Origin of the sequence: Bacillus sp. PPSBB_2 (assembly GCF_045291115.1) — a bacterium.
In the GTDB taxonomy this organism is placed as follows: domain Bacteria; phylum Bacillota; class Bacilli; order Bacillales; family Bacillaceae_G; genus Bacillus_A; species Bacillus_A cereus.
Genome location: NZ_CP147983.1, coordinates 5,312,793 through 5,370,463 on the forward strand (window position 1 = coordinate 5,312,793; position 57,671 = coordinate 5,370,463).

The window sequence follows — 57,671 nt, forward strand, 5'->3', positions numbered from 1 at the left end:
TTAAAGCGGTCTGATTCTGCATGATATACTTTCACAACATCACCGTAATCGAATCCTAAGCCATTAATTGATTTTGCGAATTCTTCCGCATTTTCAACACCTTTTACAGTTACTTTCTTTTTCTCATTTCCATTTTGATCTAGCAATGTAAATTCAAAATACGTCTCTTCTTTAAAGTAATGATGCACTTGCTTTGAATCAGCTGTGGCACTAAACTTTTGCTGATCGTGTTGCATTGTTACAATCGATTTAATATCAGTACTATAATTGAGACCTTTAAATACTAAACTATCTCCATATGTCACTTCCACAGGAACTTCTGTCACTTTTTTATTACCAAAACGATCTTTCGTTTCCACTTTTACTTTTTGTTCACCGATTTTTGTTGTATTTGGCTTTTCTACAAACCCTACTACTTCTCCGTCTTTCACTTGAACAAAGTTTTTTGCTTCTAATTTTTCAGCGTCTGTTCCAATTACTACTTTTTGCGGTACCAGTGTTACTTCTTGCTGAGCTTCCATTTTCTCAAAGCCTTTTTCTGTAACTTTAAACATCACTTCATGAACACCGTATTCCGTATCCACTAGTTCATTCTTTTTATATACTTTAAATCTATCAAACTCTTTTTGGTATATCTTTACCATATCCCCATATTCAAAGGCCATGCCATTAAATTGTTCTGCGAACCCTTTTGCATTTTCAGATCCTTTTACTGATGCTTCTTTCTTTTCTTTTCCATCTTTATCGTATACAGTCATTCCCATATACTTTTCGTCTTTAAATGACGTATGCGCTGCACCTTCTGCACCCGTTGTACTGAATTTCTTTTCTTCATGATTTAACGTTACAACTGATTTAATATTTGTTCCTCCATAACTTGTACCAAAGAACATAATACTATCTCCGTAAATCACTTCCACCGGAACTTCCGTCACCGTTTTATTTCCAAAGCGATCTTTCGTTTCTACTTTTACTTTTTGTTCACCAATTTTTGTTGTATTTGGCTTTTCTACAAAACCTACTACTTCTCCGTCTTTTATTTCAACAAAGTTTTTCGCATCTAACTTTTCTACATCCGTTCCAACTATTACTTGTTGAGGCTTCACTGTTACTTCTTGCAACATATCCATTCTCTCAAAGCCTTTTTCTGTCACTTTGAAGAATAGTTCTTTTGCCCCTTTTTTCTCACCTTGACCAGTAAGTGTATTATTTTGATACCATTTCAAACGAACCGGTTCTGCGTGGAATACTTTCACTACATCTCCATACTCGAACTGCATACCATTCACTTGCTTCGCAAAGTTCTCTGATGTTTCTTGTCCCTCTGCTGTTACATGTTTCTTCTCTTTTCCTGCTCCATCATATAACGTGATTCCCATGTATAGCTCTTTATTAAAATACTCATGAATTTCGCTATCCATATCAGTTGCATGGAATCTCTTCTCTTCGTGCTTTAAAGTTACGATTGAAGCAATATCATCGCCATATCCTGCATATGCAATACTATCTCCATAAACCACTTCTACTGGCACTTCTGTTACTTGCTTATTTCCAAAACGATCTTTCGTTTCTACTTTTACTTTTTGTTCACCGATTTTTGTTGTATTTGGTTTTTCTACAAATCCGATTACTTCTCCATCTTTTACTTGAACAAAGTCTTTTGCATTTAATTTTTCAGTGTCTATTCCAATTACTACCTTTTGCGGTACTGCTGTTACTTGTTGCTGAGCTTCGACTCTCTCGAAACCTTGCTCCGTTATTTTAAAGTAAAACTTTTGTTCCGCTTTCCCTTTCCCCTTGCCTACAAATTCGTTATTTTGATACCAGTTTAATCGATCTGATTCCGCATGATATACTTCGACAACATCACCATATGCGAAATCTAAGCCATTTAATTGATTTGCAAAGTTTTTCGAACTCTCTTGCCCTTCTACTGAAATGCTTTTCTTTACATTTCCACTTCGATCATATATCGTTATTCCCATATATTTTTCGTTTTCAAAACGATAATGAACTTTAGAGTCCGTAAATGTTGCCTGTAGCTTTTTCGTATTATAATTAGCCGTTACGATAGAACGTATCTTATTCCCATCACCTTGGAAGACTATACCATTTTCATAACCGACATTCACCACAACAGGAATTAAATTCTTATTACCTTTTTCATCTATAATTTCTACTTTTACAGTTTTTTCTCCAACTTCAGGCTTATCTTGCATAATCACACCTGTTGTCTTTACACCTTCTCCTAAATTCTGTACAAGTTCCTTTGCTTTTTCCTCATCATATGTAGTACCGATTACCACATTTTGTATTTTTTCATTATTTGGCTCGCCATATGGAACTTCATATAACTCAGTTTGTTTTTCACGAATTGGATTGCTATCTGTAGATAACCATATTTCTTTTTCTAATTTTGGTAAATTTAATTTTTCAATCTTTTCTCTTGTAGCATCATTTGCAATTAATCCCCATTTATCAAAGAAAGGAATTAAATTTTGTCCTGCCACTTTTGACGTCATATAAATAAACATCTGCTTTTTCTCTTCATCAGATTTAGGCAGTTCTGTATCATGTAACAAACGATACATTTGATGTAAATTTGGATAGAATTGATCCCCATAGGCTAAATGCAACTGCCAAAACATAACTAATTTCTCAAATTCATTCATCTTTTCTTGTGCATCCGGTTTACCTAAATAAGCAAATGCAGCTTCATAGCGCCCCTCTTGCTCTAACCTTGTTTTATGCCCGAATGTAGTTTGAACTGCCAAAGAATAAATATTAACGGTTACTTCTCCAAGTCCATCCCATAACCAAGTGTCTTGTTGATGTTGATGTCCAACTTCATGCCAAGGCCCCCATCCATCATTGGTTAACTCTTCTAGATTTAGTACTGACTCTAAATTGCCTTTACTATAAGCTGTTCGATAATAAGTCGCATACATATAATCGTCTGTATACCAGTCTTCAACAAAATGAATGGAATGTTTACCTTGATTCGCAACACCCACACCATCTTTTGATAAACCTGATATCTTATGTTCTATATTAATTATTTCATCGTGCTTCTTTAATAGCGCAGCTGGATCTTCTTGCTTCAAATGTTCCGCCACAGTTTCAGGATGCATAGTTAATAAACTATTTTCTCCCTTCATTTCTATTGCATATGGATCAGGGTTTTCTGCCAACATACGCTTCCAATCTTTTGTCGTATGCTTTCCTAAAATAAATAAAGGGTTTGGTGTACCACCTTTTTTCACTTTAGCGACTACTTCTGCTGTGTTGTGATAATTGTAAAAGTATAATAGTCCCCCATTTGAAGAAGAAATTTTATTCTCACCAGGATTTAAATTGAATTGTTTAGGTTCTTCTTTTTCATAAGAATATGTACCAATATAAGCTTTAATCTGTTGAGTCCCTTCTACTTGAATAACTACTTCTTCACCTGACTTTACATAAATGCCCGTTGGCTCATAAGGAGAAAAACTCATTCGACGCTGATGCAACTCACGCATCCCTTCTACATCACCTTTTGGCAGTAATTGATACACTCGCTCTTCTTGCTGTTTCTCTTTATCTTCAATCGTCATCTCTGCATACACCTTAGGTAATTCAAGTCCATATGGCGTTAATAACGTAGCTAAACAAACACCAGCTACTAATACCCTACTCGTCTTTTTCTTCGACATAATCTGTGTCCCCTGTTCCTTTATTTAGAACCTGTCTAGAATCTTTTCAATAAAATTGCCACACCTGCCAATAAGCAACTTTGTCTACTGTTTTCAAGTGTTCGTTCACAGTTTTTCCACAGTCTGCGGTAATTTTCCAACCAAGCAAAAGTTCGCTCTACGATCCAGCGTTTGGGTAACACAACAAACTTGTGAAGTTCCGAGCGTTTGATAATTTCAACTGAACAATGAATCGTTTCTTTTATCGATTGTGCAAATGATGGGCCCGTATATCCACCATCACAAAGTATATTTGTCACTTTGTCCAATGATTTTTTATGCTTTTCACACATTTGGATAGCACCCTCTCGATCTGTTATATTCGCAGTTGTTACTTCAATCGCATGAATGAGACCGTTGGTATCTACAGCGATATGTCGTTTGATTCCTGATACTTTCTTTCCAGCATCATAGCCCTTTTCACCAGCTATCCATGTGTTTTTCACGCTTTGTGCATCTACGATGCAGAAACTTGTCTGATTCTTACGTCCATCTTGCTCACGATAGGTTTCGACCAATTTTTTTATGCACTTTTTCGAGAAGACTTATGCCATTCTCGTCTACTTTCCGCCAAATCTGGTAGTAGGAATAGACGGTTTTCCAGTTTGGAAAGTCCCTTGGCAGATTACGCCATTGACAACCTGTCGTAAGCAAATATAGTACACCGCAGAATACCTCGTACAAATCAACTGTGCGTGGGCGCGTCGTTTTCCGTGCATTTTCTAAATCTTCACGAATCAGTTCAAACTGTTTACGAGTAATATTACTGGTATAATCATGTATCATTAGGAAACATCCTTTTTTGTATAGATTATATCATAGATTTCAGACAGGTTCTTAGAGAAACTATCCTATATATCCATTTAATAAAAAATCCTATTATTTTTATAAAAACATTTAATGAATAGACTAACACCTCGCGCACCTGTATCTATTACTACCGCATTTCCCTCCATGTATTCGCTTTCTTACATTGTAAAATTTTTATGTAATATGCCCTCCTCACTTCTCTCTATTTGTGATGAGTTCTCTTGCTACATAAAAAAGAGAATAGTAAAAGATATTTTTCAGTATTGTCATCTATACATCTAAAAATAAAAACAGTAATAGCATTTTACATTTTATTCATATATGACCATCTATAGGTAGTTTTTCCAACTGAATTGTACACGCTTTACACTTTGTTTGATAGCCTCTCTAATTAGAATAATGTTACAATTTCGTGAATAAAATCCATTTATTGTAACGTTTAGATTTCTCCATATTTTATTATTTTTAAATACTTTTTCAAACATTAGAATAGTGTTTCACTCGATTAATTATTATCTTAATATACCTTTAAAGAATTCATATGAAAAAGCATTGGCATATACCAATGCTTTTTCATTATCTCTTTTGATTCGGTTTATGCGGTTCATTTGGAGTATATGGCTTATTTGGTTTATTTGGAGCCTCAGCCTTTTTCCAACTTACCGCTAACTCTGGACTTGTTTTTTCTTCACTACGCTCAAGTAATACTACTGCATTTTGAATAGTCGGTGTACCTTTATGCGCAATCCCTTGTAATTTCGTTAAATTTCCTGATACTTTAAAGCTAAATCCACCAGCTGGTGTTTGTTTCGGAATTAAAATGCGGAACTTTTCTCCTACATTAAATTCTGTTTTTGTTTCGCCTTTTTCATTTGCAAATTTCACGCCCGCTGGTGCACCTGTTGCTTGCACTTTATACGTTCCGCTTTTTGCATTTGTTTCTACTGTATATAAGCCTGTTTCAAAGAAATCATTTTTTAAGACTGCTTCTTGTTCTTCTGTAGGAGTTACACCCATCGTAATTTCTTGTAGTTCTTCACTAGCACTTGCTTTTGCAACGATATCTTTCGTTACCTTTTCTACATTTTTATTACGGAAATCTAAATCATTAATATCGATTTGTTTTAACGCATTCCACACTGCAAGCTGCGTTGCGTAATGCGCCTCTCTCCAATCAGATACCCCTAATTCTTGTGGACTCTTTTGTGGATATCCATTCAATAGTACACGATACACATTAATATCCACTTTCCCCATTTCCGGTAAATCTTGACCGCTTGGAGATTTCAAATCTACATTTAAGCAAAAAGCAATTTTGCCATCTGCCGTTTTAATAAGCTCTGTTCGAATTGGCTTCTTCTTGGACTTACTATAACTCCAATCCATTTGATACTTTGTATGGTCCATCACTTCTGCGAATGCTTTTTGAAGTGGGAATAACACAAATAAAACACTTAAAAACATAGCTAAAAGTTTGAACGATTGCTTTATATTCATGTTTACAGCCCCTTAATAACAAACTTAATACTAAGTAGTATTTATTTAGAAACTATTTTTATGCACAAAAAAAGAGTGCTTTTAAGCACTCTTTTTTCTTACCTTAATCTTAGAAATCGAAGTTATCAGGATCTGGACCAACGCGATGATTTTGATTTAACGCATCGATTTTTTCCATATCTTCTTTCGTTAATTCAAAGTTAAATACATCAGCGTTTGCAATAATACGGTGTTCTTTCGTTGATTTCGGAATTGTGATTACTCCATTTTGAAGATCCCAACGTAAAATAACTTGAGCTGTTGTTTTACCGTGTTTCTCAGCAATCTCTTGTAATGTTTCGTTATCTAATAATTGACCTTGCATTAGTGGTGACCATGCTTCCATTTGAATACCTTGTTCTTTACAGAAAGCTTGTAGTTCTTTTTGTGTTAAACGAGGGTGGTATTCTACTTGGTTAATCATTGGTTTAATTTCTGCATCTTTCATTACATCTTGTAAGTGATGGATTTGGAAGTTACTTACACCAATTGCACGTACGCGCTTTTCTTTATAAAGTGTTTCTAGCGCTCTCCATGTATCTTTATATTTTCCTTCTGAAGGCCAGTGAACAAGATATAAATCTAAATAATCTAGTCCTAATTTTTTTAGACTCTCTTCGTATGCAGCGATTGTTGTTTCATACCCTTGATCTGCGTTCCATACTTTTGAAGTAATAAATAATTCTTCTCTTGCAATACCAGTCGCTTCAATACCTGCACGAATTCCTTCACCTACAGCTTTTTCATTTCCGTAAATTGCAGCTGTATCGATGCTGCGGTATCCTGCTTTAATTGCTGATTTAATTGCTTCTACAAGTTCTGGTCCTTCTTCTACTTTAAATACACCTAAACCGAACCAAGGCATTTCTACACCATTACTTAATACTGTTTTACTTTGTAAGTTTTTCATTTTATTTTCTCTCCTTTTATTTTACTTGATCTCTTTTTTCTAATGTCATGCTCCACGCTGTTAAAATAACAGCGGCTACTACCATAAGACCGCCTACCCAAGCAGTATGGATTAATCCTAACGAATTCGTTACAAGGCCACCTATATAAGAACCTAAAGCGATTCCTCCGTTAAATGCGGCAATATTAATTGCTGAAGCAACATCAACCGCACTCGGAACAAAGCGCTCTGCCAATATAACTACATATACTTGTAGCCCCGGAACATTCATAAATGCGAATAGTCCCATGAAAATAATTGTGATTAATCCAGCTACTTTAAATGGCGCTGTAAATGTTAAAACAAATAATATAATTGCTTGAATAAGGAACATGTAAAATAGCGCTCGAATCGGATTATGATTCGATAATTTTCCGCCGACCATATTCCCTATCGCAATGGCGATTCCATACACTAATAAAATGATAGTGACAGTACTCGCTTCAAACCCTGTTACTTCTTGTAATAGCGGTGATAAATACGTAAATGTTACGAATGTACCGCCGTATCCAAGTGCAGTAATAATGAAAACAAGTAATAGTCTTCCATTTTTAATTAGTTTGAATTGATCACGAAACGATACAGGTACACCATTTTTTAAATTAGATGGGACTAGTATGCTGTTTGCGATAAAAGCAATAATTCCAATTACGACAATCGCCATAAATGACGCTCTCCAGCCAAACTCTTGACCGATAAACGTTCCAATTGGCACACCTGTAATAGTTGCAACTGTTAATCCAGTAAACATAATCGCAATTGCGCTAGCACGTTTATTCTCTGGTACGATTGCAGCCGCAATTGTAGATCCTATCGACATAAACACACCATGTGCAAACGCAGATACAATCCTTGCGATAATTAATACAGTGAAGCTTGTTGCTACCGCCGCAATACCATTACCAATAATGAAAATAACCATAATCCACATTAATAATGTCTTTCTCGACATACTAGCCGTTAACGCTGTTAAAACAGGAGCTCCTACTGCCGCCCCTAACGCATATAGGGAAACAGTTAAACCAGCTGTTGTAACAGAAACATTTAAATCTTTTGAAATCGATGGTAATAAACCGACACTAATAAACTCGGTTGTACCAATCCCAAACGCACTAATTGCTAGTGCTAATAAAGCAAACATACTTCTTCGGTTCGTCTGAACTTCCGAAGATGGTACTGTATATGAACTCAATTGAATTCCTCCTTATTACAAGAAATCCAATCATAATAGTGTGATAAAAAGGCCCTTTTATCTTCTAAAAAATATATTTAATCTCTACAAATGCTATTATGAATGGTTTCATTCTTTTTTTGAAGAACGCACTTTAAAGTACTATAGGCACTAAAAAGTAACATAGTCACTTTTTGGTACCGTACTACTCATTTGCCTCTTACATGTGCTATTATGAAACATATTTAACATGATAAAAAGTACGTACTTTAAAGTGCTATAGGTACTAAAAAGTAACATTTGTATAATTTAACTTATTTTACTCACAAAGGGAGGATTTCATATGAAGAAATACAATATTCCTGTAGAGGCGACTTTAGAAGTTATCGGCGGCAAATGGAAAGTTGTTATCCTTTGTCACTTAACGAAAGGTACAAAGAGAACGAGTGAACTAAAACGTTCCATGCCTGGTATTACACAAAAAATGTTAACACAGCAATTACGTGAATTAGAAGACGACGGCGTTATTCAAAGAAAAGTATACAATCAAGTCCCGCCAAAAGTAGAATATTCTCTTACTGATTACGGTTGGTCTTTAGAATCCATTCTTGATTCTCTTTGTTCTTGGGGCGAATGCCATCTTGAAAAAGAAGGTAACACATCGATGCTAATTGCGGAAGGTGAATAATAGGAAAAAGGAAAAAACGAACATGAATTTGTTCGTTTCTTCCTTTTTTTCTATATATATATGTACATTTCTAACTGAAACAAAATATTTTATACGCTTTCATACCTTGTCAGCACTACGTTATACACTCAATATCAAATAATTAGGAATCATTTTTATGTTAACATAGGTGTATATAGTATATAATATAGGATATATATTATATACACTTTCCGGTAACGGAGCTTTTCCATTATGCGGACAAGCCATGTATCGGACAGTTCATAAATAATAAGTAAGACGTTATGGTTTTAGATTTATGTTTGCAGCTTACTTGCTGTCATAAATTTAAAGGCATTTTATTGTGTTTTGTGAAACTTTGTATAAAGTTTCGTAACCGTTTACTATCTTACTTATCAAAAATAAGAGTATTGCTATCGTAAAGGAGAATTGGAGATGCCAGAAACTATGACTCAAACAAAGCCAGAACAAGAAACTGTACAAATTTCTGCTAGCCAAGGACAACTTGATGTACTTGATCAGTTGTTAAAACCTGAGGTACAAGAATCATTAACAACACTAGTAGAACAGCTTCCAAAATTAACTGAGCTTGTTAACATTTTAACTAAGTCTTATGACTTCGCTCAAACTGTTGCTACTGATGAAGTATTAAAAAGCGACACTGTTGGTGCAATTACAGAGCTTGTAGAACCTGTAAAAGATACAGTGAAAAGCATGGCTGCAACTGCAATCGAAGCGAAAGATCGTGCTGACGAAAGCAACGAAGTTATCGGCCTATTCGGTCTTTTAAAATTATTAAAAGATCCACAAGCACAAAAAATGTTCCGCTTTGTGAACGCATATCTTCAAATTAGTGCAGAACGTAACAATAAATAATTTAACTTATAACAACAATTAGTAAAGACGGGGGATATCATACTATGTCAAAACAAATTGTCATCTTAGGCGCTGGTTATGGCGGTCTTCTTGCCGCTTTAAACGTACGTAAATATTACAGCAAATCAGAAGCACAAGTTACAGTGATTAACCAATACCCAACACACCAAATCATCACTGAACTACACCGCCTTGCAGCTGGTAACGTGTCTGAGCAAGCAGTTGCAATGCCACTTACAAAGCTTTTCAAAGGACAAGACATCGACCTTAAAATTGCAACAGTTGAGTCATTCTCAGTTGATAGCAAAGAAATCAAATTAGCTGGCGGCACTACTTTATCTTACGATGCACTTGTAGTTGCTTTAGGAAGTAAAACTGCTTACTTCGGTATTCCAGGACTAGAAGAAAACAGCATGGTATTAAAATCTGCTGCTGATGCAAATAAAATCTACAAACACGTTGAAGACCGTATTCGTGAATACGCGAAAACGAAAAACGAAGCTGATGCTACAATCGTAATCGGTGGTGGCGGATTAACTGGCGTTGAGCTAGTTGGTGAGCTTGCTGACATTATGCCTAAACTTGCAAAAAGCCACGGCGTAAATCCAAAAGAAGTGAAACTTCTTCTTGTTGAAGCAGGTCCAAAAATCCTTCCAGTATTACCAGACCACTTAATCGAACGTGCAACTACTAGCCTAGAAGCGCGCGGCGTTACATTCTTAACTGGTCTTCCTGTAACAAACGTTGCTGGCAACGAAATCGACTTAAAAGACGGTCAAAAACTTGTTGCTAACACATTCGTTTGGACGGGCGGCGTACAAGGTAACCCATTAATCGGTGAATCAGGTCTTGAAGTTAACCGTGGACGTGCAACAGTTGATGCATACCTACAATCTACTTCTCACAAAGACGTATTCGTTGCTGGAGACAGCGCTGTTGTCTTCGCTCCAGACGGACGTCCATACCCACCAACTGCACAAATTGCTTGGCAAATGGGTGAGTTAATTGGATACAACTTATACGCAGCACTAGAAGGCAAAGCATTAGAAGAGTTCGCACCTGTAAACTCTGGAACACTTGCTAGTCTAGGACGTAAAGATGCGGTTGCTACAATCGGAGCAAGCAATACTCCACTTAAAGGCTTACCAGCATCATTAATGAAAGAAGCAAGTAACGTTCGTTACTTATCACACATTAAAGGTCTATTCAGCTTAGCTTACTAATCTGAATATAAGCCCGAATCATGCCCTGCATGGTTCGGGCTATTTTTATCCGTAATTTTCTCTAACTTATTTATTCGTCAGAAGAATAATATAACCCTTTTAATTATCTAAATTTACTGATTATTTTATGTCCAAATTGTGTATACGAAAAGATGGAAGTATTCTTCCTACTCCCATCCTTTCACACAAACTATTCGCCTAACTTCACAAGGCTGTAGTTCTTCTTCCCTTTACGAATAATAATAAATCTTCCATCAAATGAATTTTCTACAGTAACATCCGTACCCACATCTGTTACTTTCTCACCATTCATAGAAATCGCACCATTATTAATGTCTTCACGTGCTTGTCGTCTAGATGGTTCAATTCCTAAATCGACTAGCCACTCTACGATGTTTTTCGTCTCTTTTGAAGACTGGAATGTTGGCATTTCTTTAAAGCCTTGTTCAATTTCATCAGCTGTTAACGATTTAATATCTCCGCTAAATAACGCTGCTGTAATTTTCTCAGCTTGCAGGAACGCCTCTTCTCCATGAACAAATTTCGTCATTTCTTCTGCTAACACTTTTTGCGCTTCACGTTTATGAGGTTCCGCTTCTACCTTCGTTGCTAATTCATCAATACGCTCTTTCGTTAAGAACGTAAAGTATTTCAAGTATTTAATTACGTCACGGTCATCTGTATTTACCCAGAACTGGTAAAATTCAAACGGTGTCGTTTTTTCAGGATCAAGCCAAACCGCACCACCTGCTGATTTACCAAACTTCGTACCGTCCGATTTTAATAATAACGGAATCGTTAATCCGAATACTTTCGCCTCATGACCTTCTAACTTACGAATTAAATCTAAACCACTCGTAATATTTCCCCATTGGTCACTACCACCAATTTGAAGTTGAACATCCTCTTTCGTGTATAAATGATGGAAGTCCATCGCTTGCAAAATTTGGTACGTGAATTCCGTGAAAGAAATACCTGTATCTAAACGGCTTGCTACAATATCCTTCGCTAACATGCTATTGATGCTAAAGTTTTTCCCGTAATCACGTAAAAACTCAATAATATTTATTTCATGTGTCCAATCATAGTTATTTACCATCTTCACTTCGCTATTTCCACCAAAATCAAATAGCTTTTTCATTTGTGCTGTTAACGCATCTACATTATGCTGAACCACTTCTAACGTTTGAAGTTGACGCTCTGATTGTCGTCCACTCGGATCACCAATTGTTCCTGTTGCCCCGCCGATTAAAATAACAGGATGATGACCAGCTAATTGGAATCTCTTCATCATCATAAACGGAATCAAATGTCCAATATGCATACTATCACCAGTCGGATCAACTCCGCAGTATAGCGAAATCTTTTTCTCTTCTACTAGCTTACGTAAACCTTCTTCGTCAGTCTGCTGATTAACGGCGCCGCGCCATTCTAATTCATCAATAATATTCATCTTTTGTCATCCCCTTTATTTTTTAAAAACAAAAAGCCCCTATGTCTACGATAGACATAGGGACGATTATTCACCGTGTTACCACCCAGTTTGCATAAATAGCATAGCTACTCATACCACTCTTAGCAATAATATCGATTGCTAGTCCGCTTAGCATTACCTAAGATACTCCAGAGTGTAATTCGCAAGTTTGTTTGTGCTAGGTTCCAGCAACCCCTAGCTCTCTCGTTAACAGTGACAAACTGCTACTGGGCTCTTTCAACGTATGTTATTTGTTAAATTATTAGCCATTATATTGAATTGAAAACAAATTGTCAACAATACCCAAATATTATTTTGAAATAATTCATATCTTCATACGTATTTTGTTATTCCTTATCTTCTCCAATAATCCTTACTTCTCGCTCCAACTTCACGCCAAATTTCTCTTCAACTGTCTTTTGTACGAAGTGAATTAAATCGATGTAATCTTGTGCTGTTCCGTTATCAACATTCACCATAAACCCAGCGTGTTTTAAAGAAACTTCTACTCCACCAATTCGCTTACCTTGTAGTCCTGAGTCTTGAATTAACTTACCAGCAAAGTTATTTGGTGGGCGCTTAAATACGCTACCACATGAAGGATATTCTAGAGGCTGTTTTGACTCACGTTTAAACGTTAAATCATCCATTTTTGCTTTAATTTCTTCATGTACACCTTCTTCAAGTTCAAATCTCGCTTCAAGAATAATGTAATGGTTGTTCGCAAATACACTCTTACGATATCCAAATTCAAATGCTTCTTTCGTCAAAGTACGTAGCTCTCCATCACCTGTCATTACGACAGCTTCTGTTAATACAAACGAAATTTCACCGCCGTATGCACCAGCATTCATATATAATGCTCCGCCAACTGAACCTGGAATACCACAAGCAAACTCAAGACCCGTTAAGTTATGGTCTAAGGCAATACGTGATACGTCAATAATTGCTGCACCACACTGTGCTACAATCGTCGTTCCTGTTACAGTAACACCTGTAATATGAATTAAACTTACTGTAATCCCGCGAATTCCACCATCTTTAATAATGACATTCGATCCATTTCCTAAAAACGTAACTGGAATATTATATTCGTTCGCATATTTGATAACTTCTTGAATTTCATCATAATTTGTAGGCGCAACAAAAACATCTGCTTTTCCGCCAACTTTAATATGCGTATGATTCTTTAACATTTCATCTTGTTTAACATGTCCTTCAGGCAATACCGTACTTAAATATTTATAAACCTCTTGCATATTCATTTTACGATTCCTCTATTTCTATATTCATTTTATCCCGTTATACGGGCCCATAATATCCCCACGTACATGAAAGAACCTAAAGTGGTGGATACAGTGTACCCAAAATCAATTCGAGACACCTATAAACCTCTTAATTTATAAGAGGTGCCACTCATATTAAAATATATATTGCATAATAAAGCAACCCAAATGGACTACTAAACTTGACATGTCATCAGAAAGACAACAATTTGTAAAATATGTGACTTTTTCAAAACACTATCCCTCAGTATCTTACTATACCACACAAAAAGAAAGTGGTATTTTTTTGTACTTTTTACTTTATTTACATCAATAAAAAAAGAGCACATCCCACAGAATGCGCTCTTTCTATACTCTTTATATTACTTTTCGTTCTCTTCTTTTTCTTTATCAAACCATAACAGCTCATCGTTATCAACTTCACCATTATAATTGATTAAAATTTCTTCTCCTGCTTTTATATCCTTATAAGCATAGAAGTTAAACGTATGGTTCTCGAAGACAATATCATACGTTGCATTCGGTGTATATGAATGATTGAATAACATACCGTATCCTAAAAGGATTGCCGTATGATTGATTCCATACTCAAATGCGTAGTCAGCAAGTAATGTTTTCTCAATGTGTTCATGCTGTTCATTCGGATAAGAGATAACTGGTGCTGCGTGTATCAACTCACCTTTTTTAATATCACGAGTTGCAAATACACCTCTATTAAATTCTCCATCACTAAGTTCAGAAGTCTTAACTTCGATCATATGCGTCACCTATTTAATTCTTTCTTTGAAGTATTTTAATTCCGCTATTAGCTGAATTTTACCTCCTTAAGCTTGGCAGAAAACGCGCAGAAAAGCAATTAAATTCCTATCAAGTATTCGTTTCAATGAAAAAAGAGCACATCATTCGTGCTCTTTCCAAGTAATATTACTTTTCTAAAATATCTTCTAACAACTTCACTTGCTCGCTAACAGTTTGTAACGTCTTCACTGACGTATCATTTCGATGTTTTTCTTCTTCCACACTCGCTAGCACTTCTTCTGTAGCTGTAGAAGTTTGCTGAATTACGTTAGAAGCATGCGTAACATCCTTTACGATATTCGTTGTTTTAACTTGGAAACTTTCTTGATGAACAACAACCTCTCGCATTATTCCATTAATCGCATCAATAAACTTCCCTAAATCAGTTACATTTGTTAAAACGCTTGCTAACATCTCGTTACATTCTTCTTGTACTCTTTCTGACTTCTCTACCTGCACTTCTACCTTACTTGCTTGATTACTAAACTCCTTCAAAATCCCTTGAATTCTTCCCGCAGAACGATTTGATTCTTCAGCAAGCTTTAACACTTCACTCGCTACAATAGCAAAACCTTTTCCATGCTCGCCTGCCCTCGCAGCTTCAATATTTGCATTTAAAGCTAGCAAACTCGTCTGACTTGAAATATTCGTTATTACATCTACAATTTCATTAATTTGTTTCGATTGCATCATTAAATCTCTAAATATAATTCCAGACTGTGAAACAACATCATTTAAACTTCTCATGTTAGTTTCAAAATTTCTTAGAGTATGTACACTACCTTTTGAAATTTCTAAGCTTTCATCCACACGAGCCGATGCAGTTCTTACTTGAGAGATGATTTGTTCAATATTTCCCTCCATATCATTCAATACTTCTACCGAACGATACATCATCTCTGATTGTGATTGCGTACCAACTGCCACCTCTTCAAAGGCAAAATTAATTTCACTCATCGATTCCATCGACGTGTTCATATTTTGTCTTAAATGATTGAAATTACTATCTAGTTTCACAACTGTTTCTTCAATAAGTCTTTGCGTCTCTTCTAACTCCTGAGCTTTTCTCATTACTTCTTGCTTCTCATCACTTAAACGAAGGAGCAGATTAGAACCGATTTTCGTGACGCCCCACATAGCGATTGTTACAATCGCTAACAAACTTGCGAAATTAGCAGCTTCAGACGAGGCTGTATAAGCAAAAAATTGCTCCGGCCAATAGCTACAAAGGATAAATGTGATCACAACAGCTACCCCGCCAAGAATTAAAATGAGACGCTCACTTAAGTAAATAAGTGAAACAGCTAATGTAAAATAGACCATTTGAAATACAGCCGGGCTTTCATTAAAAGCTTGTACCATAATGTAAGACATTGTAAGCAACATAAATGTCATGATATATTTATACGCTGATTCCATACTTTTTATAAAAGTAAACAGCGTTCCAAATGCAACGACAGAAATACCACAAATCCAAAACGCTATGGCTCTCTCTGTAAAAATATATCCATAATACCCAATTGCGATTATCCCAAGAAAGAAACTACAAATCGTTATAAACAGTAATAAATGATTTTTCTGTGATTCTTTCTCAAGGTTAGAAAAACAAGTCCTCTTTAACCAATCCATATGAAGCCCCACCTTCTACTTATACATATCAATTACTTCAGTTTAAATACCGCACTTACTGGGTTATGATCGCTATTTTCAAACTTTAAATCTTTCCCTTGTACATTTACAATCTCTACATTCGGTGAAACGATAAAGCCATCAATAATAGTGACGAAATTTTCACCTTCTACATATTTCTTTACATCATCTCTCACAGTCATAACAGACGGATCTACAGCCCACTTAAAGCCACCGTCTGTAAAGTCCTTCGGTAACTCTACTAACCACTCAGGACGCTCTTTCACGAACTTCGGATCACTTAATTGAGCGTTTGAAACTAATTGATTCCAATCTCCGCCCATTATTACGTAATCACCATTTTCATAATGCTTGTTCATATATTCTTTTAAGTACTCTACTTGCTGTTTTCTAATTTTCCCGCCTTCATCATAAGCAGACAAATGTAAATTTACGAGTCTAACATGTTTCCCATTATTAACAGGAATTTTATATTCCACAATTGCTCGATCTAAATCAAACAAACGCTTTGGCCAAGGCTCCATTCCAGGAAGCTGGAACCTCTTCGCTTCTTGAACAGTGTATTTAGAAAACGTACTTAATCCAGCCTCCGCATATCCCATTGGATTTGTTATTGGCACTGGAACCCATTTCGTATCGTAGTTCTTGCCAAATGACGAAACATAATCAGGTAATCCTTTTTTCAAAAATTCATGTTCATTTACATCAAATGAACGAATTGACTTTATATCAACTTCTTGTAATAGCGCAAAATCACTATTCTCATTTTGTAAAAACGAAAGCATATTCTTTAAATTAGTTTCCGTTTGCTCTTTACTACTTGAACCAGATCCCTTTCCACCATCCATAAAGAAATCTTGATCCTTATCTAACCCAGCATATCCAATATTAAATGTTGTAACTTTAAACTCATTTCCAGTCGCTAATACGCGCTCCTTATTATTCTCTACCTTCAAGCTTATAACATCAGCAGGCTGTTCTTTAGTAAGTGTCATATAAGCTAGAAATCCTCCTACAATGCCCGCTACTACTAAAACACATATAAATACGATTTTTAAAAATTTCTTCAAATAAATGACTCCTTTTCACGCAAATTTATTTTTCTTTATTTTCAGTCAAATAAAACAAAACGACACACATAAGAAACATTTTATCATAATTAAAACCGTATATCACTATATTTAGTTGATAAGTAATCGATCCCATTTTAATTACTTGAAAAACCTTCAGACATCAAAAAAAGAAAAGTTACACCCTCCTCCTCACTGGAAATTAAACGGTATATTTAGTACACTATATGTAATAATCATAGGCGATGGAGTTCGCCATAAACGCTGCTTAGCTAATGACTCCTACCAGTATGGATACTGGTAGGAGTCTATTTTTTTGAGCAAGCTATTTAAAGAGGTGAGAAAATTGATTTATATTATCGTTGGCATTGCTGGTATATTAGGAGCTCTTTCTCGTTATTATTTAGGTCTTAATATCAACACATTTTGGCATCATTCATTTCCATTGGCAACATTACTCATTAACTTAATCGGTTGCTTTTTCTTAGCGTGGCTAACTACTTATATCGCTCGGCTAAACATCTTACCTTCAGAGGTTATCACAGGCATCGGAACTGGATTCATCGGTTCCTTTACGACTTTTTCAACATTTAGTGTAGAAACTGTGCAATTGATCAATCATTCTGAGTGGAGCATAGCCTTCTTATATGTATCATGCAGCATACTTGGTGGCCTCATTATGTCTGGCCTTGGCTATACACTTGGAGATTTCTTAATTAAGAAATCTCTTACAGAAGGTGATTACTCATGATAGAAGCTTTATTAGTCGCAACAGGAGGATTTTTCGGTGCGATTACACGATTTGCAATTAGCAATTGGTTTAAGAAAAGAAATAAAACACAATTTCCAATTGCTACATTCCTTATTAATATAACAGGAGCATTTTTACTTGGATATATAATCGGCAACGGAGTTACTACAGGCTGGCAACTATTATTAGGTACTGGATTTATGGGCGCATTCACTACATTTTCTACGCTTAAATTAGAATCTGTTCAGCTTCTCAATCGTAAAAAGCTATACATCTTCCTTTTATATTTAAGTGCTACTTACATAATTGGTATCCTCTTCGCCTTCCTTGGAATGAAGCTAGGCGGAATATAAAAAAAGCGACTCTATTGAGTCGCTTTCTTTCATAAGAAATATGTCCCGCCATATGGAATGGAAAATAAACCAGCTGGATGTACATCGTAATGTACAATTTGCATCGGAAGTTGTGAATACGGCATATATTGACTTTGCATCATTTGTGCAAAATATGCTTGTTGCTGCATTTGAATAGCTTGATTCACAGCATGAATTGTCCCTTGTGCCCCAGCCAGCGTAATAGCAGCTCCTACTTGTCTACCATTATAAAAATAATGATTCATCATGATTCATCTCACTTATTCTTTTTCTTCCATATGGTATGTTTCTATTTCATAGTGAGTGTTTTGTCCCTATCTATTGCCCTTTTTCAGCTTTGAAGTAATAAATCCAAATAATAATACGCCAATACCACTAAGGAACAATATATAACTTATCGGTACTAGGAAAAAGAAAGGTTCTTCAAGGAATCCATCCGCTCCTACTTTACTGTTTGAAGCATGTATAGTTAAAGAAATAATCGCTAAAATCATGAAAGAAATAGCTACTACGTATTTATTTTTCATCATATACTCTCCTTTAATTCTCACTGATTTCATTACCATCATAATACGCCTGAAATTATTAAAAATCAACAATTATTTATCGTTTTACAATAAAAATCTTTTTCGCATCACAAAAAAGCTACAGATAATATTTTATCTATAGCTCTTCCAATCAGTTATTTTGTGCCAAAGTATGCCTTTTGGAACATACACATTCTTATCGCATTATGATAGTTACCATCAACGAAAAACTCATCGATAAGCTCACCTTCTATCATAAACCCAACTTTTTTATAAACATGTACTGCTTTTTCATTTTCCTTATCCACAACTAAATATATCTTATGCATATTTAATACAGCGAAAGCATAATCCATTGCTAAACGCGTCGCCTCTACTGCATAACCATATCCTTGATAATTCGGATCAATAATAATTTGGAATTCTGTTCTACGATGAATATAATCGATTTCTACTAACTCAACTAATCCAACCATTTCATTGTCTTTCTCAACGATAAATCGGCGTTCGCTTTGATCATGTATATGTTTATCATATAAGTCTTGCAGCTCCACAAATGCCTCATACGGCTCTTCAAACCAATACGACATAATATGCGCATTATTATTCAGTTCGTGTACAAACTTTAAATCTTCTCGTTCTAATGGACGTAACTTCAATTCCTGATTCATTTCTATAACCTCCAAGTAAAAGAAACCTCTTCACTTAATTTCTCAATTTTTTTCGATTTCAAACGCCCTAATTTCATTGTAAACTTTCAAGCAACTTGAAGGTCAAGATGTAAAAAAGTAGTGCAAACTTATGTCTGCACTACTACTCTTTTCTCAAATCTCTCATATTCGATATGTATAAAGCAATAACTAAAACAAGAATTGCTCCTGCGTATAATAACGTCTCCATCGGTTCCTCATGAGACACAATAATCAATCGAATTAAGGCCGTAATTCCGATATAAATAAAATAACGTAACGGGAAATGATAGTTCGATTTAAAATACTTAATAATTAATGCAATGAACTCGAAGTATAAGAAATAGACGATGATACTTTCAACCAATTTATAAGACGTATACTCTTTTGCCGAAAAAATATACTGCACAAACGTAATTGTCTCATTCACTAAGAAAATCGATAACACAATGGATAATATAATTAAAGCTATATTTAATATCCATTGCAAAACACTAGCTATAACATGATCGATATTAAATGACTTCATTTTCTCTTTAGACTCCCCTTCTTATAAGTACTTATTTATTATAGCAAAATTACGATTGGAAAGAAGTTAAATCATATATTCGTCCTTTGTTGTTTCCAGTGTAGGGGAGATTTAGTGTGTGGAGAATTCTGTTTACAACCATACCCGACGAAACATGGAGAAACTCTTTCAAATTACCGTTCGTACATGTCGTACTAATGAGCAATGCATAATCTCGTATAGCATCCTCATATGCCACTTTTGAAAAATCTTTACAACTTGTACAACGCCAGCCCTTCTTCACTTTAACCATTGGAATAACTAAGCATTTCTCACATTGTACTCCATTTAACAACTCCTCTTTTTCTATTTTATATTGCTCAAGTATATTTTGTTGAAGTGGAGAATGCTCCGTTATTATTTGATGAATGAGCCTATCTACATTATCTATAACTTTTCTCTTATATTTACTTTCAAACCACTTTATTTTATGAGGTAAATTTGCACTATGAATAATTGTATGAAGAAGATTGTCATCTGAAGATTTTATAATGGTACGAGGCGAGCTAATAACAACGAGGGACTCGATTGGAAGACTAGAGGAAAATCCATGTAAGCTTAACCATTTCTTTAATTGTATTTCTTGCCTTTTTATTTGTAAAACCGGATCTGGAAATCCCTCTGAATTTCCTTCTGTTATTCGGATAAGTTGATTAAACTTTGCATCAAACATTAATGTACCTGCTATATTTTTTATCTCAAGAAAAAGAAGAAACTTTGTGGAAATGATAATAGTATCAATTTGAAAGTATTGATCATGATTAGATAAGCGAACATCATGTAAAACACTATACTCTTTCTCAGAAATAAAACTAAGTGGATAATCAATTGCTTGCTCCCCTTTATACCCCGCCATGTGTTTTGCCAAGTTTTCTCCAATTAAATTTCGTTTTGGATGATGTACAGGTAACCTTCTAAGCAGTGCTTCTAACTGTCTTATATAAATCGGCATTTTTCTTTCTTTCACAATCACCTCAAACACCCCTTTACAAATATATCAACGATTTTTTCAATATATCTATCACAACTCACAATATATCAACGATTTTCTCAATATATCTATCACAACTCACAATATATCAACGATTTTTCCAATATATCGATTGGTCGACAATATCTGACACTACCTCACTCCAATCACTCACAGCATATCCTAGAAAAACACCTTCAGCAAAAACTTAAAATCGTATTTCCTCATAAAAAAACCATAACCCGCTCCTCCAGCAAAGGTATGGTTTTTAACCCTGCGATGTCACTCTATCTATAACTTTGCTGTGAATTCCACAAAATCCATTTGTACTTATACCAACTTTCACTTTTTTCACACTGAAACTATATACCCCAAAATCGTTTCACAACGTTATTACTTCCGCATAGCTACAATTTATATAATAACGGTACAGTACAAATAACGTGCTGAATCACTAAGTATGGGGGAATAACGATGAACGAAGCGTTACTATTAGTAGACATACAAAATGATTACTTTGAAGGCGGCAATATGGAATTACATCAACCTGAAAAAGCCGCACAAAAAGCGAAAGAAGTTTTGAAAGTATTTCGCGAAAAACAGAAAACAGTTATTCACGTACAACATATCGCGAACAATGAAGGAGCTACTTTCTTCTTACCTGATACAGTAGGTGTTCAAATTCATGATGATGTACAACCGATTGCTAAGGAAAGAGTCATTCAAAAACATCATCCTAACAGTTTTTTAAGAACAAATTTATTAGGAACATTAAAGACAGAAAAAATAGACCTACTAGTCATTTGCGGTATGATGACTCATGTATGTATTGATGCAACAGTGCGCGCTGCCAGTGACTTCGGATTTCAATGTATTGTAATTGAAGATGCTTGTACAACAAAAGATTTAGAATTCCAAGGAAATCTAATCCCCGCAGTACACGCTCATCAATCGTTCATGAGTGCATTAGAGTTTGGTGATATTTATGCAACAGTCATGTCAGCAAACTGTTTTATAACCAAAAGCAAATAAAGAATTACAGTTCCATATGAAAAAAGAAAGGATAAGTATCTTATTCTTTCTTTTTTTGCATCGTCTTAATGACAGTATTTATACGATAATCACCATAATGTAAAACATCTGCAAGAGTCTCTTCTAATTGCTGATGCGAAGATGTGTGAAGAGTCATGACATAGCAACCATCGCCGCTTATACGATACATTTCAGTAATTACGTCCGTTTTTTCAAAAAAGTTTTGAATTTGATTATGATAATGCGGTGCATGCAAAAATAGTGTAACAAAGGTCATAATAGATCCTTCTAGCTTAGCCCTGTTAATATTTATCGTATATTTTTGAATGACACCTGCCTCTTCTAATTTATTAATTCGTTTCCCAACAGCCTGGCCAGTCAAATGTACTATCTCCCCAATTTCCTTCCAGTTCATTCTAGCGTTTTCTTGTAGTAATTGTATAATCTTAAAATCTGTTGAATCAAACATGGACATCCCCTTCCTATACGAAACGAATTCTATAAAATCTTCATTTCTCCTACAGTTTTTCTCAAAAGTTTTGCACTACAATCGATTAGCTCTATTAGCAATTACATTATTATTAGCGGCTTTCCTTCTTCTTTACAATGTATTTTTTGGATTACTCGTAGGCACTACAGTAATCTAGCGATTTTTTATAAATATGAACAAATTTTAGGAATTAGTTTATCTTTTTTTAATGTTTTATTTAGAGGCAGTTTATAGTCGGGTATTAACATAAGAAACGTAGCAACTAAGTTCATATATGACGCACTGCTACTATAATCGCTAACCGTACTACTTGAAATCATAAAATAAGGAGACGATAAAACATGAACAAAAAAGCAAAAGCACTATCATCCGTACTGCTCGGATTCACATTAGCATTAACAGGGTGTGCTGGTACTAAAGCTGAAGAAAATCATGGGAAACAAAAACAAGAACAAGTTGCTAAAGAAACAAAAAAGGAAAATAAATTAACTAAAGGGCAAAAAATGGCTAATATTCTTAGCGAGACAAATTGGCAAGGTACACGAGTGTATGACAAAGATAAGAATGACTTAACAAAAGAGAATGCAAACTTCATTGGTCTTGCAAAGTATGATGCAAAGTCAGGCAGATATGAATTTTTTGATGCTAAAACAGGTGCAAGTCGTGGCGATAAAGGAACCTTCTTTGTCACAAATGATGGGAAGAAGAGAATATTAATTTCAGAATCAATGAAGTATCAAGCTGTCGTTGACATGACAAAACTAAATAAAAATGTATTTACTTATAAACGAATGGGGAAAGACGCTAACGGTAAAGATGTAGAAGTTTTCGTTGAACATGTTCCATATAAAGAAAAAGAACTTTCTTTCACTGATCCGGACAAGCAGCTGAACACGACTACAGGAGATATTGTTAAAAACGTTGATGGAGATAAAATTTTAGGCAGTACCCTTTGGCACGGAACAAAGGTATTAGATGAAGCTGGTAACGATGTAACACAGTTTAATTCGAATTTTATAAGCCTAGCAAAATTTGATGACAAATCTAATAAATATGAGTTCTTCAATAGCGAAACAGGTCAAAGCCGCGGTGATTATGGCTACTTCGATGTTGTACACGAAAATAAAATAAGAGCCCATGTTTCCATTGGAAATAATAAATACGGTGCTGCTCTTGAGCTTACTGAACTAAATAAGAATAAATTTACGTATAAAAGAACTGGTAAAGACCAAGCTGGTAAGGATATAACTATATTCGTTGAACATGAGCCTTATAAAGGTGATATGAAACCACAATTTAGCTTTTAAAAACGTTTGATAAAGATCCTGTACTGAGTTGCAGGATCTTTCTTATTATTCGAAACATAAATCATCTATAAACGAAAAGAAGCATAAGGTAACCAAAACGGCATTTTATGCTTCTTCTTACAAATAGGATAAAAATTGAACCTTAACAACCACTACAGCTCATCAATTACTTTCGTTAGCTTTTGAAGCGCTGATAAAAGATTTGTTAATTCTTCAGGTGATAAACTTGCATAATATTTTTCAGAAACCTGTTGCATATATGCGTCCATTTCTTTTTTATATAACAATCCTTTCTCACCTAATTCAACTGAAAATGCACGTTTATCTTCTGCATGTTGCCTTCTGAAAATATATCCTTCCGTTTCAAGTTTCACTAACTGCTGGCTAATGGCACTTTTCGTCACATTCATTTTTGCAGCTAACTCTTTAGGAGTGGATGATGGGTACCTAATAATTAATGTTAACAACGTATATTGCTGATTATTTAAATTAAAATTCGTATAAGATCTTTCTTTCGTTTCAAGTAATATCCATAGTTCTTCAAGTGTTTGATTGATTTCCTCAGCTATATTTTTATTTATCATACTTCTCTCTCTCACCTTTTCTTCTCCAATTTTTCGGGTTTAAATACTTTTTATATTTTGCCACCACTTCTTTTCCAACAAAGACAGCACCTATCAAAAATAGAATTTCTCCTATTACTATACACCCTGGAATGACAATGGTCTTTACCTGCGTCGACAGTGAAGTAAATGGTATGATTAAAGCACTTCCCCAAAGTAGAACATATATGATTAGAAGTCCTATTCCAATTTTAAAAAGCAATGGCTTTTTTTGTTTATTTTCGTTTGAAATTATTTCTTTTTCCATTTCAAAACCCCCGAATACAATTTGATTTAGTTCACTTAACTAAACTATATATCAAGATTGATTTGATTGCAAGACTTTAAAATGTATTCACTAAAATTGCGTTTACTTGAATTCCAACCACATATTTTGAAAATAATTTTATTTGTATTCCCTATAAAAAAACACTTCTTCCGTGGAAAAAGTGTTTTTTTATACTTAATGACTAATACTAGCTGTTGGGTATAATGTTGTTCCTCCAATTGAAACTTTTATTTCATTTGTTAATGGAACGTTTTGTTCATTAATAATTGTTCTCCACCATTCCCATGCAAGACCTGTACATTCTCTTGCTACAATTTTTATATTTTTTGAATTCGGTGGAAGAGGGATAACTGTAGAGTAATGAGCCGTTTTGTCTTTTCCACTACCATCCCACGTTTTATGTGTTAGTACTTCGTTACCCTTTTGATCAAATGTGAATTCATCCCAAGATACATCAAATTGAGCAACGTAAGCACCGTAATGATCAAGTGTCATTTTAGCACTTGAATATTCTGTAGTTGTCGTCTCAATATAATCTGTATTGTTATGAACAGCAGCAGTTGCATTATCTTTTAAGAAAGTACTTGTATATGAAATTGGGTATGCTGGATTTTTAAGACTTAATTCAGCATTATCTTTAATAATATTTCGGATTTCATTGAAATCTTTAGTAACAACCTTGTTATGTTCTTTCGCATCTCCGCCTAATACTACAGCAGTAAAGGTACTTTCTTCAAAAATATCTTTATACTGTCCACTTGTTTCAACGCTGTTATTCTTAAGTAAGGCTTTAAAAGCAGCTTGTACATCTTTGCTCTTAGATGTTGTTTCTAATTTTACATAAATCGTTCTACCATAAGCTACATTTGAAACCATAACAGGTGGAGCCGAATTATTTACTCCTTTTCGAGTTAACTCGTCAAAAGTAACGCTATTATCAAAAAGGTCGGATGGATTGTTAGGTAGTTCAGCACTTACCGTATAAAATATTTGCTTATACGCCGCTACCATCACTTTTTTCTCTCCATTTGCAACCGCATTAAAATCAATATTTAGACTGTTATCAAGATATTTAGCGTTAACATTAAGAGCACTTGCAATTTGTGATTTACTATAAACCATAGATTCCGTATACTGCATTCTTGCAGGTAACGTATGTGTTGTAGAATACTTTTCATTCCAAGTAGATACTAAATCGTCTACTGCTCCAGCTACATTACCATATGTCGGATTTTGGACAGTGATTGTATTTTCTTTTCTCATGCCCGGTAAGTCTATACTAATATTCAAAGGCTTTCTCTTAGCCACTAATAAACTCGGTTGATTGTCTGCAAAAGCTTTATTAGCAAGTTGTACAGCTCCTGGATACGTGCGATTCACTACAGAATCAATAATTGAAATATCGACTGGTGACGTTGTAAGTGATTTTTTCTCGCGTTCCACTACTACAAATTTACCATTTGAATTGATACTTTCTTTCGGAACAAAACTTTCTACTTTATCACCATTTACAGCTGAAACCTCTTGATTATTATATTTAAGATTTGCTATACCAGTATCAATGCCACTAGCATTTTTGGTTACATCAGTTGCATTACTTGCTTGTGTTTCTGCGAAGGAAATAGATGAATAATTAATAGTGCATAGACTAACTAATAAACATGCAAGGAACTTTCTTCTTTTAGTGTTTTTCTTAATATTCAGAAAAATCACCCCGTTCTTTTTTTAGTAAAATATGATAATGATTGATAAATGATTGCTAACTAATAAATTTACATAAATGCTTTTAAAAGTTCTTGAATTAACGGGATTACGCCACCTACAAATTTTAAAACTGCCATTGCGATTTCCATATTATTTCCTCCTTTTTATTGCTACGAAAATATGATTTATCTTTATGCCCTCATTATAGTGACCCCTTACACTTTTATCAATACACTCTGATATGCAATATTACATATAAAAAAACAAGCTGAATTCTTTTGAAAAATTATACAGAGATATTTTTTCGTTTGGTACATACTTGAAAAGGTGAAGCATTCTTTTGCATTTTATGAGTAATCACATAAAAAAAGCTGCTGCCTATAAAATACAGACAGCAACTTCAACTAGAGTGTCTTGCATAATCTACGCAAGACATTTTATAACTAATAAACTGCTATTGGCCCATAAGGACCATTAATAATTTCTATTTTTGTTTCAAAAATATCTGTCAAAAGTGTTGAGTCCATAACCTCTTCTACTGTTCCAAAAGCAGCAATTTGTCCATCTTTCATAGCACAAATTTTATCCGAGTATTTAGCTGCAAAATTTATGTCATGCATAACAGTCAAAATTGTTCTTCCAAATTCATTAGCTGCACGTCTTAAATGCTCCATCATTTGAACAGAACGAGCAACATCAAGGTTGTTCAAAGGTTCGTCCAAAAGTACATATTCCGTCTCTTGGCACAGTACCATCGCTACATATGCCCTTTGTCTTTGACCACCAGAAAGCTCATCTAAATATCTATTCTCTAAACTAGTTAAATCTAAGAAATCGATATATTTAGAAATGATAACCTCATCTTCTTTAGTCAACCTTCCCTTTGAATAAGGAAAGCGCCCAAATCCAACTAATTGTCTAACTGTAAGCCTAGTTACAAAATGATTTTCTTGTCGCAATATAGTCAAAACTTTTGCTAAGTCTTTTGATTTGGATTCAGAAACATCCATATTTGCTACCTGAATTTGGCCTTCATCCATATCTAAAAGTCTGCCAATCATCAAAAGTGTCGTTGACTTTCCAGCACCATTTGGTCCAATTAAAGAAGTAAAGCCTGCTTTTGGTATTTCAATATCCAAAGGTCCTATTTTTACCTTATCAGTATAGAACTTTTTAACATTATCAATTTTTATCATAAAGCCCTCTTCCTTAAAACTATAGTTAAGAATATGATTCCACCAAATAATTCAATAATAACTGAAACTACACCTTGAGCATGGAATACATGATACATTAAAAAGTATGCACTCGTCATTATTAAAAATCCTATAGCAAAAGCCATCGGAAAAATATATCTATGATCATAAGTTGACGCTGCCTGATAACTCAAAGTTGCCACTAAAAAGCCGTAGAAAGTAAGTGGCCCAATTAGAGCTGTTGAAATGGACATTAAAATAGCTACTAATACAAGCGTATAAATTACACTAGGTTGGTATTTAACTCCAAAAGAAGTAGCGACATCTTTTCCTAGTGATAAAACATTCAAATTCTTAGAATGAGCAAAAATTAATACCGCTACAATTATGATCATAGGAATTACAATAGGAAAATATGCAGGATCTGCATGATTAATAGAACCAAATAGTCTTGCTTGTAAAATATCAAATTCTGAAGGCGCAAGTAGTTTTCTCATGAAAGTTGACACAGAATTTAGCCCGGTACCAATAATAATTCCAACTAAAAGCATAAGTTGTAAATTCCCGTATTTACCGGAAAGTAACCATCCATAAAGTATCAAACTCATGAAGACCATAACAACAACTTGGAATAAAAATGAGCCAATTCCATTAAAATTTATTAACGCACTAGCACCAAAGAAGAATACTGTACTCGTTTGAATTGCTGAATAAAGTGATTCGAAACCTAAAAGTGAAGGAGTAATAATTTTATTATTCGTAATAGATTGGAAAGCAACTGTCGACAAGCTATGGCAAACCGCAGCAATAATCATTGCAACAATAGCTACTATCCTTCTCTTAACAACTGGGATAAAAGAAGGTGAATCTATCGGAACTGGATTGTTATACACTAAAAGTCCATATGAAGAAAGAAGACCTAAAGCAATCAATGTTATCAGTAAAATCCAATAACGTCTTGCTTCCTTCTTAGACCGAAAAGCGCTAGCTGATCTACTTTCATTATGAAGGCTAGAATCGATTTCGACATTTTCTTTTTTTCTATATTCTAATGTGATCATCGTAGCCTCCTTGGTTTTCTTTGTCTCAATAAAATAGTAATAAACACGACTGCTCCCACTGTTGCAAGGATTAATGAAACAGGTAATTCAAAAGGCTTTATAATTGTTCGAGAAATGATATCACAGGCAGTTATTGATCCCATTCCGATCACACAAACCCAAGGTAAATTACTCCTAAGATCATCACCTCTAAACATTGAAACGATATTTGGCACAATTAATCCTAAGAAAGGTAAGTGTCCAATAACAGCTGCAACAATTCCAACTGCAACAGAGATAAGAGCAGTCCCAAAAAGAACAATTCTATTGTAATTAACTCCAAGACTTGTTGCGACATCTTCTCCTAGTCCAGCTAAAGTCAATCTATTAGCATACATAAAAATAAGAAAAGTAATGATAACAATCAGCCATAAATATTCATATCTTCCCACCTGAATGTTAGCAAATGAACCTACAAACCAAGTTTCAATACTTTGCGTCTTTTGAAAAAGGAGTCCTAAAAAAGTAGACACTGCAGAAATAACTGCTCCAAGCATCAATCCAATAATCGGGACAATTAAAGACGAACGAAGCTTAACTCTTCTTAAAAACAAAAAGAAAATCATAGTTCCTATAAAAGAAAAAATGATTGCACCAGTCATTCTTTGAACTAAAGTCGGGGCAGGAAATAGTAAATACACAAAAAGCAGGCCTAAGCCTGACCATTCAATCGTCCCCGTTGTAGTAGGTTCAACAAAACGATTCTGTGTAATAAGTTGCATGACGAGCCCTGCCATTGCCATCGCAGCTCCAGTAAGCATTAATGCAACCGTTCTCGGAACACGAGTGATGAAAAACATCTCCATTCCGTCCTCTTGTCCACGTATATCATAAACTCCAGTAAACAGTGATATAATCCCTAAAATTATAACAACTATAACTGCTATTATAAAAGGTTTTGTCCATATTTTATTTTGATTATAAAACTGGGGTTGAGAAATATTCTCAACCCTAGAAATCATATTTTTTGACACTGTTTCGTACCCCTTTACACTACTTAGCTAAAGTTTTTGCCATATTTCCAAATAACTCTATATAAGTTTGAATTGATTCATTTGTGTAAGTATCTTCTGGTGCATAAATAACTTGTTTTTTAGAAACAGCAGTTGTGTTTTGAAGAGCAGGTGATTTAGAAATAACATCCTTAGCAGGTGTTGACTTAGCTGCATCAGATGTTGCAGCATCACGATCTAATACGAAAAGCCAATCAGGATTTGTTTGTGCAATAGCTTCAACAGAAACGTCATCACCTTTATGACCTGCAGTAGAATTTGAAACTTCTAACGCTGGAGTCCAACCGAAAATTTCATACATTGGTCCCCAAACGCGACCAGAATGTGGAGCAGCAAAACCAATATTACCACCAGTAACGATAACACTCATAACTTTATCTTTTCCGTTATAAGCAGATTTTGCTTTTTCAATAGATTTATCAAAATCAGCTACTAATTGTTTAGCTTCTTTATCTTTATTAAAGATTTTTCCTAAAGTAATTGTAGAATCTTTAAGTCCTTTTACTAAGTTTTCGCCAGGCTTAGTAGCTTTCTCAGAAACATCAAAATTAAGATCAATAACTGCTGCATTTGGTACTAATTTTTTGATTTCTTCGTAATGGTCAGCAAATCTTTGACCAACGATTACAAGGTCAGGGTTTGCCGCTGCAATAATTTCTAGATTTGGTTCACGGTGATTCCCAATATTTTGAACTTTTTCATCCTTTTTATATGCTGAATCAGCAGGCATGATATCCTTTGGAGCAGCCGCTAATTTAATTCCCCAATCAGATAAAGTTTCAAAAGTTCTGTTATCCAAAGCAACTACATTCTTTGGGTTTACAGGGACTTTAACAGTTCCATGAGCATCAGTGATTTCAACCGTTTTTGGCTTATCACTACCATTATCTTTATTATTAGCCTTCGAAGTTTCTTTACTTGAATCTGAGCAAGCCACTAACATTAAAGTAAAAATTGCTAGAATACTCACTAATTTTAAAAGCATAGATTTTTTCATATATATACTCCTTATAGTGTGATTTATTTCGAAAATGATGACATCCATAGATTGAATTAGAAGGTAACTTTTATTCAATTGAATCGCTATTGATAATCATTTTCATTTGAACATCCTGTTAATTAGTATAGTCATTAATTCTGTGAAAATCTTGTGAATGGTGCTAATTCATAAAATCAGGCATAGAAAGTAATATGTGAAGTCGGGCGTATTGATTAACCTTTATTCTTCAGAGCGTGTCGATTTTTTTCGAGTAGACACTTTCAGTAGATCTGGTCTCAACTAATGCGAGCTAGAATCGTCCCCTCCACACTACCCAAAAGATGCTCATTAATAGCTAATGTTTTTATAATCCATTGCCTGATAGAAATATTCTTTTTACAGTTTTCATCTATTAATATTTCTCAGAAACTATTTGATTATCACATTTAACAAAAAAACGAGTAAAACTGAATGAAATAGTTTTACTCGTTTTCTATTACCTTATTTTATCATTCAATCATTGAATAGCCTCTGCCGTGTATCGTTTGAATATATCTCTCTTTCTTCTCGCACTTTAACTTTTTTCTTACATACCCAATATATAAGTCTACTACATTTGGATTTACTACTACATTATATCCCCATACTTGATTCAAAAGCATTTCACGGCTCAATATTGTGTTTTTATTCTTGATTAAAAATACAAGTAAATCGTACTCCCGCTTAGTAAGCGAGAGGTTTTTGCCACCTTTTTTCACAATATTGCTAGATGCATCAACAAAGAGATCTTTAAACTGAAAAAAGTTTATCTCCTTTTGCTGGTTACAATCACTTCTCCTTAAAATTGCTTGAACTCTTGCTACTAATTCTTCTTTCGCAAATGGTTTTCTTATATAATCATCTGCTCCTGCTTGTAACCCTGCTACGCAATCCTTACTAGAAATATTGTCAGTCACAATAATGATCGGTGTCGTTTTAACAAGTCGTATTTGTCTGCAAATTTCTGGTCCGGATATACTTAATGAATCCCAATCCAATATGATAATATCCCAATCTTGTTCATATATTATATTTAAACCTTCGTTTTCATTGTGAAGTTTTAAAATGAAATAGCCTTCTTGCGTTAAACCGCTTACGATTTTCTTTGCTGAAGACCGTTCATTTTTAATCACCAACACCTGCTTCACCGATGGTTCACCTCTACTTCAATATAAATTATTTAGATAAAAAAATTATCCCAAAAAAATAATTTAAGATTTATAAATTTAAAACCCCTAAATAATCCATTAAAACAGTTTATTAGGAGAACTCTATATAATCTTACAATAGGTATGGATAAAAACACAAAACATATGAAGATTCGAATAAAGTGAAAAAATAATAAAAACTCGACAATTGGGCGTTTACTAGCAGCTATATTATCTACCTGCTTATCGTCAATAACCATTTCTTTATTTTCTATTTCAGAGATATCGTCCCATCAACTTCAGCATTCTATAAAACCACAAACAAAAAGAACCATAACCTCGCCAACCTGGCAAAGTTATGGTTCATATCATACAAAATAAAAAACCACCAAATATGTATTGGTGGAGACGGTGGGAGTCGAACCCACGTCCAAAAATATCGGCACTTAAGCTTCTACGAGTGTAGTCGATATATTAGCATTTCGCGAACTCTTCGGCCTATCGACAGGCTTCCAAGTTGCTAGTCTGGTTGTTCTCTTCCTTTGTCCTCAGACGGCGAACTCCGGCGTAGTCCACTTAGTTTGAGTCCCTTACCCTACCACATGGACGATGGAGGGAGGAACCTTTAGTGCAATTAAGCAGCTAAAGAAAGATTGTTTTGTTTGCCAATTATAGGCTTTGACGTTTTAACGAGGCCGATCCCCTCGACTCGCAACCTAAGCTCGAACTATCCCTGTCGAATCCGTAACGTCCCCATGATAAAAATGGAGCATACGAAGAAAATATCGTGATAGCTACTAAGAGCTGTTTTTCAATGTGTAACAACCTTACATAAGTTATTATATCATACGCGCGCCGTTTTACAAATGTAAATATCTGTATTACATCTTTTGGCGATCACGGAACACGCGTGCAATTTCACGTTTTGCTTCTTTCTCTTTTAAATCGTGACGTTTATCGTATTGTTTCTTACCTTTTGCTAAACCAAGTGCCATTTTTGCAAATCCATTTTTTAAATAGATTCTAAGTGGAACTAATGCGTAACCTGTTTCTTTTGCAGCGCCCGCTAGCTTATCAATTTCTTTTTTATGAAGAAGTAATTTTCTCGTACGAAGTGGATCATGGTTGAAACGATTCCCTTGTTCGTATGTATTAATGTGCATATTATGAACCCATACTTCACCATTATGTACACGTGCAAACGCATCTTTCAAGTTCACGCGACCAGCGCGAATCGACTTAATTTCCGTTCCTTGAAGGACAAGCCCTGCTTCGTATGTTTCTTCGATGAAATAATCATGAAATGCTTTTTTGTTCTGTGCAATAACCTTACCTGTACCCTTTGGCATATAACGTCCCTCCTCTATTTTTACTATTGTAACAAATGTTAATAAAAAGCGAAAGTGGCTCGCTCAGAATCTTTGGACATTGGAACTCCCGACAGAGAAGCGCTTTTTGCTTCGTCCGAGGGAGTGAAATGGCCAACAGATTCTAGCCACTGTAGCTGGATTATACAAAAAGCGAAAGTGGCTCGCTCTCGAGCCACCAAGAAAAAAGAATGGCTTCGCTTTTTATCAAAGCGAAGCCATTCTTTTCTTACTTACGCTTTTTCTTTTTCTTCTTGAATCCTGGTACGTTTTCGAAGAATGCTTTTTTCTTCTTACCGTTACCATCTTTTTTTCCCGGCTGGCTAGCAGAAGCGGATGCGGATGCGGATGCAGATCCTCTTCCTTTTCCTTTACCACCACGGTCAAATTTTCTACCTGTGCCACGTTCACCGCCGCGCTCATTACTGCGCTCGCTACGTCCACCGCGTTTCTTTCTGCCTGTTCTTGGCTGCTCGATAACGACTGGACGATCTTTGAACTTACGGCGAGGTGTGCCTTTCATGCCAACGATTTCAAAGTCGATTGCACGCTCGTCTTTGTTTACGTTAATAACGCGAATTGTAATTTCGTCACCGATGCGGAATACGTTTCCTGTACGTTCTCCGATCATAGCGAAATGTTGCTCGTCATAACGGTAGTAATCATCCGTTAAATAACTAACGTGTACAAGACCTTCAATTGTATTTGGAAGCTCTACGAATAAACCGAAGTTTGTTACAGAGCTAATCATACCGTCATACTCTTCACCGATCTTATCAACCATATACTCTGCTTTTTTCATCTCATCTGTTTCACGCTCTGCTTCAACAGCACGACGTTCCATATTAGAAGAATGCTCTGCAATCTCAGGTAATTTTTCACGCCATTTTGCTTGCGTTTCGTTGTCGACTTTACCGTTAATAATGTATTCACGAATTAATCTATGAACGATTGTATCCGGGTAACGACGAATTGGTGATGTGAAATGCGTGTAGAACTCAGTTGATAAACCGAAATGTCCTAAGCTATCCGCATCGTAACGCGCTTGCTTCATAGAACGAAGCATTACTGTTGAAATAACTACTTCTTCTGGCTGCCCTTGAACCATTTCAAGAATTTGTTGCAGCGCACGAGGATGTACTTCATTCGCACGTCCTTTTACCGCATATCCGAAGTTCGTTACAAACTCGAAGAAACGCTCTAACTTATCTTCTTTCGGATCTTCATGGACACGGTACATGAATGGTACGTTCATCCAGTGGAAGTGCTCTGCTACTGTTTCATTCGCAACAAGCATAAATTCTTCAATTAACTTCTCTGATACAGAACGATCGCGCATGACAACGTCTGTCGGTTTTCCTTCTTCATCCACTAATACTTTCGCTTCTTTAAAGTCAAAGTCAATTGCACCACGGCGCATACGTTTTTCACGTAAAATTTGTGCCAATTGACCCATCTCTTTAAACATCGGTACGAGCGGCTCATAACGCTTAATTAACTCTTCGTCCTCATCTTCTAAAATGCTTCTTACGTCAGCATAAGTCATACGCTCTGTCGTTTTAATCACACTTTGGAAAATCTCGTGTTTAACAACATCACCTAAGTTGTTGATTTCCATTTCACAAGATAATGTCAGACGGTCTACTTTCGGATTTAATGAACAAATACCGTTAGATAGACGGTGTGGAATCATCGGAATTACACGGTCAACAAGATACACACTCGTCGCTCTTTCCGCTGCTTCTACATCAATTGGAGAACCTTCTTGAACGTAATGACTTACATCCGCAATGTGAACGCCTAGCTTGTAGTTACCGTTCTCAAGTTTCGTTACTGTAACAGCATCATCTAAATCTTTTGCGTCTGCACCGTCAATCGTTACGATCATTTGGTCACGTAGATCACGGCGATCTTTTAAATCTTCTTCTGAAATCGTTTCTGGTACACTGTTTGCATGTTCCATCACTTCTTCAGGGAACGCTAAAGGCAAGTGATGTTTATGAATGACAGATAAAATATCTACTCCTGGATCATTTTTATGACCTAGAATTTGAATAACTTCACCTTCTGCACTTAAACGATTCTCTGGATAGCTCGTAATTTTCACAACTACTTTATGACCTTCTACAGCGCCCATAGACGCACTTTTCAATACGAAAATGTCACTCGTCCAGCGCTTATTGTCAGGTATAACGAACCCAAAGTTTTTCGACTCTGTATATGTACCAACTAGTTCTTTCGTTCCACGCTCTAAAATGCGTACAATTGAACCTTCTTGACGTGAACCGCTTGATTGAGAACTAAGGCGTGCTAATACTGTATCGCCATGAAGTGCCCCGTTTAACTCTGTAGGCGGGATGAAAAGATCATCGTCTCCCGTTTTCTTCTCGTCTGGTACAACGAATGCAAAACCACGTGCATGTCCAATTAACTTACCGCGTATTAAATTCATCTTTTCAGGAAGACCGTAACGGTTGCTACGTGTACGAATAACAAGTCCCTTCTCTTCCATCATTACAAGTGCTTTTACAAAATCTTTAAAGCCCTCAGAACCTTCAATTCCAAATGCCTCTTCTAACTCTTGTATCGTTAGCGGTTTATACGCTTCTTCTCTCATAAATAATAACAACTTATCAATATGTTCTTGTGTGATTTCTTCCAAGCAAAAATACCTCCTTTAAAACCTTATATTATTTAGTGTATCCGAAAGATAGGGGATGTATAAAACGAAACTTCAATACTCCCCTTATGATTTTTACAGTTTTCACAAAAAATTCCTTATGAAAAAAAGAGGCAACTAGATCTTACCAATCTAGTTGCTCCAAGAAGTTATATACATCCTCATGTAGCTCGTCACGTTGTTTATCAAGTGTAATGACATGCGTAGAGTCTTCATACCATTTAATGTCTTTTAACGTAGATTCTACACCGTTATAAATAATGTTAGCACTATCTGTATTAATCATTTCGTCATGACGTGCTTGTACAACAAATGTTGGTGCATAAATCATATCCACATTGTTACGTACGTCAGCAATTAATTGTTGTAATGCTTTTAATGTATTCATCGGTGTCTTTTGGAATTCCAACATTTCTTGTTCAATTTGTTCTGTTGATTTTTGCTCACGTTTTTTATATTCGCGGGCATATGCCAATATACCTTGGTACATCGTTTCTTCGCTCTTAATATACATAGGTGCACACATTGGTACTACACCTAAAACCGGTACTGTATAACCTAATTTTAAAGAAAATACGCCGCCAAGTGACAATCCAACAACAGCAATTTTCTCAAAACCTTTATCTTTTAAAAGCTGATATGCCTCCGTTACATCTTGCCACCAATCTTCAGGCCCTGTATGAACAAGCTCTTCTGGTGGTACACCGTGCCCTTTATAAATTGGCGCATGACAAGTATAGCCTTTCTTTTCTAAGAAACGCCCTAACATACGTACATCAGCTGAGTTCCCTGTGAATCCATGTAGTAATAAAACAGCGCGGTCTCCACCCTCAAATGTAAATGGTTTCGGAGATGCTAATTTCATCATGTATTTCTCCTCTTTCTCTTCTGTAATCTAGTCGTATTCTTTCTATATCTAGTGTACCATATTTGTATTTCTATAATCTAATTAGAAACATCTTTCAAATAGCAAAACAAAAAAAGAAGAACCATTAGTACCATTCACTAACGCTTCTTCTTTCAATTCTATAAATTGAAGTACGTAACACCAATTGTTAATACAAAGAACAATACAGCTAAAACAATTGTAATACGGTTTAATACCGCTTCAATTCCACGTGCCTTTTGCTTACCAAATAATTGCTCCGCACCGCCTGAAATTGCACCTGAAAGGCCTGAGCTATTACTAGATTGCATAAGTACCATAACAATCATTAAAATCGATACAATAATAAGTAAAACTGATAATAACGTATGCACTTGGCGTACCTCCTACAAAGATTCAGTTATTGTAACTGTAGCATAAATTCTATAGAAAAGCGAGAGCTATAGAGGCGCTCTCGCTTTTCTTCTATTACATAAACATCATCGCAAATAACGGTCCAAGTAAACATGTCAAAATTGCTGTTAATGTCATTGTTACCGATCCAATAACACCTTCATGCTCATTATTTTTCATTGCTCTCATAACACCCATAATATGAGAAGCACATCCAAATCCTATACCTTTACCAACTGAGTTTGTAACACGGCTCCATTTTAATAAAAGGGGTCCTGTAATCGTTCCAGTAATACCTGCGATAACAACGAAAGCTGCTGTTAAGGAAGGTACACCACCAACTTGCTCTGAAACACTCATCGCAACTGGCATTGTCACCGATTTTGGTAAAGACGATAAGATTAAGCTTTTATCCGTTCCCATAAGTGAAGCAATTGCAAAATCACTAGCGATTGCAACTGTTGTACCTACTAATACGCCACCAGCAATCGGTACAACATATTTTTGCAGAACATGACGTTGTTTATAAAGAGGAATTGCAAATGCTACAACACCGGGTCCAAGTAGCTTTGCAATCCAGCCACCACCACTTTCCATATAATGTTGATATGGTATATCAAGCACGATAAATAGGAAAGCCATTAATCCAGTTGCTACAAGCATTGGAATGGTGAATGGTGTTGGAAATAATTTATAGATTTTTTTAGATAATTGATATAATAGCACCGTAAAAAGAACCCAACCGACTCCGATTAATATTTGACTCATCGCGACTCTCTTTCCTTCCTATTCGCAAGATATTGTCCTGTATGTCCTGCGACAATAATAATTAAAAATGTACTCGCTACAACTGTAATGAAAAGAGAAATTCCTTTACTCATAAAAAAAGCACCGTAATTCATTAGGCCAAGCGTTGGCGGAATTAATAAAAACGGCATAATAGCAACGAGTGTTTCTGCTCCTAAATCGAACCATTTCACTGGCAGAACTTTTAGGCTAAGTAAAACAAGTAAGAGGAACATTCCAATCAAACTTCCTGGAATCGGAATATTTAACATTTCTTGCACCCAAGTTCCAACCATATAAAACACGTAAAGAGCAGCAATTTGGACAAGAATCTTTGTAAATTTCATGTTCATCATCCCTCATGTTTATACGATCTTCTGTTAATATCTTTATCATAGTATAAATTGTAAAAAGCTGCAATTTATCAACTTGACAGTAAAAACAGCCTATGTTATACGCTTACAACCTTGATATGACTGCATTTCTAAACGAAAATTATGTCAAAAACCTTGACCTAATATAAAAAGTTTTTATTTTCTGAATTTAAAAAACTATTATTTCAATAAAATAATCTTTTTATTCTTAAACTTACATATATATAAAGTGAAACTTTAATCCATGAGATTCCCCTCATCCTTATTGATTATTAGCCCTCACCAAGCTGGTTTGTAGGGGATAAACAAGATAGGTGGTGAACATATGCCCAAAAAAGTTCTCATTTTTTGTGATCCTGGGATTGATGATACGATGGCTCTCCTCTTAGCATTCTTTATCGATGAAATAGAAATCGTCGGTATCGTTGCTGATTACGGCAATGTTCCAAAAAAAATGGCCGTAGAAAATGCTCATTTTTTTAATAACGAAACAAAGAATAGAAATATCAAGATATTCGGTGGTTCAGAACGTCCCCTTACTGGTGCCCCACCTGCGTTTTTTACGGATGTACATGGGAAACAGGGGCTCGGTCCAATTATTCCAAAGGTGAATGTGACTAACGGAGAAATGGAGAATTTTTTTGAAGTCATTCCTCTTATTGAACAGTATAAAGATGAATTAATCATTGTAAGTTTAGGAAGACTTACCTCCCTAGCAATTTTATTCATCGTATGTAAACAGTTAATGAAGCAAGTTAAATCTTACTACGTAATGGGCGGTGCCTTTTTACATCCTGGTAATGTTACCCCTATTTCCGAAGCAAACTTTTATGGCGATCCTACTGCCGCTAATATAGTCCTTCAATCCACAGCTAACATGTACATATACCCATTAAACGTCACTCAATACTCCATCATTACACCAGAAATGGCAGAATATATTGAAGCCAAAGGAAAAGCCCCACTTCTCAAACCTTTATTCGATCATTATTACTACGGATATTATAAAGACGCCCTACCACATTTAAAAGGCAGCCCTTTCCATGACACAATGCCAATACTCGCTTTATTTGATAACTCTATGTTCACGTATCATAAATCACCTATCGTTGTCATGACAGAATCTTATGCACAGGGGGCAAGCATTGGAGAATTTCGCTCTTTAGGAGAATCTAAACCATTTATTGATTGGCCGAGTCATCAAATAGCAATTGATTTTGATTATAACCGCTTCTTCAAACATTTCATGTCACTTATGACGGGTGAACAATTTTAGCATAAAAAAACAGACCGTGATTTCTCACGGTCTGTCGTTTATTTTCTACAATTATCGTTTGATGTTATAGAAAGATTTGATACCATCGTAAACAGCGATTTCGCCTAGCTCGTCTTCGATACGTAATAATTGGTTGTACTTAGCAATACGGTCAGTACGGCTCATAGAACCAGTTTTGATTTGGCCAGCGTTAGTTGCAACTGCGATGTCAGCGATTGTAGCATCTTCAGTTTCACCAGAACGGTGAGATACAACTGCTGTGTAACCAGCACGTTTAGCCATTTCGATAGCTTCGAAAGTCTCAGTTAAAGTACCGATTTGGTTAACTTTAATTAAGATTGAGTTAGAGATACCTTTTTCGATACCTTCAGCAAGTTTTTGAGTGTTAGTTACGAATAAATCGTCACCAACTAATTGTACTTTATCACCGATACGCTCAGTTAATAATTTGTGACCATCCCAGTCGTTTTCGTCTAAACCATCTTCGATAGAGATGATTGGGAAGTCTTTGCAAAGCTCTTCATAGAAATCAACCATTTCTGCAGAAGTTAAGCCAGTACGGCCTTCGCCTGCAAGGTCATATTTACCAGTTTCTTTGTTGTAGAACTCAGAAGAAGCAACGTCCATTCCTAAGAATACGTTCTCGCCAGCTTTGTAACCAGCTTTTTCGATAGCTTCGATGATTACTTCTAAAGCTTCACGGTTAGAACCAAGGTTTGGAGCGAATCCACCTTCGTCACCTACTGCAGTGTTAAGACCTTTGTCATGTAATACAGCTTTAAGTGCATGGAATACTTCAGCACCCATACGGATTGATTCTTTGAATGTTGGAGCACCAACTGGTAAGATCATGAACTCTTGGAAGTCAACGTTGTTATCAGCGTGAGAACCACCGTTGATGATGTTCATCATTGGAGTTGGTAATTGTTTTGCATTGAATCCACCAAGGTAACGGTATAATGGAAGACCTACGAAGTCAGCTGCTGCGTGAGCTACTGCCATAGATACACCAAGGATAGCGTTAGCGCCTAGTTTACCTTTGTTTGGAGTGCCATCTAATTCGATCATAGCACGGTCGATACCAGCTTGGTCAGTTACATCGAAACCAGCGATTTCTGGAGCGATAATTTCGTTAACGTTGTTTACTGCGTTAACAACACCTTTACCAAGGTAACGAGATTTGTCACCGTCACGTAATTCTACTGCTTCGTGTTCACCAGTAGATGCACCACTTGGTACGATAGCGCGTCCGAAAGCGCCGCTTTCTGTGTAAACTTCTACTTCTACAGTTGGGTTACCACGAGAGTCAAGGACTTCGCGAGCATAAACATCAATAATTGTTGACATAATAAATTCTCTCCTTTTTATATAAGCAAATTATTTAATAATTGTTTTACCTGTCATTTCTTTCGGTTGTTCCACATTTAAAAGTGTAAGCATTGTTGGAGCGATATCTCCTAAAATACCACCTTCACGAAGCTCTACATCATTTTTTGTAACGATGAAAGGAACCGGGTTAGTTGTATGAGCTGTCATAGGACCGCCATCAGCAGTTAACTCCTGATCAGCATTACCATGGTCAGCAGTAATAAGTGCTACACCATCTTTTGCAAGAATCGCTTCTACAACTTTTCCTAAACATTCGTCAGTTGCTTCTACTGCTTTAATTGTTGGTTCCATCATCCCAGAATGCCCAACCATATCACAGTTCGCAAAGTTAAGAATGATAACATCATGTTTATCATTTTCGATTTCATTTACTAAAGCGTCCGTTACTTCGTAAATGCTCATTTCAGGTTTCAAGTCATACGTTGCAACCTTCGGTGAGTTAATTAAGATACGCTCTTCTCCTGGGAATTCAGCCTCACGACCACCGCTAAAGAAGAATGTAACGTGCGGATACTTTTCAGTTTCCGCGATGCGAAGTTGCTTTAATCCCGCTTGCGCAACAACTTCACCTAAAGTGTTATCAAGGTTCATTGGCTTGAATGCCACGTAACCATCTACAGTTTCACTGAAGTGTGTCATACATACGAATTCTGGAATGTGAGGTACTTTTTCACCACGATCGAACTCACGGAAGTCTTCGTTTGTAAATACACGAGCAATTTGAATTGCACGGTCTGGACGGAAGTTATAGAAGATAACTGCATCATCATCATTGATTGTTGCAACTGGCGTGTTATCTTCGTTAACAATTACAGACGGCAATACGAATTCATCATAGATACCGTTCGCATAAGAGTCTTCTACACACTCTTCTGCTGATTTATAAGTAGGGCCTTCACCATTCACCATAGCACTGTAACATTTTTCTACGCGATCCCAACGCTTGTCACGGTCCATAGAGTAATAACGACCAGAGATAGTCGCGAATTGTCCTACTCCTGTTTCTTTAATTACTTCATTCGTTGCATCGATATAACCTTTTGCTGTTTGTGGTCCAACATCGCGGCCGTCTAAGAATGCATGGATATAAACTTTCTCCACGCCTTCTTTTGCTGCTAGGCGAAGAAGAGCAAACATATGGTTCATGTGACTGTGCACACCACCGTCAGAAAGTAAACCGAATAAATGAAGTGCAGTACCTTTTTCTTTTACACTTTTAATTGCATTTTGGAAAGTTTCGTTCTTATCGAACTCACCTTCACGAATTGCAACGTTAACGCGTGTTAAGCTTTGATATACTACGCGGCCAGCACCGATATTTAAGTGACCAACCTCAGAGTTACCCATTTGACCTTCTGGAAGACCTACCGCCTCGCCACAAGCTGTAAGCGTTGTGTGAGGGAATTTGTTCCAGTAACCATCAAAATTAGGTTTCTTAGCTTGTGCTACAGCATTCCCGTAAGTTTCTTCACGAAGTCCGAAACCGTCAAGAATGATTAAAGCTGTTGGCTTTCTCATTTTACCGCCCCCAGAAGACCTAAGAACGAAGCAGGCTCTAAGCTAGCACCGCCAACTAAAGCGCCGTCGATGTCAGATTGTGCCATATACTCTTTAATGTTTTCTGGTTTTACGCTACCGCCGTATTGGATACGAACAGCTTCTGCAGCTTTTGGAGAAACAGCTTCTGCAACAACTTTACGGATGTGCGCACATACTTCGTTTGCATCTGCAGAAGAAGAAGATTTCCCTGTACCGATAGCCCAGATTGGCTCATAAGCGATAACAGTTGCTTTAACTTGCTCTTCTGTTAAACCTGCAAGTGCTTTTGTCACTTGACCTGCTACTAGATCAAATGTTTTTCCGCTTTCGCGCTCTTCTAAAGTCTCACCACAACATACGATTGGTGTTAAACCATGTTCAAATGCTGCGATAGTCTTTTTGTTTACTGACTCATCTGTTTCGGCAAACATTTCACGACGCTCAGAGTGGCCAAGTACTACATAGCCAACTTTTAAGTCGCTAAGTGCTACTGGGCTAATTTCGCCAGTGAATGCACCATTTTTTTCGAAGTGCATGTTTTGTGCACCTACTTGTAAGTCAGTTCCTTCAGTTGCTGCTACAAGGCGCTCTAAGAATAGAGCTGGAGAGCAAACTACTGCATCAACAGCTGAAGCTGCTGGGATTTGACCTTTAACTTCCTCTACGAAGCTAACTGCTTCTGATAGAGTTTTATTCATTTTCCAGTTACCTGCGATAATTGGTTTACGCATGCTTTGCACCGTCCTTTTTCTTTGGCTGCTACTTATTTGTCGTTAAGACAAACTACACCTGGAAGCTCTTTACCTTCCATGAATTCTAATGACGCACCGCCGCCAGTAGAAATGTGGCTCATTTTATCAGCCATACCGAATTTTTCAACAGCTGCTGCAGAGTCACCACCGCCGATAACAGAGTATGTATCTTCTGCATCTGCTAATGCTTGTCCTACTGCTTTTGTACCTTCTGCGAATGGAGTCATTTCGAATACACCCATTGGTCCATTCCATACAACAAGCTTAGAATTTTTAATTACATCTGCATAAATTTCACGTGTTTTAGGACCGATGTCCACGCCTTCCCAGTTAGAAGGGATAGAGTCGATACCAACGATTTTAGTTGTTGCAGTTTCAGAGAATTCCTCAGTGATTACAACATCAACTGGCATGTAGAAGTTTACGCCTTTTTCTTTTGCAAGTTGCATAAATTCTTTAGCTAGTTCGATCTTGTCGTCTTCACATAGAGATAGACCAATTTCATGACCTAAAGCTTTAACGAATGTGTAAGCAAGTCCACCACCGATGATTAAGTTATCTACTTTGTCTAATAGATGACGAATTACACCGATTTTATCTTTTACTTTCGCACCACCGATAATAGCTGTAAATGGACGTTCTGGGTTAGAAAGTGCTTTACCAAGTACATCTAACTCTTTTTCCATTAATAGACCAGATACTGCTGGTAGGTAGTCTGCGATACCTGCTGTAGAAGCGTGAGCACGGTGAGCTGCACCGAATGCATCGTTTACGAAGATGTCAGCAAGTGCTGCAAATTCTTTCGCAAGTTCTGCATCGTTCTTTTCTTCGCCCGCATAGAAACGTACGTTTTCAAGAACTAATACGTCGCCTTCGTTCATTGCTGCAACCATTTCTTGTGCAACTGGTCCGAATGCTTCGTCCGCTTTTTTAACGTCTTTACCAAGAAGCTCGCCTAAACGTGCTGCTACTGGAGTTAAACGCATTTCTTCTACTACTTGACCTTTTGGACGGCCTAAGTGACTTGCTAAAATAACTTTCGCACCTTGCTCTACTAAATATTGAATTGTAGGAAGAGCTGCACGGATACGAGTTTCATCTGTAATTTTGCCTTCTTTCATAGGTACGTTGAAATCAACGCGGCAAAATACACGCTTACCTTTTAAATCTACGTCACGAATTGATTTTTTGTTCATTGGATTTCCCTCCGACTACTAGTTAGGATTGACAAAACCCACTCAAAAGCTTAACACATTTGCTTTTAAAACGAAAGAAGAGAGAGAGGGAACAAACCCTCTCCCTCGTTTTGTCATTGATAACTTATATAATTAAGAATTAAAGACCTTTTGAAGTCATGTAAGCTGCTAGGTCTACTACGCGGTTAGAGTAACCAGTTTCGTTATCGTACCAAGAAAGTACTTTAACCATGTTACCTTCCATTACCATTGTAGATAATGCATCGATTGTAGAAGAAGCTGTACATCCGTTATAGTCGATAGATACTAATGGCTCTTCGCTGTATCCAAGGATACCTTTTAATTCACCTTCAGCTGCTGCTTTGAATGCTGCATTTACCTCTTCAACTGTTACTTCTTTGTCAAGTTCAACAACTAGGTCAACTAGAGAAACGTTAGCAGTTGGAACACGTACAGCGCCACCGTTTAATTTACCTTTAAGTTCTGGTAATACTAATGCTACAGCTTTAGCTGCACCAGTAGATGTTGGGATCATGTTTTCAGCTGCTGCACGAGCACGACGTAAATCTTTGTGTGGTAAGTCTAAGATTTGTTGGTCGTTAGTGTAAGAGTGAATTGTTGTCATCATTCCGCGTTTTACGCCGAATTTTTCGTTTAATACTTTAGCGAATGGAGCTAGACAGTTTGTAGTACAAGAAGCGTTAGATACTACGTTGTGGTTAGCTGCATCGTATTGTTCGTGGTTAACACCCATAACTACAGTGATATCTTCGTCAGAAGCTGGAGCTGAGATGATAACTTTCTTAACTGATCCACCTAAGTGTTTCTCAGCGTCTGATTTTTTAGTGAAACGGCCAGTAGATTCTACTACTACTTCTACTCCGTAGTCGCTCCATGGTAATTGAGCTGGGTCACGCTCAGCGATAACTTTAATTTCTTTACCGTTAACAACGATGCTGTTTTCGTTAGCAGATACTTCTGCATTTAAAGTTCCGTGAACTGTGTCATATTTTAAAAGGTGAGCTAATGTTTTAGCATCTGTTAAGTCGTTGATTGCTACTACTTCTACCTCAGAGTTGTTAAGAGCTGCGCGGAATACGTTACGTCCGATACGTCCAAATCCATTAATACCAATTTTAGTCATTTGAATTTCCTCCTTGGGGGATTATATTAAAGGGTAAAACCCTTTGTTAACTGTTTTGCTGCACCTTCATCTGTAATTAGAATTGAAGTGTGCCCTTGTTTAATTACAGCCTGTATTGCTTTTGCCTTTGAAGAACCTCCAGCGACTGCAACAACGTGAGATACATTTTGTAAATCCTCTAGTTGCATACCAACTGTTCTTACTTTATGAACAACATTTCCTTCTTCATTAAAGTAGTAACCGAAAGCTTCGCCAACTGCTTCGCTTGCCTGAATCTTTAACCAATCTGCTTCTGAAGTACTTCTGCGACGTGCCATTGTTAACGCATCACCTATTCCATGAATGACGATATTGGAAGATCGAATCAACTCAAGAACTTCTTTCACGGAAGGCTCTGTCACAATAGACGCATATGCTTCGCTACTAACATGGTCTGGAACATACAACAAGCGATAATTACTCATCGTATTTTGTGCCATCTTGGCACAAATGGTATTGGCTTCTAATTCGACGCCTTCTCCAATTCCACCACGTGCTGGGACAAATAGCATATGTAAATCTTTGCAATCAAGTTGCATCATGTCCGCAGCAGCAGCTAGCGTAGTTCCTCCAGCCACAGCAACGATATTATTCGCTGTCAGACGGTCTTTTATACAAGTCACACAAGCACGGCCCATCTCCAGTTTGACCCAAGGTGATTCATCACTATCACCAGGGACAACGAAAACTTCATCCAAGTCTAATGTTTCCTTAAGTTGCTTTTCTAAAACCTTTAACCCGGAAATTTCTTTCATAAAGTCTTCCAAAGCAAGAACTAAAGTTGTTCCTTCTTCTGTCAAAGTCATTCCAGAAGAAGCGACGTGAACTAAGTTTTGTTCTTTCAAAACTTGAACTTCACTTCGCAATACTCGTTCTGTCATACCGAGACTTGCTGATAAGTTTCTTCTTCCAATCGGCTGCATGAGCCTAATGTATTGAAGAATTTGCATTCTCGTTTGCATAACAGGTAGCAGATCAGGTAATAATTTTTTTGTATTCTGAATCCATGAGCGCATATCTTTTCTCCTCACTACATCGGTTCATTTTTCCTTCATGGTCACTTTACGTCCCGTAGTGACATTTTGTGTCCCACATAGGTTAAAAAAATAATCCCTGCTACGTGTATTATTGTAACAGGAGATAGAAACTTATTCAACTCTTAACTGCATTCTTTATATAGTTTATTATGACACCTTTGTGAATGTTACCATATTCTACTTGTTTTCCGTCCATTTCTACAACCGGAATCATTAAGTGATATTTTTCTAAAAGGTCATTATCTTCATATATATCTATTTCCTCGATTTGAAAAGAATATTCACATTGTACTTCCTTTAAAACTTGTTTCGCCTTCACGCAAAGGCCACAATCTTTTTTAGTATACAGTACAACTTTCATCTTCTTCACCTATCCGATCGTTTTTCGTAATGACGAAGCTGGGATATGCATTTGTTCTCTATACTTCGCCACTGTTCTTCGAGAAATAACAATTTCGTGCTCTTCTTCTAATAATTTTGAAATCTTTTGATCCGAAAGTGGCTTTTTCTTATCCTCTGCCCCAATTAGCGTTTGAATAAATTGTTTTACACGTTTTGTAGAAACTGCTTCATCTTCAGTCGTCGAAACGGCATTGCTAAAGAACGATTTCATCTCAAATAAACCGTGTGGTGTTTGCACATATTTATTTCGCGTCGCACGACTAATTGTCGATTCATGCACACTTAACTCTTCCGCTACCTCTTTTAAAGCGAGAGGTCTTAAATACTCTGGACCTTTCCAGAAGAAATCACGTTGTTTTTCCATAATAATAGTCATTACTTGCAGCAATGTCTGTTTTCTCTGCTTCAAACTGCGCATAATCCACTGCACATGCTGATACTTTTCTGATACGTAAGATGCTACTTCACTTTCACTATTATTAAGAAGCGCACTATATTCAGAATGAATTTCAATTCTCGGCATATTTCTCTCGTTCATTTGTAAGACGAGGCGATCGCCATCTTTTTTCACCGCCATATCAGGTACAATGTAAAGTGGTTTATCTGAAGAAAACGCAAGACCTGGTTTTGGTTGTAATGACGTTATACAATTTACCGCACTCTGCAATTCCTCATTACTACACTTCAACACTTGAACGAGCTTTCGCCAATCTTTCTTCACGAAATAAGCGAAATGATCTTCTACAACCTCTTCTGCTAATCCATTACGTCTTTGTAAGCGCTTCAATTGCAAAGTTAAACATTCCTGAATATTACGCGCCCCTACCCCTGCTGGCTCCAGTGATTGGACAAGCTCTACAGAACGGTCGACTACATGAATATGTGCAGAAAGGAGCTCTGCTAACTCTTCATTCGTTTCTTGTAAATATCCATTTCCATCCATGTTCATAATAATGAAAGAAGCTACTTTTCGCTCTTCTTCATCTATTTTATAATACTGTATTTGATTTAATAAATGTTGCTGAATCGTTGTAGAATCCACACTGTAGATCTCCATCTGATTCTCGACTTGTTTGCTGGTACTTTTACTGTTGTTAGAGCTCTTTTTCTTCTCCCTCTCAAAACCACCTAACTCAATAAGGGGATTCTCTAACGATTGCTCATACAAAAAATCCGATAATTCTTGTACATTATACTGGAGCATTGTAATCGCTTGCCTTAACTCTTGTGTCATTGCCAAACGTAAGCTTTGTTCTTGTAAAAGACTTGCCTTCAAACTAATCTCCCCCTTGTTTCTATTGTACAATAAGTTTGGTAAAAGGAGAATCCTCACGCAGACACCCATTCCAAAATATTATTAATTTATATGTATTAATGAGATTTACAACTTACAACCGAAATTTGAATAATATTGAAAGAAAATAATAAAGTTAAAAAATTATTATCAAGTACTAATAGTAAATCTTATTACTAGATATAACAAGAGGGAAATAAAAAAAGTCCTAACCTACAAAACGTAAGTTAGGACTTTTTGACGCGCCCAGAGGGATTCGAACCCCCGGCAGACGTGGTACCGGAAACCACCGCTCTATCCGACTGAGCTATGGGCGCATGATTATAGAAAACACTTCATTTTCTTCTCATAATAATAGCAATAAAATCCATCTAAATCAATAAAAATATCCCCATAATACCTTATGCACCTTAGAACCTGTCTGAAATCTATGATATAATCTATACAAAAAAGGATGTTTCCTAATGATACATGATTATACCAGTAATATTACTCGTAAACAGTTTGAACTGATTCGTGAAGATTTAGAAAATGCACGGAAAACGACGCGCCCACGCACAGTTGATTTGTACGAGGTATTCTGCGGTGTACTATATTTGCTTACGACAGGTTGTCAATGGCGTAATCTGCCAAGGGACTTTCCAAACTGGAAAACCGTCTATTCCTACTACCAGATTTGGCGGAAAGTAGACGAGAATGGCATAAGTCTTCTTGAAAAAGTGCATAAAAAAATTGATCGAAACCTATCGTGAACAAGAGGGTCGAAAAAAACAGACAAGCTTCTGCATCGTAGATGCACAAAGTGTAAAAAACACATGGATAGCGAGTGAAAAAGGCTACGATGCGGGAAAGAAAGTATCAGGAATCAAACGACATATCGCTGTAGACACCAATGGTCTCATTCATGCGATTGAAGTAACAACTGCGAATATAACAGATCGAGAAGGTGCTATCCAAATGTGTGAAAAGCATAAAAAATCATTGGACAAAGTGACAAATATACTTTGTGATGGTGGATATACGGGCCCATCATTTGCACAATCGATAAAAGAAACGATTCATTGTTCAGTTGAAATTATCAAACGCTCGGAACTTCACAAGTTTGTTGTGTTACCCAAACGCTGGATCGTAGAGCGAACTTTTGCTTGGTTGGAAAATTACCGCAGACTGTGGAAAAACTGTGAACGAACACTTGAAAACAGTAGACAAAGTTGCTTATTGGCAGGTGTGGCAATTTTATTGAAAAGATTCTAGACAGGTTCTTAGCTAAAAGCATATAAAATCTATTCCACTCCTAAATTTTCCAATCATAAATTCACCCCAACTCACAAATTATAATCTTTGAATTGATATTCCAAAGGGGGCTTCATTCAATGACTGTAATTACAAAATTAAAGCAAACTGTTTCTGGATTAAAAAGTGCACAAGCTAGCTTAAAGGGATTCGCTCTTGATACGGATAACCAACAAGCGAAGCAACTTTTCCAAACAGCTGCGCAGCAAACACAAACGATTATCGATTCTTTAAAAACCCACGCGTTGAAGAAGTCCAACAAGAAGAACCACAATACTCACAGCAATAACGAATCGGTCTTGCTGTGAAATAGAAAAAGGATGATATGCAGTCATCCTTTTTCTATCACATTACATATTGCAATAGAAATGGAATGATAATTATGCGAAAACTCGGCCTCATAACCGCATTATTTGCACTTCTATTTAGCTCTTTTACCGGATGTGATAATAGTCCTTTAGATAAAAAAGTGAAAGAAGAAGCAAAACGAACGGAGAAAGAAAAAGGTCCAAAGTTAACAAAGACGAGTACGGAATCCTTTAATCAATCTATATCACAAGGAGCGAAAAAAAGAGCTCTCGCTATGGATGAAATTATAAAAAGCACAGCAGTGAATTCAAATTTAGATCTCTACATAGCAGTTACACCTGAGCATCACGAAAGGTTTGGATTAAAGCCGCTGCGTAAAAAGCTTCAAAAGCAACTAAGTGATGAGCACCCTACTTTCGATGTTCGTGTCAGTACAGATAAAAAAATCTTTATGTTACTCGAAAAACTCGAAAGAAAAATTAAGGAAAAAGAAGTATCTAAAGATGAAATTAATAAACAATTAAAATTCATTGGTAAAAAAATGGAGTCTAACACTTAACGCTTTTTAAAAGAAAAGGAAGGATTGCAATGGCTAGTAAAGATAAAAACTTAACCCCTGTACAACAGGAGTATAAAAAATTCGAACAAGAACGCGAACCGAAACGACCTGTCTTAAAAAATTGTATAAAAGCCTTTTTCGTCGGTGGTTTTATTTGCTTCATCGGACAACTCATTTCTACTTTTTACATCACATATTTTGATTTCACTGAACGCTCAGCAGGCAATCCAACAGTCGCAACTCTCATTTTCATCTCCATGTTACTAACTGGATTTGGTATATACGATCGTTTTGGACAGTTTGCCGGAGCAGGTACAGCTGTACCTGTTACTGGATTTGGTAACTCTGTTATTGCCGCATGTATTGAGCATCGAACGGAAGGATTTGTCCTTGGCGTTGGCGGCAATATGTTTAAACTAGCTGGTTCTGTTATTTTATTTGGTGTATTTTCCGCTTTCGTCATCGCACTTATTAAAACTATTCTCGTTCAATGGGGAGGGCTATAAATGTTACAAGGACACCGAACGTGGGTATTTGAAAACAAACCAGTCATTATCTCAACAGGGGTTGTCGGTGGACCATTTGAAGCAAAGGGGAACATCCCAGAAGACTTCGATATCCTTCATGAAGATTTATGGCTCGGACAAGATTCCTATGAAAAAGCACATAAAATTTTATTCGAAGAAGCTTGTAGTCGCGCTACTGAAAAAGCAGAGCTTCGTAAAGATGATATTCAATTCATACTCGCAGGAGATTTAATTAATCAAATTACTCCAACAAGCTTTGCTTGCCGCACACTGGGCACTCCTTATCTCGGATTATTCGGGGCTTGCTCTACTTCTATGGAAGGTTTAGCACTTGGGGCAAGTATCGTAAATGCAAAAGGTGCAAAATATTTATTAACTGGAGCTTCAAGCCATAATACTGCTGTAGAAAAACAATTCCGCTACCCTACCGAATACGGTGGACAAAAGCCGCCTACTGCACAGTGGACAGTAACCGGAGCAGGAGCCGCTATTTTAAGCGATACTGGCCATGGTCCAAGAGTAACATCTGCAACGATTGGGCGAGTTGTTGATATGGGATTAACGGATCCGTTTAATATGGGAGGCGCAATGGCTCCAGCTGCAGTTGATACAATTGAAGCCCATTTACGTGAACGCCAAATTGATGCCTCTTACTACGATTTAATCGTAACAGGCGATCTCGGACATGTAGGACGCGAAATTGCTTATGACTTACTACATAAACACGGAACGAAAGTAACGAGCGAACAATTTCAAGATTGCGGAATTATCATTTATAGAGAAGGACAACCTGTCATAGCTGGTGCTAGTGGGCCTGGATGTTCCGCAACAGTCGTGTACGGTCATTTATTAAACCGAATGAAAAGAGGAGAGTTCAAAAAAATACTTGTCGTTGCGACAGGCGCTTTACTATCTCCACTTACATTCCAACAAGAAGAAACGATTCCGTGTATCGCTCATGCCGTTTCGATTGAATTTGGAGGTGCAACGCAATGATTTTTTTCTGGGCTTTCGTCATTGGCGGACTCATATGTGTAATCGGCCAACTTATGTTTGATGTCGGCAAACTAACACCCGCTCATACAATGGCAACACTCGTTGTTGCTGGAGCTATATTAGATGGATTTAATTTGTATGAGCCATTAATTGATTTCGCTGGAGCCGGGGCAACTGTACCTATTACAAGCTTTGGTAATGCCCTCGTTCATGGCGCAATGGAAGAAGCTGCAAAACATGGCATCGTTGGCGTTATTACCGGCATGTTTAAAGTAACGAGCGCCGGTGTATCAGCAGCTATTATTTTCGGCTTCATTGGAGCATTATTATTCAAACCGAAAGGATAAAAGGTGTTTATATGACTGTTATCGCTAGCGTAAAAACTTGCCTTGCTAGTGTAAGGGGCGCCCAAGCAAGTTTAAGCTCCCTTTCATTAAATTCACAAGACGAAGAATCAAAACGCGTATTTCATGAATGTATGTTAGAAATGGACAGCATCATCGCTGATTTAAAGGATAGAATTTCAGTATTAGAACGTGAAGAACCTCAATATAAAGGGTTTTAAGTAGACTGGAGGAAACGACTATGTCTCACCTGCCGGAATGGACACTTGTCATTCTTCGCTCTGTATTCATATTAATTATTTTATTCGCTATTACGAAATGGTTAGGGAAAAGACAAATCTCTCAGCTTTCCTTTTTTGAATACATAGCCGGAATGACGATTGGTGACATCGCTGCCCAAGTATCTACAGGGCTCGATTCAAAATTTTTTCACGGCGTCTTTGCGATACTCATTTTCGCTGTGGTACCTTTTTTAACAGGAATCCTCTCTTTAAAGAACAAAACAGCTCGGGACTTCTTTGAAGGGAAATCTACCGTATTAATAAAAGACGGAAAGATACTCGAAGATAACTTGAAGAAAGAAAAATATACGAGTGACGAATTACTGGAACTTCTCCGTGGAAAAAGTGCGTTCAGCGTAGCTGAAGTCGAATTTGCTGTCTTAGAACCAAGCGGAGAATTAAATGTATTATTAAAGAAAGATTCCCAGCCACTTACAGCAAAAGACATCGGTTTAAAAGTACCAAACGAGAAAGAACCACAAACTGTTATTATGGATGGAAATGTACTAGATGAACCTCTTTCAGCAAGCGGACATAACCGCGCTTGGCTACATTCAGAATTAGAAAAACTCGGTGTTGTTATTGAAAATGTCTTCCTCGGTCAAGTGGATTCATACGGACAACTTACTATCGACATTTACAATGACAAACTCCAGATGCCTTCTCCTCAAAACAAACCTTTATTATTAGCATCTTTAAAAAAATGTCATGCTGATCTTGAACTATTTTCCTTAGAAACAAAGTCGAAATCAGCAAGCGAAATGTATAGTAAAAACGCGAAACAAATCGAAAAGATTTTAAATAAAGTAACCTATCTTTTAAAAGACTAATTATCGAAAGAACGCTTCAGTTAAAAGGCGTTCTTTTCTTTTTTCTCCAGTTTTCATAACGTTTAAATTTATGTAATTCGGTTATGATGTTGAAGATACATAAGCAGGGAATTTCGAAAACATAGCGAATATTTCATGGTACAACTACATATTTTTTTGATTTAAAGTGGTTTCGTTTGACCTTTATTGACCATAATTGTATTATAAGACTAAGAAAGCTTTATAAGGAGGAAATAACAGATGAATTTAATTCCTACAGTAATTGAACAAACAAATCGTGGAGAACGCGCTTACGATATTTACTCTCGACTATTAAAAGACCGCATCATTATGCTTGGTAGTGCAATTGATGACAACGTAGCTAACTCAATCGTTTCCCAGCTTTTATTCTTGGAATCTCAAGATCCAGAAAAAGATATTCACATCTACATCAACAGCCCTGGTGGTTCTATCACAGCGGGTATGGCAATCTATGATACAATGCAGTTTATTAAACCACAAGTATCAACAATCTGTATCGGTATGGCTGCATCTATGGGTGCATTCTTACTTGCAGCAGGTGAAAAAGGAAAACGTTATGCACTTCCAAACAGTGAAGTAATGATTCACCAACCACTTGGTGGAGCACAAGGTCAAGCGACTGAAATCGAAATCGCTGCAAAACGTATCCTATTCTTACGTGAAAAACTAAACCAAATTCTTGCTGACCGCACTGGTCAACCACTTGAAGTACTACAACGCGACACAGACCGCGACAACTTCATGACAGCAGAAAAAGCTTTAGAATACGGTTTAATCGATAAGATCTTTACAAATCGTTAATAACTAAAAGCGAAAGCGGCTCGTTTAGAATCGCAGGGCGATGGAGCACCTGATTCCGAGGCGCTTTTTGCCTCGAATGAAGGGGCGAAGCGACCGGAGATTCTAGCCGCTGGAGCTGGATACATAAAAAAGCGCCCTATTACAGGGCGCTTTTTTATTATCATGCACCTCCGTCTGGATACCCACCCTGGTATTCACCTAAATATATCAACGATTTTTCAATTATATCGAACAAAACTTAAATTATATCAACGATTTTTTTAATATATCAACGGTTCGACACAACATATCAATTTACCGACAATCCACGACAAGGACAAACCACCTACATACCCCCTATCCCAAAAACTCCCTTTAAGTAAACCGCAAAAACAAAAAGCTATCGCATATACGCGATAGCTTCTTATTGTACATATGCAGCTAATGCTTCTAAAGCCTCTTCTGCATCTGAACCTTCTGTTGTAATTGTTATCATGCTTCCAGTTCCAATTGCTAAGCTCATAATCCCCATTATGCTCTTTGCATTTACTGTCTTTCCATCTTTCTCGATGAAGATATCTGCATGAAAGCGATTTGCCTCTTGTACAAACAACGCAGCCGGACGTGCTTGTAAACCGTTTTTTAATGAAACCTGAACTCGTTTTTGAACCACAGCTCCATTTCCCCTTTAACCTCTTATTTTTTTACTAACGTTTCCCCCGCGCGTAATTTCTCTGCGATTTCATCGATTTTACGCAAACGATGATTAATACCCGACTTACTAATCTTCCCCCCGGATACCATCTCACCTAACTCTTTCAATGTTACATCTTGATAATCTCTTCGTAATTGTGCAATCTCTTGTAATTTATCCGGCAAAATATCAAGACCAACTGTCTCATCAATATAACGAATATTTTCAATCTGTCTTAGTGCTGCACCAATTGTTTTATTTAAATTAGCTGTTTCGCAGTTCACTAAACGATTTACAGAATTACGCATATCACGTACGATTCGAATATCTTCAAATCTTAAAAGTGCATTATGAGCACCTATAATATTTAAAAACTCTGTAATTTTTTCTGCTTCTTTCAAATACGTAATGTACCCTTTTCTTCTTTCCAACGTCTTACTATTTAAATCAAATCCGTTCATCAGTTCACATATAGCATCATTATGTTCCTTATATAACGAAAAGATTTCTAAATGATAAGATGATGTTTCTGGGTTATTTACTGAACCACCTGCTAAAAATGCGCCACGTAAGTACGATCGTTTACAACATTTCTTCTCAATCAATTCTTGTGATATATTTCGAATAAATGAAAAGTCATCTCGAACGATATGAAGATCAGCTAATATTTCGCGAGACTTCTCAACAAGCCGCACAATATATACATTATTTTTCTTCAAGCGCATTTTTTTACGGACAAGCAATTCTACCGTCACGTCATATCCTTTTTTCAAAAGCGTATAAATCCTTCTTGCAATTGCCGCATTTTCCGTTTGAATATCGATAGATAGACGACGGTTTGAAAAAGAAAGCGACCCGTTCATTCGAAGTAACGCTGATAATTCTGCTTTCTCACAGCATTCCTTCATCTCAAGATTCGTCAACTCTTTCTTTGTTTCTGATGCAAATGACACAGTCAACACCTCCTTATACGATTATTATGGAACAAAATTCTTGTCCTATATGAATGAGGAGCGCTACCTCAAACGAGGCAACGCATATTTATAACAATGAATATAAAATGGACGCTAACTTTAACGTATCATGCCTTACAACATGATCATCATACTTCGCTAATCCCTCTTGAATAACATCAATATTATTTTCAACAAAACGTTCTTCATCCACTACAACTGGTGTAGACATTTCTTCCTCATATGACTTGCGTAATTCACAAGGAATCTCACGGTTATTTACAATTGCAGTATTGATAAATGGTTGCCCTAAATGATCGTGTAACGCCTGCACATGATCAAAAGCAGTATATCCCATCGTTTCACCCGCTTGTGTCATAACGTTACATACATATACCTTCTTCGCCTTTGCAGCAAGAACAGCGTCTCCAATTTTGTTAACAACTAAATTGGGCAATATACTCGTATACAAACTTCCAGGACCGAAAACAAGTAAATCAGCTCGTTTAATCTCAGCCAACGTTTCATGCAATGGCTCTACATCTTCTGGAGTTAAAAAGACACGATTAATCTTCTTTCCGTAATAAGGAATCTTTGATTCACCTGTTACAATTTCCCCATCTTCAAGTTCCGCATGAAGTACCGCACTTTGATTCGCTGCTGGTAATACACGTCCTCTGACATTTAATACTTTACTTGTTTCTGTAATTGCATGGAAAAAGTCTCCTGTAATCGAGGTCATACCTGCCAACAATAGATTTCCTAACGCATGACCTTTCAGTCCGTCTCCTGTTGTGAAACGGTGCTGAAATAAAGCTTCCACCAGTGGCTCTACATCCGATAACGCAACAAGTACGTTACGGATGTCACCTGGAGGTGGAATTTCTAGCTCATCACGTAATCTACCCGAACTGCCACCATCATCAGCAATTGTAACAACTGCTGTAATATCAACAGGATATTGCTTTAATCCTCTTAATAAAACAGAGAGTCCAGTTCCGCCTCCCATGATGACAATTTTAGGCTTTCTCTCTTTTTTCATCCCTTAATGGCCCTTTCTCTTCTCCACATCACGATGAGATACATGAACACTATACTCTGGTTTCAAATGTTTCCCAAGGTATTCTGTAAGCGTAACAGAACGATGCTGTCCACCTGTACATCCAATTGCAATTACAAGTTGACTTTTGCCTTCTCTTTTATAATGAGGCAGCATGAAAGTAATCAGATCCGTCAACTTCTCTAAAAACTTATGTGTCTCATTAAATTTCAGTACATACGAAGAAACTTCTTCATCTAGTCCTGTTAATGGCTTCATGTGTGGAATGTAATATGGATTTGGTAAAAAACGAACATCAAATACTAAATCTGCATCAATTGGAATACCGTACTTAAATCCAAATGACATAACATTTACACGAAATGCTTGCTCAGTTTCTGTTGAGAACAAGTGAACAATTTTTTCACGTAATTCTTTCGGTTTTAAATCC

At 36.5% G+C, this 57,671-nt stretch carries 58 protein-coding genes, 1 tRNA gene, 1 other RNA gene, 1 pseudogene, 1 riboswitch and 1 other annotated feature (2 of these 63 cut by a window edge); of the genes and pseudogenes, 17 read left to right on the plus strand and 44 right to left on the minus strand.

Translation table 11 applies throughout. The annotated features are described in order from the left end of the window. From V6946_RS27050 to V6946_RS27070, 5 genes are all read right to left on the minus strand, one after another. Positions 1-3,692, minus strand: the 5' portion of a protein-coding gene (locus V6946_RS27050; RefSeq protein ID WP_406622151.1) for a putative mucin/carbohydrate-binding domain-containing protein. It extends 760 nt beyond the left edge of the window; the window shows 3,692 of its 4,452 coding nt (coding positions 1-3,692); the start codon lies at positions 3,690-3,692; its stop codon lies off the left edge, out of view. A gap of 35 nt (positions 3,693-3,727) precedes the next feature. Continuing rightward, a protein-coding gene (locus V6946_RS27055) for an IS5 family transposase (protein WP_406622152.1) occupies positions 3,728-4,517 on the minus strand; the annotation gives its coding sequence in 2 pieces (ribosomal slippage) (positions 3,728-4,258 and positions 4,260-4,517; 789 coding nt in all). Positions 4,518-5,117: 600 nt separating this feature from the next. Beyond that, positions 5,118-6,038 (minus strand): thioester domain-containing protein, encoded by a 921-nt coding sequence (locus tag V6946_RS27060; RefSeq protein ID WP_006918772.1) that lies wholly within the window; start codon positions 6,036-6,038, stop codon positions 5,118-5,120. Between the two features lie 109 nt (positions 6,039-6,147). Further along, positions 6,148-6,987, minus strand: coding sequence for an aldo/keto reductase (locus tag V6946_RS27065; RefSeq protein ID WP_000793568.1), 840 nt, complete (start codon positions 6,985-6,987; stop codon positions 6,148-6,150). Positions 6,988-7,003: 16 nt separating this feature from the next. Continuing rightward, positions 7,004-8,167, minus strand: a complete 1,164-nt coding sequence (locus tag V6946_RS27070) for an MFS transporter (RefSeq protein ID WP_166694953.1) — start codon at positions 8,165-8,167, stop codon at positions 7,004-7,006. A 373-nt stretch (positions 8,168-8,540) separates the two neighbouring features. Between V6946_RS27070 and V6946_RS27075 the strand changes: the two genes are divergently transcribed. From V6946_RS27075 to V6946_RS27085, 3 genes are all read left to right on the plus strand, one after another. Then, a complete protein-coding gene (locus V6946_RS27075) occupies positions 8,541-8,885 on the plus strand; it encodes a helix-turn-helix domain-containing protein (RefSeq protein ID WP_000760481.1) in 345 nt (114 codons plus the stop codon). Positions 8,886-9,320: 435 nt separating this feature from the next. Next, complete coding sequence (locus V6946_RS27080; protein ID WP_001115309.1) at positions 9,321-9,761, plus strand: DUF1641 domain-containing protein; 441 nt, start codon at positions 9,321-9,323, stop codon at positions 9,759-9,761. 44 nt (positions 9,762-9,805) lie between these two features. Then, a complete protein-coding gene (locus V6946_RS27085; RefSeq protein WP_006918768.1) occupies positions 9,806-10,984 on the plus strand; it encodes an NAD(P)/FAD-dependent oxidoreductase in 1,179 nt (392 codons plus the stop codon). Positions 10,985-11,174: 190 nt separating this feature from the next. Here V6946_RS27085 and tyrS read toward each other — a convergent pair whose 3' ends face one another. The 5 genes from tyrS to V6946_RS27110 form a co-directional block, all read right to left on the minus strand. Then, positions 11,175-12,437: a tyrosine--tRNA ligase gene (gene tyrS, locus V6946_RS27090; RefSeq protein ID WP_001021096.1), complete on the minus strand. Its 1,263-nt coding sequence runs from the start codon at positions 12,435-12,437 to the stop codon at positions 11,175-11,177. Positions 12,438-12,492: 55 nt separating this feature from the next. Then, positions 12,493-12,708 (minus strand) — a binding site (T-box leader). A 97-nt stretch (positions 12,709-12,805) separates the two neighbouring features. Further along, positions 12,806-13,723, minus strand: coding sequence for a UDP-N-acetylmuramate dehydrogenase (gene murB, locus V6946_RS27095; RefSeq protein ID WP_001057102.1), 918 nt, complete (start codon positions 13,721-13,723; stop codon positions 12,806-12,808). A gap of 383 nt (positions 13,724-14,106) precedes the next feature. Next, entirely contained in the window at positions 14,107-14,502 is a 396-nt protein-coding gene (locus V6946_RS27100; RefSeq protein WP_000573649.1) for an SET domain-containing protein, read from the minus strand. Positions 14,503-14,668: 166 nt separating this feature from the next. Further along, entirely contained in the window at positions 14,669-16,171 is a 1,503-nt protein-coding gene (locus V6946_RS27105) for a DUF4077 domain-containing protein (protein WP_366982211.1), read from the minus strand. 32 nt (positions 16,172-16,203) lie between these two features. After that, entirely contained in the window at positions 16,204-17,262 is a 1,059-nt protein-coding gene (locus V6946_RS27110; RefSeq protein WP_006918764.1) for an endonuclease/exonuclease/phosphatase family protein, read from the minus strand. 232 nt (positions 17,263-17,494) lie between these two features. Further along, a riboswitch (Fluoride riboswitch) is annotated at positions 17,495-17,554 on the plus strand. 54 nt (positions 17,555-17,608) lie between these two features. Here V6946_RS27110 and crcB (V6946_RS27115) point away from each other — a divergent pair. Beyond that, positions 17,609-18,013 carry a fluoride efflux transporter CrcB gene (gene crcB, locus V6946_RS27115; protein WP_000639312.1) on the plus strand — a complete coding sequence of 135 codons (405 nt, stop codon included), beginning with the start codon at positions 17,609-17,611 and terminating at the stop codon, positions 18,011-18,013. Continuing rightward, the gene (gene crcB, locus V6946_RS27120; protein ID WP_000568585.1) at positions 18,010-18,366 is read left to right on the plus strand and encodes a fluoride efflux transporter CrcB; all 357 of its coding nucleotides are present in this window, start codon (positions 18,010-18,012) and stop codon (positions 18,364-18,366) included. Before crcB (V6946_RS27115) ends, crcB (V6946_RS27120) begins: the two co-directional genes overlap by 4 nt. 29 nt (positions 18,367-18,395) lie before the next feature. Here the strand turns inward: crcB (V6946_RS27120) and V6946_RS27125 are convergent, their stop codons facing one another. From V6946_RS27125 to V6946_RS27145, 5 genes are all read right to left on the minus strand, one after another. Further along, positions 18,396-18,635, minus strand: coding sequence for a DUF3947 family protein (locus V6946_RS27125; protein WP_000980956.1), 240 nt, complete (start codon positions 18,633-18,635; stop codon positions 18,396-18,398). A 66-nt stretch (positions 18,636-18,701) separates the two neighbouring features. Then, positions 18,702-18,953: a DUF3955 domain-containing protein gene (locus V6946_RS27130; protein WP_081631300.1), complete on the minus strand. Its 252-nt coding sequence runs from the start codon at positions 18,951-18,953 to the stop codon at positions 18,702-18,704. Positions 18,954-19,069: 116 nt separating this feature from the next. Beyond that, positions 19,070-19,585, minus strand: a complete 516-nt coding sequence (speG, locus tag V6946_RS27135) for a spermidine N1-acetyltransferase (RefSeq protein WP_006918761.1) — start codon at positions 19,583-19,585, stop codon at positions 19,070-19,072. 142 nt (positions 19,586-19,727) lie between these two features. Further along, positions 19,728-20,132: a phosphate-starvation-inducible protein PsiE gene (gene psiE, locus V6946_RS27140; RefSeq protein WP_000834708.1), complete on the minus strand. Its 405-nt coding sequence runs from the start codon at positions 20,130-20,132 to the stop codon at positions 19,728-19,730. 49 nt (positions 20,133-20,181) lie between these two features. Further along, entirely contained in the window at positions 20,182-21,138 is a 957-nt protein-coding gene (locus tag V6946_RS27145; protein WP_081631303.1) for a nuclease-related domain-containing protein, read from the minus strand. Between the two features lie 477 nt (positions 21,139-21,615). Here V6946_RS27145 and V6946_RS27150 point away from each other — a divergent pair, with 477 nt between their 5' ends. Next, positions 21,616-22,173 carry a cysteine hydrolase family protein gene (locus V6946_RS27150; RefSeq protein WP_006918757.1) on the plus strand — a complete coding sequence of 186 codons (558 nt, stop codon included), beginning with the start codon at positions 21,616-21,618 and terminating at the stop codon, positions 22,171-22,173. 40 nt (positions 22,174-22,213) lie between these two features. Here V6946_RS27150 and V6946_RS27155 read toward each other — a convergent pair whose 3' ends face one another. Then, positions 22,214-22,642: an Lrp/AsnC family transcriptional regulator gene (locus V6946_RS27155; protein ID WP_006918755.1), complete on the minus strand. Its 429-nt coding sequence runs from the start codon at positions 22,640-22,642 to the stop codon at positions 22,214-22,216. A gap of 362 nt (positions 22,643-23,004) precedes the next feature. On the opposite strand from V6946_RS27155, the gene V6946_RS27160 reads away from it, so the two are divergent. After that, positions 23,005-23,970: a DUF4822 domain-containing protein gene (locus V6946_RS27160; RefSeq protein ID WP_001034145.1), complete on the plus strand. Its 966-nt coding sequence runs from the start codon at positions 23,005-23,007 to the stop codon at positions 23,968-23,970. A gap of 152 nt (positions 23,971-24,122) precedes the next feature. Here V6946_RS27160 and V6946_RS27165 read toward each other — a convergent pair whose 3' ends face one another. The 15 genes from V6946_RS27165 to V6946_RS27235 form a co-directional block, all read right to left on the minus strand. Next, positions 24,123-24,554, minus strand: a complete 432-nt coding sequence (locus V6946_RS27165; RefSeq protein ID WP_006918751.1) for a MarR family winged helix-turn-helix transcriptional regulator — start codon at positions 24,552-24,554, stop codon at positions 24,123-24,125. After that, positions 24,544-24,840 (minus strand): transporter suffix domain-containing protein, encoded by a 297-nt coding sequence (locus tag V6946_RS27170; protein ID WP_000409981.1) that lies wholly within the window; start codon positions 24,838-24,840, stop codon positions 24,544-24,546. Before V6946_RS27170 ends, V6946_RS27165 begins: the two co-directional genes overlap by 11 nt. Before the next feature lie 195 nt (positions 24,841-25,035). Beyond that, positions 25,036-26,574 (minus strand): anthrolysin O/cereolysin O family cholesterol-dependent cytolysin Alo, encoded by a 1,539-nt coding sequence (gene alo, locus V6946_RS27175; protein WP_406622153.1) that lies wholly within the window; start codon positions 26,572-26,574, stop codon positions 25,036-25,038. Positions 26,575-27,008: 434 nt separating this feature from the next. Then, entirely contained in the window at positions 27,009-27,761 is a 753-nt protein-coding gene (locus V6946_RS27180) for an ABC transporter ATP-binding protein (RefSeq protein WP_000590071.1), read from the minus strand. Beyond that, complete coding sequence (locus V6946_RS27185; protein WP_006918749.1) at positions 27,758-28,822, minus strand: iron chelate uptake ABC transporter family permease subunit; 1,065 nt, start codon at positions 28,820-28,822, stop codon at positions 27,758-27,760. Before V6946_RS27185 ends, V6946_RS27180 begins: the two co-directional genes overlap by 4 nt. Next, positions 28,819-29,835, minus strand: a complete 1,017-nt coding sequence (locus V6946_RS27190) for an iron chelate uptake ABC transporter family permease subunit (protein WP_033692000.1) — start codon at positions 29,833-29,835, stop codon at positions 28,819-28,821. Before V6946_RS27190 ends, V6946_RS27185 begins: the two co-directional genes overlap by 4 nt. 19 nt (positions 29,836-29,854) lie before the next feature. Next, positions 29,855-30,871, minus strand: a complete 1,017-nt coding sequence (locus tag V6946_RS27195; protein ID WP_048558128.1) for a siderophore ABC transporter substrate-binding protein — start codon at positions 30,869-30,871, stop codon at positions 29,855-29,857. 491 nt (positions 30,872-31,362) lie between these two features. Next, on the minus strand, positions 31,363-32,040 hold the full coding sequence (locus tag V6946_RS27200) for a response regulator transcription factor (protein WP_033691999.1): 678 nt from the start codon (positions 32,038-32,040) through the stop codon (positions 31,363-31,365). A gap of 400 nt (positions 32,041-32,440) precedes the next feature. Then, positions 32,441-32,795, minus strand: a transfer-messenger RNA (tmRNA) gene (ssrA, locus tag V6946_RS27205). Positions 32,796-32,921: 126 nt separating this feature from the next. Further along, positions 32,922-33,389: an SsrA-binding protein gene (gene smpB / locus V6946_RS27210; RefSeq protein WP_001123920.1), complete on the minus strand. Its 468-nt coding sequence runs from the start codon at positions 33,387-33,389 to the stop codon at positions 32,922-32,924. A 247-nt stretch (positions 33,390-33,636) separates the two neighbouring features. Then, positions 33,637-36,069, minus strand: coding sequence for a ribonuclease R (gene rnr, locus V6946_RS27215; RefSeq protein WP_152121655.1), 2,433 nt, complete (start codon positions 36,067-36,069; stop codon positions 33,637-33,639). Positions 36,070-36,211: 142 nt separating this feature from the next. Then, positions 36,212-36,952, minus strand: a complete 741-nt coding sequence (gene estA / locus V6946_RS27220; RefSeq protein WP_179951853.1) for a carboxylesterase — start codon at positions 36,950-36,952, stop codon at positions 36,212-36,214. Positions 36,953-37,113: 161 nt separating this feature from the next. Then, positions 37,114-37,347, minus strand: coding sequence for a preprotein translocase subunit SecG (gene secG / locus V6946_RS27225; RefSeq protein ID WP_000557264.1), 234 nt, complete (start codon positions 37,345-37,347; stop codon positions 37,114-37,116). A 94-nt stretch (positions 37,348-37,441) separates the two neighbouring features. Then, positions 37,442-38,134, minus strand: coding sequence for an LrgB family protein (locus tag V6946_RS27230; protein ID WP_000078309.1), 693 nt, complete (start codon positions 38,132-38,134; stop codon positions 37,442-37,444). Continuing rightward, a complete protein-coding gene (locus tag V6946_RS27235; RefSeq protein ID WP_000673222.1) occupies positions 38,131-38,499 on the minus strand; it encodes a CidA/LrgA family holin-like protein in 369 nt (122 codons plus the stop codon). Before V6946_RS27235 ends, V6946_RS27230 begins: the two co-directional genes overlap by 4 nt. Before the next feature lie 352 nt (positions 38,500-38,851). On the opposite strand from V6946_RS27235, the gene V6946_RS27240 reads away from it, so the two are divergent. Further along, on the plus strand, positions 38,852-39,802 hold the full coding sequence (locus V6946_RS27240; RefSeq protein WP_006922901.1) for a nucleoside hydrolase: 951 nt from the start codon (positions 38,852-38,854) through the stop codon (positions 39,800-39,802). 51 nt (positions 39,803-39,853) lie between these two features. Here V6946_RS27240 and eno read toward each other — a convergent pair whose 3' ends face one another. The 9 genes from eno to V6946_RS27285 form a co-directional block, all read right to left on the minus strand. Then, entirely contained in the window at positions 39,854-41,149 is a 1,296-nt protein-coding gene (gene eno, locus V6946_RS27245) for a phosphopyruvate hydratase (RefSeq protein WP_000103951.1), read from the minus strand. Between the two features lie 30 nt (positions 41,150-41,179). Next, positions 41,180-42,709, minus strand: coding sequence for a 2,3-bisphosphoglycerate-independent phosphoglycerate mutase (gene gpmI / locus V6946_RS27250; RefSeq protein ID WP_001231158.1), 1,530 nt, complete (start codon positions 42,707-42,709; stop codon positions 41,180-41,182). Then, positions 42,706-43,461, minus strand: coding sequence for a triose-phosphate isomerase (gene tpiA, locus V6946_RS27255; RefSeq protein ID WP_366982092.1), 756 nt, complete (start codon positions 43,459-43,461; stop codon positions 42,706-42,708). Before tpiA ends, gpmI begins: the two co-directional genes overlap by 4 nt. A gap of 32 nt (positions 43,462-43,493) precedes the next feature. Beyond that, positions 43,494-44,678 carry a phosphoglycerate kinase gene (locus tag V6946_RS27260; protein WP_001036350.1) on the minus strand — a complete coding sequence of 395 codons (1,185 nt, stop codon included), beginning with the start codon at positions 44,676-44,678 and terminating at the stop codon, positions 43,494-43,496. 139 nt (positions 44,679-44,817) lie between these two features. Next, positions 44,818-45,822, minus strand: coding sequence for a type I glyceraldehyde-3-phosphate dehydrogenase (gene gap / locus V6946_RS27265; protein ID WP_000161236.1), 1,005 nt, complete (start codon positions 45,820-45,822; stop codon positions 44,818-44,820). A 26-nt stretch (positions 45,823-45,848) separates the two neighbouring features. Continuing rightward, complete coding sequence (gene cggR / locus V6946_RS27270; RefSeq protein ID WP_001258190.1) at positions 45,849-46,877, minus strand: gapA transcriptional regulator CggR; 1,029 nt, start codon at positions 46,875-46,877, stop codon at positions 45,849-45,851. Between the two features lie 136 nt (positions 46,878-47,013). Then, entirely contained in the window at positions 47,014-47,259 is a 246-nt protein-coding gene (locus tag V6946_RS27275) for a glutaredoxin family protein (protein WP_000869726.1), read from the minus strand. Positions 47,260-47,268: 9 nt separating this feature from the next. Continuing rightward, positions 47,269-48,576: an RNA polymerase factor sigma-54 gene (gene rpoN / locus V6946_RS27280; protein ID WP_366982093.1), complete on the minus strand. Its 1,308-nt coding sequence runs from the start codon at positions 48,574-48,576 to the stop codon at positions 47,269-47,271. A gap of 259 nt (positions 48,577-48,835) precedes the next feature. After that, positions 48,836-48,911: transfer RNA gene (locus V6946_RS27285), tRNA-Arg, on the minus strand. A gap of 147 nt (positions 48,912-49,058) precedes the next feature. Here V6946_RS27285 and V6946_RS27290 point away from each other — a divergent pair. From V6946_RS27290 to clpP, 9 genes and pseudogenes are all read left to right on the plus strand, one after another. Then, positions 49,059-49,848, plus strand: a protein-coding gene (locus tag V6946_RS27290) for an IS5 family transposase (protein ID WP_372584424.1) whose coding sequence is annotated in 2 segments (ribosomal slippage) — positions 49,059-49,316 and positions 49,318-49,848 — 789 coding nt in all. Because the reading frame shifts where the segments join, the coding sequence is not laid out codon by codon here. A gap of 119 nt (positions 49,849-49,967) precedes the next feature. Continuing rightward, positions 49,968-50,176 (plus strand): annotated as a pseudogene (locus tag V6946_RS27295) (DUF1657 domain-containing protein). Positions 50,177-50,269: 93 nt separating this feature from the next. Then, positions 50,270-50,755 (plus strand): YhcN/YlaJ family sporulation lipoprotein, encoded by a 486-nt coding sequence (locus tag V6946_RS27300; protein WP_001228545.1) that lies wholly within the window; start codon positions 50,270-50,272, stop codon positions 50,753-50,755. A gap of 29 nt (positions 50,756-50,784) precedes the next feature. Next, positions 50,785-51,261, plus strand: coding sequence for a stage V sporulation protein AC (gene spoVAC, locus V6946_RS27305; protein WP_000146953.1), 477 nt, complete (start codon positions 50,785-50,787; stop codon positions 51,259-51,261). Continuing rightward, the gene (spoVAD, locus tag V6946_RS27310) at positions 51,262-52,278 is read left to right on the plus strand and encodes a stage V sporulation protein AD (RefSeq protein WP_000938968.1); all 1,017 of its coding nucleotides are present in this window, start codon (positions 51,262-51,264) and stop codon (positions 52,276-52,278) included. Further along, complete coding sequence (gene spoVAE, locus V6946_RS27315; protein WP_000575919.1) at positions 52,275-52,625, plus strand: stage V sporulation protein AE; 351 nt, start codon at positions 52,275-52,277, stop codon at positions 52,623-52,625. Before spoVAD ends, spoVAE begins: the two co-directional genes overlap by 4 nt. A gap of 11 nt (positions 52,626-52,636) precedes the next feature. Next, positions 52,637-52,843 (plus strand): DUF1657 domain-containing protein, encoded by a 207-nt coding sequence (locus V6946_RS27320; RefSeq protein ID WP_000215907.1) that lies wholly within the window; start codon positions 52,637-52,639, stop codon positions 52,841-52,843. 20 nt (positions 52,844-52,863) lie between these two features. Further along, on the plus strand, positions 52,864-53,733 hold the full coding sequence (locus tag V6946_RS27325) for a DUF421 domain-containing protein (protein WP_000018924.1): 870 nt from the start codon (positions 52,864-52,866) through the stop codon (positions 53,731-53,733). Positions 53,734-53,973: 240 nt separating this feature from the next. Beyond that, positions 53,974-54,555 (plus strand): ATP-dependent Clp endopeptidase proteolytic subunit ClpP, encoded by a 582-nt coding sequence (gene clpP, locus V6946_RS27330; protein WP_001049162.1) that lies wholly within the window; start codon positions 53,974-53,976, stop codon positions 54,553-54,555. 403 nt (positions 54,556-54,958) lie between these two features. Here clpP and V6946_RS27335 read toward each other — a convergent pair whose 3' ends face one another. The 4 genes from V6946_RS27335 to rapZ all read right to left on the minus strand — a co-directional run. Further along, complete coding sequence (locus tag V6946_RS27335) at positions 54,959-55,207, minus strand: HPr family phosphocarrier protein (RefSeq protein WP_000250307.1); 249 nt, start codon at positions 55,205-55,207, stop codon at positions 54,959-54,961. A 23-nt stretch (positions 55,208-55,230) separates the two neighbouring features. Beyond that, a complete protein-coding gene (gene whiA / locus V6946_RS27340) occupies positions 55,231-56,181 on the minus strand; it encodes a DNA-binding protein WhiA (protein ID WP_000006558.1) in 951 nt (316 codons plus the stop codon). Between the two features lie 88 nt (positions 56,182-56,269). Beyond that, complete coding sequence (gene yvcK, locus V6946_RS27345) at positions 56,270-57,223, minus strand: YvcK family protein (RefSeq protein ID WP_000712188.1); 954 nt, start codon at positions 57,221-57,223, stop codon at positions 56,270-56,272. 3 nt (positions 57,224-57,226) lie between these two features. After that, positions 57,227-57,671, minus strand: partial view of an RNase adapter RapZ gene (gene rapZ, locus V6946_RS27350; RefSeq protein ID WP_000138459.1) — the 3' portion only. Its footprint extends 437 nt past the window's final position; only the last 445 of its 882 coding nucleotides appear in the window; its start codon lies beyond the right edge, outside the window; its stop codon occupies positions 57,227-57,229.

Coding starts and splice junctions, on each gene's coding strand:
- V6946_RS27300 (WP_001228545.1), top strand. CDS start 50,270: ATGCGAAAACTCGGCCTCATAACCGCATTATTTGCACTTCTATTTAGC.
- V6946_RS27100 (WP_000573649.1), bottom strand. CDS start 14,502: ATGATCGAAGTTAAGACTTCTGAACTTAGTGATGGAGAATTTAATAGA.
- gap (WP_000161236.1), bottom strand. CDS start 45,822: ATGACTAAAATTGGTATTAATGGATTTGGACGTATCGGACGTAACGTA.
- psiE (WP_000834708.1), bottom strand. CDS start 20,132: ATGAAGTCATTTAATATCGATCATGTTATAGCTAGTGTTTTGCAATGG.
- V6946_RS27150 (WP_006918757.1), top strand. CDS start 21,616: ATGAACGAAGCGTTACTATTAGTAGACATACAAAATGATTACTTTGAA.
- smpB (WP_001123920.1), bottom strand. CDS start 33,389: ATGCCAAAGGGTACAGGTAAGGTTATTGCACAGAACAAAAAAGCATTT.
- murB (WP_001057102.1), bottom strand. CDS start 13,723: ATGAATATGCAAGAGGTTTATAAATATTTAAGTACGGTATTGCCTGAA.
- V6946_RS27195 (WP_048558128.1), bottom strand. CDS start 30,871: ATGAAAAAATCTATGCTTTTAAAATTAGTGAGTATTCTAGCAATTTTT.
- yvcK (WP_000712188.1), bottom strand. CDS start 57,223: ATGAAAAAAGAGAGAAAGCCTAAAATTGTCATCATGGGAGGCGGAACT.
- V6946_RS27130 (WP_081631300.1), bottom strand. CDS start 18,953: ATGGTAATGAAATCAGTGAGAATTAAAGGAGAGTATATGATGAAAAAT.
- speG (WP_006918761.1), bottom strand. CDS start 19,585: ATGAATCAGGAATTGAAGTTACGTCCATTAGAACGAGAAGATTTAAAG.
- V6946_RS27070 (WP_166694953.1), bottom strand. CDS start 8,167: ATGTTTGCTTTATTAGCACTAGCAATTAGTGCGTTTGGGATTGGTACA.
- V6946_RS27075 (WP_000760481.1), top strand. CDS start 8,541: ATGAAGAAATACAATATTCCTGTAGAGGCGACTTTAGAAGTTATCGGC.
- V6946_RS27105 (WP_366982211.1), bottom strand. CDS start 16,171: ATGGATTGGTTAAAGAGGACTTGTTTTTCTAACCTTGAGAAAGAATCA.
- V6946_RS27085 (WP_006918768.1), top strand. CDS start 9,806: ATGTCAAAACAAATTGTCATCTTAGGCGCTGGTTATGGCGGTCTTCTT.
- V6946_RS27230 (WP_000078309.1), bottom strand. CDS start 38,134: ATGAGTCAAATATTAATCGGAGTCGGTTGGGTTCTTTTTACGGTGCTA.
- V6946_RS27240 (WP_006922901.1), top strand. CDS start 38,852: ATGCCCAAAAAAGTTCTCATTTTTTGTGATCCTGGGATTGATGATACG.
- V6946_RS27170 (WP_000409981.1), bottom strand. CDS start 24,840: ATGGAAAAAGAAATAATTTCAAACGAAAATAAACAAAAAAAGCCATTG.
- estA (WP_179951853.1), bottom strand. CDS start 36,952: ATGAAATTAGCATCTCCGAAACCATTTACATTTGAGGGTGGAGACCGC.
- V6946_RS27060 (WP_006918772.1), bottom strand. CDS start 6,038: ATGAATATAAAGCAATCGTTCAAACTTTTAGCTATGTTTTTAAGTGTT.
- clpP (WP_001049162.1), top strand. CDS start 53,974: ATGAATTTAATTCCTACAGTAATTGAACAAACAAATCGTGGAGAACGC.
- spoVAE (WP_000575919.1), top strand. CDS start 52,275: ATGATTTTTTTCTGGGCTTTCGTCATTGGCGGACTCATATGTGTAATC.
- gpmI (WP_001231158.1), bottom strand. CDS start 42,709: ATGAGAAAGCCAACAGCTTTAATCATTCTTGACGGTTTCGGACTTCGT.
- V6946_RS27155 (WP_006918755.1), bottom strand. CDS start 22,642: ATGTTTGATTCAACAGATTTTAAGATTATACAATTACTACAAGAAAAC.
- V6946_RS27320 (WP_000215907.1), top strand. CDS start 52,637: ATGACTGTTATCGCTAGCGTAAAAACTTGCCTTGCTAGTGTAAGGGGC.
- crcB (WP_000568585.1), top strand. CDS start 18,010: ATGATAGAAGCTTTATTAGTCGCAACAGGAGGATTTTTCGGTGCGATT.
- V6946_RS27180 (WP_000590071.1), bottom strand. CDS start 27,761: ATGATAAAAATTGATAATGTTAAAAAGTTCTATACTGATAAGGTAAAA.
- V6946_RS27235 (WP_000673222.1), bottom strand. CDS start 38,499: ATGAAATTTACAAAGATTCTTGTCCAAATTGCTGCTCTTTACGTGTTT.
- eno (WP_000103951.1), bottom strand. CDS start 41,149: ATGTCAACAATTATTGATGTTTATGCTCGCGAAGTCCTTGACTCTCGT.
- V6946_RS27185 (WP_006918749.1), bottom strand. CDS start 28,822: ATGATCACATTAGAATATAGAAAAAAAGAAAATGTCGAAATCGATTCT.
- tyrS (WP_001021096.1), bottom strand. CDS start 12,437: ATGAATATTATTGATGAATTAGAATGGCGCGGCGCCGTTAATCAGCAG.
- V6946_RS27165 (WP_006918751.1), bottom strand. CDS start 24,554: ATGATAAATAAAAATATAGCTGAGGAAATCAATCAAACACTTGAAGAA.
- V6946_RS27275 (WP_000869726.1), bottom strand. CDS start 47,259: ATGAAAGTTGTACTGTATACTAAAAAAGATTGTGGCCTTTGCGTGAAG.
- V6946_RS27125 (WP_000980956.1), bottom strand. CDS start 18,635: ATGATGAATCATTATTTTTATAATGGTAGACAAGTAGGAGCTGCTATT.
- cggR (WP_001258190.1), bottom strand. CDS start 46,877: ATGCGCTCATGGATTCAGAATACAAAAAAATTATTACCTGATCTGCTA.
- V6946_RS27260 (WP_001036350.1), bottom strand. CDS start 44,678: ATGAACAAAAAATCAATTCGTGACGTAGATTTAAAAGGTAAGCGTGTA.
- spoVAC (WP_000146953.1), top strand. CDS start 50,785: ATGGCTAGTAAAGATAAAAACTTAACCCCTGTACAACAGGAGTATAAA.
- V6946_RS27080 (WP_001115309.1), top strand. CDS start 9,321: ATGCCAGAAACTATGACTCAAACAAAGCCAGAACAAGAAACTGTACAA.
- spoVAD (WP_000938968.1), top strand. CDS start 51,262: ATGTTACAAGGACACCGAACGTGGGTATTTGAAAACAAACCAGTCATT.
- V6946_RS27160 (WP_001034145.1), top strand. CDS start 23,005: ATGAACAAAAAAGCAAAAGCACTATCATCCGTACTGCTCGGATTCACA.
- V6946_RS27065 (WP_000793568.1), bottom strand. CDS start 6,987: ATGAAAAACTTACAAAGTAAAACAGTATTAAGTAATGGTGTAGAAATG.
- tpiA (WP_366982092.1), bottom strand. CDS start 43,461: ATGCGTAAACCAATTATCGCAGGTAACTGGAAAATGAATAAAACTCTA.
- V6946_RS27325 (WP_000018924.1), top strand. CDS start 52,864: ATGTCTCACCTGCCGGAATGGACACTTGTCATTCTTCGCTCTGTATTC.